Source organism: Paenibacillus tyrphae (assembly GCF_024158745.1).
In the GTDB taxonomy this organism is placed as follows: Bacteria; Bacillota; Bacilli; order Paenibacillales; family NBRC-103111; genus Paenibacillus_G; species Paenibacillus_G tyrfis_A.
In genome coordinates this window covers 1-57,671 of record NZ_JAMZAW010000014.1, presented here as the reverse complement: position 1 = coordinate 57,671, position 57,671 = coordinate 1, and the positions used below count along the sequence as shown (strand labels likewise).

General features: G+C 52.2%; 41 protein-coding genes, 16 tRNA genes, 1 pseudogene and 1 riboswitch (1 of these 59 running past the window's edge). Of the genes and pseudogenes, 11 read left to right on the top strand and 47 right to left on the bottom strand.

Annotated elements, in window-relative coordinates:
- The 4 genes and pseudogenes from NI000_RS20930 to NI000_RS20915 all read right to left on the bottom strand — a co-directional run.
- A protein-coding gene (locus NI000_RS20930) for a glycosyltransferase (protein WP_253413500.1) crosses the window boundary here: on the bottom strand, nucleotides 1-637 show its beginning. 1,307 nt of this gene lie to the left of the window's left edge; 637 of the gene's 1,944 nt are visible here — the first part of the coding sequence; it begins with the start codon at nucleotides 635-637; the stop codon falls past the left edge of the window.
- A 24-nt stretch (nucleotides 638-661) separates the two neighbouring features.
- Nucleotides 662-3,550 (bottom strand): annotated as a pseudogene (locus tag NI000_RS20925) (glycoside hydrolase family 99-like domain-containing protein); the annotation flags it as partial.
- Between the two features lie 208 nt (nucleotides 3,551-3,758).
- Complete coding sequence (locus NI000_RS20920) at nucleotides 3,759-5,072, bottom strand: ABC transporter ATP-binding protein (protein ID WP_253413369.1); 1,314 nt, start codon at nucleotides 5,070-5,072, stop codon at nucleotides 3,759-3,761.
- A 27-nt stretch (nucleotides 5,073-5,099) separates the two neighbouring features.
- The gene (locus NI000_RS20915; RefSeq protein WP_253413368.1) at nucleotides 5,100-5,909 is read right to left on the bottom strand and encodes an ABC transporter permease; all 810 of its coding nucleotides are present in this window, start codon (nucleotides 5,907-5,909) and stop codon (nucleotides 5,100-5,102) included.
- 347 nt (nucleotides 5,910-6,256) lie between these two features.
- On the opposite strand from NI000_RS20915, the gene NI000_RS20910 reads away from it, so the two are divergent.
- Nucleotides 6,257-8,743, top strand: coding sequence for an O-antigen ligase family protein (locus NI000_RS20910; protein WP_253413367.1), 2,487 nt, complete (start codon nucleotides 6,257-6,259; stop codon nucleotides 8,741-8,743).
- Between the two features lie 159 nt (nucleotides 8,744-8,902).
- Nucleotides 8,903-10,561: an S-layer homology domain-containing protein gene (locus NI000_RS20905; protein ID WP_253413366.1), complete on the top strand. Its 1,659-nt coding sequence runs from the start codon at nucleotides 8,903-8,905 to the stop codon at nucleotides 10,559-10,561.
- 263 nt (nucleotides 10,562-10,824) lie between these two features.
- Here the strand turns inward: NI000_RS20905 and groL are convergent, their stop codons facing one another.
- The 9 genes from groL to NI000_RS20860 form a co-directional block, all read right to left on the bottom strand.
- Nucleotides 10,825-12,459 carry a chaperonin GroEL gene (gene groL / locus NI000_RS20900; protein ID WP_054974092.1) on the bottom strand — a complete coding sequence of 545 codons (1,635 nt, stop codon included), beginning with the start codon at nucleotides 12,457-12,459 and terminating at the stop codon, nucleotides 10,825-10,827.
- Nucleotides 12,460-12,558: 99 nt separating this feature from the next.
- Nucleotides 12,559-12,840 carry a co-chaperone GroES gene (gene groES, locus NI000_RS20895; protein WP_010494510.1) on the bottom strand — a complete coding sequence of 94 codons (282 nt, stop codon included), beginning with the start codon at nucleotides 12,838-12,840 and terminating at the stop codon, nucleotides 12,559-12,561.
- Nucleotides 12,841-13,038: 198 nt separating this feature from the next.
- The gene (gene tatC / locus NI000_RS20890; RefSeq protein ID WP_253413365.1) at nucleotides 13,039-13,806 is read right to left on the bottom strand and encodes a twin-arginine translocase subunit TatC; all 768 of its coding nucleotides are present in this window, start codon (nucleotides 13,804-13,806) and stop codon (nucleotides 13,039-13,041) included.
- Nucleotides 13,807-13,852: 46 nt separating this feature from the next.
- Entirely contained in the window at nucleotides 13,853-14,116 is a 264-nt protein-coding gene (tatA, locus tag NI000_RS20885) for a twin-arginine translocase TatA/TatE family subunit (protein WP_253413364.1), read from the bottom strand.
- A 40-nt stretch (nucleotides 14,117-14,156) separates the two neighbouring features.
- Nucleotides 14,157-15,161 carry a molybdopterin-binding protein gene (locus NI000_RS20880; protein ID WP_253413363.1) on the bottom strand — a complete coding sequence of 335 codons (1,005 nt, stop codon included), beginning with the start codon at nucleotides 15,159-15,161 and terminating at the stop codon, nucleotides 14,157-14,159.
- Nucleotides 15,151-15,651 (bottom strand): molybdopterin adenylyltransferase, encoded by a 501-nt coding sequence (gene mog, locus NI000_RS20875; protein ID WP_025851909.1) that lies wholly within the window; start codon nucleotides 15,649-15,651, stop codon nucleotides 15,151-15,153. The genes NI000_RS20880 and mog overlap by 11 nt, the downstream gene beginning before the upstream one ends.
- Nucleotides 15,652-15,684: 33 nt before the next feature.
- Nucleotides 15,685-16,179 (bottom strand): cyclic pyranopterin monophosphate synthase MoaC, encoded by a 495-nt coding sequence (moaC, locus tag NI000_RS20870; protein ID WP_054974088.1) that lies wholly within the window; start codon nucleotides 16,177-16,179, stop codon nucleotides 15,685-15,687.
- Nucleotides 16,172-16,807, bottom strand: a complete 636-nt coding sequence (locus NI000_RS20865) for a 5-formyltetrahydrofolate cyclo-ligase (protein ID WP_253413362.1) — start codon at nucleotides 16,805-16,807, stop codon at nucleotides 16,172-16,174. The genes moaC and NI000_RS20865 overlap by 8 nt, the downstream gene beginning before the upstream one ends.
- Nucleotides 16,808-17,407: 600 nt before the next feature.
- A complete protein-coding gene (locus tag NI000_RS20860; RefSeq protein WP_253413361.1) occupies nucleotides 17,408-17,983 on the bottom strand; it encodes a biotin transporter BioY in 576 nt (191 codons plus the stop codon).
- Nucleotides 17,984-18,108: 125 nt separating this feature from the next.
- Between NI000_RS20860 and NI000_RS20855 the strand changes: the two genes are divergently transcribed.
- The gene (locus NI000_RS20855) at nucleotides 18,109-18,939 is read left to right on the top strand and encodes an ATP-binding cassette domain-containing protein (protein ID WP_253413360.1); all 831 of its coding nucleotides are present in this window, start codon (nucleotides 18,109-18,111) and stop codon (nucleotides 18,937-18,939) included.
- Entirely contained in the window at nucleotides 18,930-20,687 is a 1,758-nt protein-coding gene (locus tag NI000_RS20850) for an ATP-binding cassette domain-containing protein (protein ID WP_253413359.1), read from the top strand. The genes NI000_RS20855 and NI000_RS20850 overlap by 10 nt, the downstream gene beginning before the upstream one ends.
- 41 nt (nucleotides 20,688-20,728) lie before the next feature.
- Here NI000_RS20850 and NI000_RS20845 read toward each other — a convergent pair whose 3' ends face one another.
- Nucleotides 20,729-21,682: an endonuclease/exonuclease/phosphatase family protein gene (locus NI000_RS20845; RefSeq protein WP_253413358.1), complete on the bottom strand. Its 954-nt coding sequence runs from the start codon at nucleotides 21,680-21,682 to the stop codon at nucleotides 20,729-20,731.
- A 124-nt stretch (nucleotides 21,683-21,806) separates the two neighbouring features.
- On the opposite strand from NI000_RS20845, the gene NI000_RS20840 reads away from it, so the two are divergent.
- Nucleotides 21,807-23,780: an ABC-F family ATP-binding cassette domain-containing protein gene (locus tag NI000_RS20840; protein WP_253413357.1), complete on the top strand. Its 1,974-nt coding sequence runs from the start codon at nucleotides 21,807-21,809 to the stop codon at nucleotides 23,778-23,780.
- A 33-nt stretch (nucleotides 23,781-23,813) separates the two neighbouring features.
- On the opposite strand, the gene NI000_RS20835 is transcribed toward NI000_RS20840, so the two are convergent.
- From NI000_RS20835 to NI000_RS20805, 7 genes are all read right to left on the bottom strand, one after another.
- Nucleotides 23,814-26,327 carry a hypothetical protein gene (locus tag NI000_RS20835; RefSeq protein ID WP_253413356.1) on the bottom strand — a complete coding sequence of 838 codons (2,514 nt, stop codon included), beginning with the start codon at nucleotides 26,325-26,327 and terminating at the stop codon, nucleotides 23,814-23,816.
- Nucleotides 26,328-26,930: 603 nt separating this feature from the next.
- The gene (locus tag NI000_RS20830) at nucleotides 26,931-28,343 is read right to left on the bottom strand and encodes an NCS2 family permease (RefSeq protein ID WP_253413355.1); all 1,413 of its coding nucleotides are present in this window, start codon (nucleotides 28,341-28,343) and stop codon (nucleotides 26,931-26,933) included.
- 100 nt (nucleotides 28,344-28,443) lie between these two features.
- Nucleotides 28,444-28,544, bottom strand: a riboswitch (purine riboswitch).
- A gap of 170 nt (nucleotides 28,545-28,714) precedes the next feature.
- Nucleotides 28,715-30,253, bottom strand: a complete 1,539-nt coding sequence (guaA, locus tag NI000_RS20825; protein WP_253413354.1) for a glutamine-hydrolyzing GMP synthase — start codon at nucleotides 30,251-30,253, stop codon at nucleotides 28,715-28,717.
- Between the two features lie 387 nt (nucleotides 30,254-30,640).
- Nucleotides 30,641-33,169 (bottom strand): transglutaminase family protein, encoded by a 2,529-nt coding sequence (locus NI000_RS20820; RefSeq protein WP_253413353.1) that lies wholly within the window; start codon nucleotides 33,167-33,169, stop codon nucleotides 30,641-30,643.
- Nucleotides 33,150-34,172: a DUF58 domain-containing protein gene (locus NI000_RS20815; protein ID WP_253413352.1), complete on the bottom strand. Its 1,023-nt coding sequence runs from the start codon at nucleotides 34,170-34,172 to the stop codon at nucleotides 33,150-33,152. The genes NI000_RS20820 and NI000_RS20815 overlap by 20 nt, the downstream gene beginning before the upstream one ends.
- 231 nt (nucleotides 34,173-34,403) lie before the next feature.
- Nucleotides 34,404-35,378 (bottom strand): AAA family ATPase, encoded by a 975-nt coding sequence (locus NI000_RS20810; protein WP_253413351.1) that lies wholly within the window; start codon nucleotides 35,376-35,378, stop codon nucleotides 34,404-34,406.
- Between the two features lie 118 nt (nucleotides 35,379-35,496).
- Nucleotides 35,497-36,909 (bottom strand): polysaccharide deacetylase, encoded by a 1,413-nt coding sequence (locus NI000_RS20805; protein WP_253413350.1) that lies wholly within the window; start codon nucleotides 36,907-36,909, stop codon nucleotides 35,497-35,499.
- A 199-nt stretch (nucleotides 36,910-37,108) separates the two neighbouring features.
- On the opposite strand from NI000_RS20805, the gene NI000_RS20800 reads away from it, so the two are divergent.
- Complete coding sequence (locus tag NI000_RS20800) at nucleotides 37,109-38,101, top strand: ABC transporter substrate-binding protein (RefSeq protein ID WP_253413349.1); 993 nt, start codon at nucleotides 37,109-37,111, stop codon at nucleotides 38,099-38,101.
- 12 nt (nucleotides 38,102-38,113) lie between these two features.
- Here the strand turns inward: NI000_RS20800 and NI000_RS20795 are convergent, their stop codons facing one another.
- From NI000_RS20795 to NI000_RS20785, 3 genes are all read right to left on the bottom strand, one after another.
- Entirely contained in the window at nucleotides 38,114-39,199 is a 1,086-nt protein-coding gene (locus NI000_RS20795) for a lactonase family protein (RefSeq protein WP_301292607.1), read from the bottom strand.
- 141 nt (nucleotides 39,200-39,340) lie between these two features.
- The gene (gene bcp / locus NI000_RS20790) at nucleotides 39,341-39,829 is read right to left on the bottom strand and encodes a thioredoxin-dependent thiol peroxidase (protein WP_253413347.1); all 489 of its coding nucleotides are present in this window, start codon (nucleotides 39,827-39,829) and stop codon (nucleotides 39,341-39,343) included.
- 151 nt (nucleotides 39,830-39,980) lie between these two features.
- A complete protein-coding gene (locus NI000_RS20785; RefSeq protein ID WP_253413346.1) occupies nucleotides 39,981-40,649 on the bottom strand; it encodes a hypothetical protein in 669 nt (222 codons plus the stop codon).
- A 384-nt stretch (nucleotides 40,650-41,033) separates the two neighbouring features.
- Between NI000_RS20785 and NI000_RS20780 the strand changes: the two genes are divergently transcribed.
- Nucleotides 41,034-41,246: a hypothetical protein gene (locus NI000_RS20780; protein WP_253413345.1), complete on the top strand. Its 213-nt coding sequence runs from the start codon at nucleotides 41,034-41,036 to the stop codon at nucleotides 41,244-41,246.
- Nucleotides 41,247-41,344: 98 nt separating this feature from the next.
- Here the strand turns inward: NI000_RS20780 and NI000_RS20775 are convergent, their stop codons facing one another.
- Genes NI000_RS20775 through NI000_RS20765 form a run of 3 tightly spaced genes read right to left on the bottom strand, consistent with a single transcriptional unit; the run spans nucleotide 41,345 to nucleotide 43,976 of the window.
- The gene (locus NI000_RS20775; protein WP_253413344.1) at nucleotides 41,345-42,130 is read right to left on the bottom strand and encodes an ABC transporter permease; all 786 of its coding nucleotides are present in this window, start codon (nucleotides 42,128-42,130) and stop codon (nucleotides 41,345-41,347) included.
- A 6-nt stretch (nucleotides 42,131-42,136) separates the two neighbouring features.
- On the bottom strand, nucleotides 42,137-42,931 hold the full coding sequence (locus NI000_RS20770; RefSeq protein WP_253413343.1) for an ABC transporter permease: 795 nt from the start codon (nucleotides 42,929-42,931) through the stop codon (nucleotides 42,137-42,139).
- Nucleotides 42,924-43,976, bottom strand: a complete 1,053-nt coding sequence (locus tag NI000_RS20765) for an ABC transporter ATP-binding protein (RefSeq protein ID WP_253413342.1) — start codon at nucleotides 43,974-43,976, stop codon at nucleotides 42,924-42,926. Before NI000_RS20765 ends, NI000_RS20770 begins: the two co-directional genes overlap by 8 nt.
- A 191-nt stretch (nucleotides 43,977-44,167) precedes the next feature.
- On the opposite strand from NI000_RS20765, the gene NI000_RS20760 reads away from it, so the two are divergent.
- From NI000_RS20760 to NI000_RS20745, 4 genes are all read left to right on the top strand, one after another.
- Complete coding sequence (locus tag NI000_RS20760) at nucleotides 44,168-45,199, top strand: LCP family protein (protein ID WP_253413341.1); 1,032 nt, start codon at nucleotides 44,168-44,170, stop codon at nucleotides 45,197-45,199.
- Nucleotides 45,200-45,269: 70 nt separating this feature from the next.
- On the top strand, nucleotides 45,270-46,079 hold the full coding sequence (locus NI000_RS20755) for a PhzF family phenazine biosynthesis protein (RefSeq protein WP_253413340.1): 810 nt from the start codon (nucleotides 45,270-45,272) through the stop codon (nucleotides 46,077-46,079).
- A gap of 90 nt (nucleotides 46,080-46,169) precedes the next feature.
- The gene (locus NI000_RS20750; RefSeq protein ID WP_253413339.1) at nucleotides 46,170-47,525 is read left to right on the top strand and encodes a glutamate-1-semialdehyde 2,1-aminomutase; all 1,356 of its coding nucleotides are present in this window, start codon (nucleotides 46,170-46,172) and stop codon (nucleotides 47,523-47,525) included.
- 503 nt (nucleotides 47,526-48,028) lie between these two features.
- Nucleotides 48,029-52,579, top strand: a complete 4,551-nt coding sequence (locus NI000_RS20745; RefSeq protein ID WP_253413338.1) for a glutamate synthase-related protein — start codon at nucleotides 48,029-48,031, stop codon at nucleotides 52,577-52,579.
- Between the two features lie 111 nt (nucleotides 52,580-52,690).
- Here the strand turns inward: NI000_RS20745 and NI000_RS20740 are convergent, their stop codons facing one another.
- The 20 genes from NI000_RS20740 to NI000_RS20645 form a co-directional block, all read right to left on the bottom strand.
- Nucleotides 52,691-53,353, bottom strand: a complete 663-nt coding sequence (locus tag NI000_RS20740) for a bifunctional 2-keto-4-hydroxyglutarate aldolase/2-keto-3-deoxy-6-phosphogluconate aldolase (RefSeq protein ID WP_253413337.1) — start codon at nucleotides 53,351-53,353, stop codon at nucleotides 52,691-52,693.
- Between the two features lie 59 nt (nucleotides 53,354-53,412).
- A complete protein-coding gene (locus NI000_RS20735; RefSeq protein ID WP_253413499.1) occupies nucleotides 53,413-54,396 on the bottom strand; it encodes a sugar kinase in 984 nt (327 codons plus the stop codon).
- Nucleotides 54,396-55,151 (bottom strand): 2-dehydro-3-deoxy-D-gluconate 5-dehydrogenase KduD, encoded by a 756-nt coding sequence (gene kduD / locus NI000_RS20730; protein WP_253413336.1) that lies wholly within the window; start codon nucleotides 55,149-55,151, stop codon nucleotides 54,396-54,398. Before kduD ends, NI000_RS20735 begins: the two co-directional genes overlap by 1 nt.
- Before the next feature lie 247 nt (nucleotides 55,152-55,398).
- On the bottom strand, nucleotides 55,399-55,860 hold the full coding sequence (locus NI000_RS20725; RefSeq protein ID WP_253413335.1) for a GreA/GreB family elongation factor: 462 nt from the start codon (nucleotides 55,858-55,860) through the stop codon (nucleotides 55,399-55,401).
- Nucleotides 55,861-56,098: 238 nt separating this feature from the next.
- A tRNA-Arg gene (locus NI000_RS20720) sits at nucleotides 56,099-56,172 on the bottom strand.
- Between the two features lie 7 nt (nucleotides 56,173-56,179).
- Nucleotides 56,180-56,253 (bottom strand) — tRNA-Gly (locus NI000_RS20715).
- Nucleotides 56,254-56,267: 14 nt separating this feature from the next.
- Nucleotides 56,268-56,344 (bottom strand) — tRNA-Pro (locus NI000_RS20710).
- A gap of 7 nt (nucleotides 56,345-56,351) precedes the next feature.
- Nucleotides 56,352-56,431: transfer RNA gene (locus tag NI000_RS20705), tRNA-Leu, on the bottom strand.
- A 10-nt stretch (nucleotides 56,432-56,441) separates the two neighbouring features.
- Nucleotides 56,442-56,516, bottom strand: a tRNA-Gly gene (locus NI000_RS20700).
- Nucleotides 56,517-56,578: 62 nt separating this feature from the next.
- Nucleotides 56,579-56,653, bottom strand: a tRNA-Gly gene (locus NI000_RS20695).
- A gap of 21 nt (nucleotides 56,654-56,674) precedes the next feature.
- Nucleotides 56,675-56,747, bottom strand: a tRNA-Lys gene (locus NI000_RS20690).
- Between the two features lie 12 nt (nucleotides 56,748-56,759).
- Nucleotides 56,760-56,831, bottom strand: a tRNA-Gln gene (locus tag NI000_RS20685).
- Between the two features lie 7 nt (nucleotides 56,832-56,838).
- Nucleotides 56,839-56,914 (bottom strand) — tRNA-His (locus NI000_RS20680).
- A gap of 25 nt (nucleotides 56,915-56,939) precedes the next feature.
- A tRNA-Thr gene (locus NI000_RS20675) sits at nucleotides 56,940-57,014 on the bottom strand.
- 72 nt (nucleotides 57,015-57,086) lie between these two features.
- Nucleotides 57,087-57,163, bottom strand: a tRNA-Asp gene (locus NI000_RS20670).
- A gap of 12 nt (nucleotides 57,164-57,175) precedes the next feature.
- Nucleotides 57,176-57,252 (bottom strand) — tRNA-Met (locus tag NI000_RS20665).
- Between the two features lie 16 nt (nucleotides 57,253-57,268).
- A tRNA-Val gene (locus tag NI000_RS20660) sits at nucleotides 57,269-57,344 on the bottom strand.
- A 9-nt stretch (nucleotides 57,345-57,353) separates the two neighbouring features.
- A tRNA-Glu gene (locus tag NI000_RS20655) sits at nucleotides 57,354-57,428 on the bottom strand.
- A 33-nt stretch (nucleotides 57,429-57,461) separates the two neighbouring features.
- Nucleotides 57,462-57,550: transfer RNA gene (locus NI000_RS20650), tRNA-Ser, on the bottom strand.
- Nucleotides 57,551-57,555: 5 nt separating this feature from the next.
- A tRNA-Asn gene (locus tag NI000_RS20645) sits at nucleotides 57,556-57,631 on the bottom strand.
- Between the last annotated feature and the right edge of the window lie 40 nt (nucleotides 57,632-57,671).

Genomic DNA, 57,671 nt, shown 5'->3' with positions numbered 1-57,671 from the left:
ATAAATCAATTCCCTTGCGATGATCGGCATAGCCGACTCCAAGTACAATCTTGACATCAGGCGATAAGTTAAGCGCACTTCTAATCTCTTCTCTAGCTAACTTAATATGTGCCTTGTAATCATTTTTTTTGTAAAGACCTTGCGGTTGTATAACGCATTTTTGTTCATTAATATCGGTTATACTTAAAAACTTTTCATAAACATAATTGGATGGAAAAATAATCTTATCTGCATATTGCGCAATAAAAGATGCCTTTTTTTGCGCAGAATATTGCTTAATGACTCCAGGCAATTCATGAATTAATGAAATAACATCAATTCTGGAGTCAGACAAGAGTTTGACCAATCCACCGGAAATCACTGTATTGCAAATAGCCTTCTCATAGCCTTGGCTTTTTAAATTTTGAATTATTTTAAGAATAGATTCCTCGGTCTCATTGGTTAATACAGAAACAATTCCGTATTTTTCATATTCTTCTACCAATGGCCCCCCAGAAATACAAAGTATTTCAATTTCATAATGAAATCCTAATTTAAGGGTTTTAATAATGTGCAACGATAATAGTTGAGCGCCGTTTAAGTTTGCGTCGTGCGTTACATAAATAATTTTTTTAAGATTTTCTTTTCTTGTTTCCAACAAAGCTGATCGGGTTGCCTCAAGGAATGCGTACCCATATCTACGGTCAGGTTCAAGATGAGCCCCTTCCGCCCATTCATTCCACGCATTGACAAATACGATGTTATGCTCATTTGTATTTACTCTCTTAGTATGATAAATAACATTTTTTAGCCATTTTTTATACAGACGTGGGGAAGAATAATGATAGACAGTGCCATTATTCGGTTTTCTAGCTGTGTTATCCCAACTAGGAGATACACTTTTATATAGCAAGTAACTTGTGTCAAAAAGATACTTTTCATCTTCGACGAATTTTTTATAATTGTATACTAATCCTTGAAATTCAGGATTTAAAATTTGTACTTGGTCATTAATTAATTCATTTCCATACTCATGAATACAATGGGGTGGAAACTCCATTAATGCATCTAAATCGTAATCTTCGGGATTTTTAATCCCCCAAGAAACACCAACAAGATGAATCTCGCCAATTCCTACTTCACGGCAATGCTCCCTCCATATTGCTGCACTTTCCTTGAAATTAGGTAGTAAAGATGGCCTATAGATGATAATTATCGGCTTTCCGTTCACCCTAATATACCGTTTATCCGATATATACTTAACTAGATCGGCAATAAAAGCTTTGTCATCTTCCTTGGAATAGTTTTGCTGAATCAATATATCGTTTTCTTCTCCATCCCATCTCCTTGTCCAATTTTCATTAGCCCAACAAAGACAAAACGGCATATCTATATGTTGATTCTGTATGAAAGTATCGACCGGCTTTTCCATTAGCCGTTTTCCATCAAACCAATAATGATAAAAACAAAAGCCAAAGATGCCATACTGCTTGGCCAACTCCACTTGCCTTTCCATATTTTCAACAAGTCTTAAGTCATAGTATCCAAGTTCCCCTGGAAGGTGCGGCTGATAATGTCCCACAAATTGAGGAACTGCTTTCGAAACATTCGTCCATTCCGTAAAGCCTTTTCCCCACCATTCATCATTCTCTGGGAATGGATGAAATTGCGGTAAATACATTGCAATTAGCTTTGTATCTTCAGTGGAAAACTCATATTGGTTTTTGGATATGGGTATATAGTCTGGACTATGCTTGGAAGGTATGTCATAAATTTGATCAATAAACGCTTTAGAGACCTCATCTTCAAAAAAGGAAGTATTAGCTCTGTTATTTTCTCTGGCGACATAATTAGAAGCAGCCCATACTTTATACATCTCCGAACCCGAAATAGCTGGCTCAAAAGTATTATAAACCCAGTTTTTTAACTTGATCTTTTTATCATTTGGTAAAGGCAAGACTTTATAAGTTTGCCGTACTATTTTTTTTAACATTTTTTTCGGCATATTTCTAGACAATCTCCCTACTGTTCTCAACGGCTTTGTTAATCTCCAAGAATTAGACTGATAAACCTGCTCTAAGGTGTTTTTTTGTACAGTTACTTCTTGAATCAGATAATCATTATAATTTTTAAGCTCATCATTTTTTTGCATCAATGCAAAATTTTTGTTATTTAATTCCAAATTCACTTTTGTCATATCGTCTTTTTCAAGTAGAAGTTTGTGAAGGTTTTGCTTATTTTCTAATACTTGTTGATTTAAATCATAAATTTCTGAAGTCTTCTGTTCAATTTGATGTGATAATTCATTTATTTGCTTTTCATAGCTTTGTTTTAAAGAAGACAGAGCTTCTTCTTTTTGAGAAGAAAGAACTTGTAAAAATTCCAACTCTTTTTTACTCTGCGCTACTTCTAGATTTGCATGTAAGACATATTCCTCTATGTTAGCATCATTTAGATCAACATACTCACCAATAAATTCAATGGAGCTTACATTATTCGGGAGATTCTCGAGAAGAATAAACGGATCTGTATTAAAAAAATAATAGATACCTTCTTCTCGCCTATGTCCATTGGTAATTACATGCTCTATGTTATAAGTACCTTTATTTCCCAGAGACGTTCTATATACTATGCTTTTTATCCAGAGGCCTGTAAGCACGCCTTCCTCTGGATCCCATCTTAATTTTTTTACACAATCAGCAGGCAATGCAAACATAGTACGAAACTTACGATCTTCAAGTTCAAATACTTGTGGCGCTAAGATATCTCTTTCATTAAATCCACTACCTAAGTCATAGTATAATGTCTGTTTTCTGGCTTTTAATTTTTCGTTTATAAAAGTATACAAACCCAGATTATTTTTAATATAATAATCTTGCAAATTCAACTTTATTGAATCGATAGAAGCATCAAAAAGCTCTTCTTTGTTAGAACACAAAGCAACAAAGTACCTCGGGTCGCTATTTTTTTCATTTGCAATAACTGCTAAATCGTCTAAATTATCACTTGTAATTACAGATGTCAAATGAAACCCTTGTTTATATAGCTTAACGTAATGAAAATACTGTTTTAAAAAGCATTCAAACTCATCTTTATAAAACTCTTTTATATGAAACTCATTGTTATAGTCTCTTAAATCCGAATAAATGTATTTATTTGGAGTTGAAATGATCAATAGACCGTCGTCTTTGAGAACTCGTTTAACTTCTGTCAAAAATTGGGCTTGTAAAGTTTCGTTTACATGCTCAATGGTTTCAAACGAAACAATAACATCAATACTACTATCTGGTAGCGGAATTGTAGCAATACTTCCATGAATAAAATCGATACTACTCTTTGATTTAAATTTTGAAGATGCATAATCTATTGCCTCTTGATCAATATCCAGTCCATAGACTTGGAGCGCTGCATGGGAAAGTATAAAACTCCCATACCCCGCTCCACATGCCGCATCTAATACTACTTTATCTTTCACAAGATTCAGGATACTTTCATATCTATGATAGTGCTCTGTTTCTATCTCTAAACCTAGATTTAGATCGTTAATAAATCGTTCCCCGGTAAATTTCATCGTAACCTCACCTCGAATTAAAGGTTGCGGGCACTACTGGGATCCTCTCCAGAAGCGCCGCGGGTAGTCACTAATATCACTATCAACAAAAACTGTAATTCAAAGCAACTCGACGATTGAGTCATTTTCCTTTACACCTGGATCATTTATGTGTTGTGTATATCACACGTCTATCTGTCGGTATCTCGTCAATAGTTCTCACTAAAAATTATTTAAAATCCACTTTAGAAGGGTCTAGTTCCTTAATTTCCCAATCATTTTCAAGCTCGATCAAAGCAAGATTATATCCATCGTTTTCAATGAAAATTTCGGCAGCATTTTGATACCACGATAAAATAACGTGACTTTCTTGTGTGCCGCTTGCAATAGCCGGACTAATCAAATATCTGCCTCTTAGCAGTTTCGGTAGCTTTAATGAAAATACACTTTCGTATACCTTTCCGTTTTTCACCTCGGGTAAAACGAATTTACTAATAAAATTATTCGCACTATACACCATGGTCCCGTTTAAAGTCTCTAATGTTATTCCAAATAAAACATTTTTGAAATCTTTTTGGAAACTTCCGACAATATGAATTGTATAAGTTAATCCCGACTCTAAGAAAGTAGTCTCTTGTCCAAGTGAATCTTTAATCTGAAAAGCCAAAATTTCGGCTTCCTTTGTCCCTCCTACTTCATTATTATATATAAATTTAGGGAAGCTCTTCCGTTCGTTATCGTTAAGATTCGCCTTCCCATAAGCTATAGAATCTTCCAAAAGCTGAGTTTCCTCAGTTTTTTTATTTCGATTGTTTATCTCCTCATTATAATATCTAATACAAACGTCGTCTTTATCACCAAAATCCACTTGTTTACCAGAAGAAATCCAGAGTACTCTGTTGCAATATTTTTTTATTGCACTAATTTCGTGTGATACAAAGAGAATTGTTACGCCTTTATTTTGAAGCTCCTCAAATTTTTTATAACATTTATTTTGAAAGAAAATGTCGCCTACAGATAACGCTTCATCAACGATTAATATTTCCGGCTCTATACTAATAGCAACAGAAAAAGCTAATCGAGCAAACATACCGCTTGAATAATTTTTTACAGGTTGATTTATGAAGTCACCTATATCTGCAAAATCTATTATCTCAGGAAGCTTCTTATCCATCTCTTCTTTCGAAAAGTTCATAATTGTGCCATTCAAATATATATTCTCTATACCGGTATACTCGAAGTTAAAACCGGCGCCTAACTCTAATAAAGCAGAAACTCTGCCATTTACCTCAACACTTCCACTAGTCGGATGAAGAACGCCGGTAATGATTTTTAAGAGCGTCGACTTTCCCGAACCATTTTTGCCAACTATTCCGATGGTTTCTCCTTTTTTGACGTCAAAGCTAATGTCTCTTAAAGCATAAAATTCTTTATGGTATTTTTTCTTATTATAAGATAAAGCCTCTTTCATTCGATCAATTGGCTTTTCGTATAAATTATATAATTTACTTACATTAGCTATTTTAATTGCATATTGTGACATGTTAACCTCCTGGGAGGACAATTTATTTTAAAGTACATCTGCAAAATGGGGTCTCAATTTTCTAAAAACTATGGCTCCGGTAATAAAAATAATAATCGTAAGGGCTAAGAAATAGATTGTGCTCAAAGGTCTTTCCCAAAACCAATTGTGATAAATGAAACTATCCCTGTAACCTTGCACAATATAGAACATTGGGTTTAACTTAGCTATAAACAAATAATTTTTAGGCAGAAATTCTGTAGACCAAAAAATAGGAGTAGCCCAAAATCCGATCTGTAGTATTAAATTAATCACTTGCAAAGTATCTTTGAAAAATACGGAAAAGGCCGAAAATAACCACGACAAACCTAAAATTAACATAATATTTAGAAATAAATAATAAAAAACCTGCAAGTTGTAGACACTTAACGGGTAATTATAAAAAATTAAGAGAATAAAGATAAAAAGCAAAAAAAATAAATGTACATATAGAGACGATATCGTTTTGACAATAGGTAAAATAGCTGTACGAAAAACTACTTTTTTCACAAGAAAGCTGTACTCCATTAAAGATTGGGAGGAATTACTAAAAGCGTCAGAAAAAAAGCTCCAAGAAATATACCCTGCTGCAAGCCAAAGAAAGAAAGGTACATTTTGAATCGGTTGCGTCTTAAAACCAATTTGAAAAACAAACCAAAGTACAAGAAGTGTTATTAATGGTTGAATGAACGCCCAAATTATTCCAAAAAACGAACCTGCGTATCTTGCTTTGAAATCATTTACAGATAGCTTCCTAATTATATTTCTCGAATTCATTACATCTCTTATAAAATATACAAACTCAATTACTTTTCCCATTGTGGCTCCTTGTGTGAAATATGTCTTTTCGGCTTGAAATTTGCAGAATCCTAGACCTTGTAAGTACCTTGATATTTTAACAAAGATTAATATTAAATGCTACATTAACTTAGTTCCATAAGTTAACTCTAAACACGTTTCAGCATATGCTTTTACTTCAAGCTTCATGCTCAATTCGATTTGGCTTTCTGAACAAGTTTGATTTTTTCACCACCCTCTTTACAAAATTACTGACTTAATGTATTTCACGCAACGACTATCTCAGAATTTTATATTTGTCGAATGCTCCAAAACTGTGATAAGATTTTGTCGTAATTCCAAAGAATTTATAAGGAGAATTCCCAATCATGAATACGAAAAAAAACCAGCACACATATGCTGCTCTCCTAAACAAATCATCATCTGATCCCACAGATAAAAGTTCAATCTTATTTTGGATCCTTTCAGGCATCGCATTTATTTGCCTGCTTTGGGCACCGTTTCAGCGGGGCTTGTTTAACGGCAACAATTTCGATTTCGAACGACCGATCTACTCCTCCTTTGTCTGGGCATCTGTCATACTTATCTTGCTTTCTATTTATTTTTACTTTCATTGGAATTTGAAAAAAAAATCAGACCTTGCAATTATTTTAGCTTGGCTGCTTCCTATTACTTATTTTATTTCTACTTTATCGGCAGCCTCTGCCAATTACTCGGCAAATTCCATTTATATTCAAATCATTTATGTCGCGTTCTTTTCACTGGCCTATTATCTTACAAAGCAAGATCTCGGCCTAGCGATACTCAAATACGGTTATGTCAGCACTTCCTATTTTGTCGTAATTTTCGGAATTATGAACTGGTTTGGCAATAAAGAAGCGGCTTTTGCGCTGGTAAAGTGGTTCGCTGCCAACATGGAGCCTAATACCTCTTATCTTCACGCGGTGATGTCGGATTCCAACGGTCCTCGTTTGACGTCGGTTTTCCAGTATGCCAACTCTTACGCGGCTTTTCTTATTGCAGTCTTGCTGGTCGCCATATTCTTAGTTATCACCTCTTCAAAATGGTATTCGATAGGCATCCATGCTTTTATGGTCGTTCCTATTATTATTTCTTTTTTCGTTACATTATCGCGCGGCGCTTTGGTCATTTTGCCAATCGTTTTGTTATTGGTCCTGCCGTTTCTTAAACCGCGTAAGCAAGTTACCTATCTAATTCATTTTGTCTTATCTTTTGGACTATCTGTTGTCATTCTAAATAAAGTAACGACAATCGGCGTTACTTTGTTTCAAGGATATAACTCTGACTTATCTATTTCGGGTTGGACCAACCTATTGGCGATTTCTTTAATTTATACGGTATTAGCAGTGCTTATCCAAAAGTTTGCTTCCCCATGGATCGAAAAGTTAACAAATCGATTCGAAGAAAAACGTTTCGCTTTCCTTGCTATTCCCGTTGTTGCCGTCATCGTTGGCGGAATAGGGGCCGTATTGTTATTTACTGATACCGGAGTAACAAAGCTGCTTCCGGAAAATATCCGTACCCGTATTGAAAACATCAACTTTCAACAGCATAGTGTATTAGAACGCGGTACGTTCTACAAAGATGCTATGAAATTGTTCAATGACTACCCCGTTTTCGGAGCAGGTGGAGGGGCTTGGCCGGCACTTTATGAAAAATACCAGAATAACCCTTATATCAGTCGGCAAGCACATAACTTTTTTCTTCAGTATTTAACAGACGTAGGTATCGTTGGATTTGCTGTATTCCTAATTTTCCTTATTTTCATTTACTATATTTACATCCGTAATTTCATCTATCAGGACGAGCACACGCGAAACAAGCGCTTCATTTTCTACATTGTCTCAATTTCTTTGCTTGTTCATAGCAGCTTGGATTTTGACATGAGCTTTGTTTACCTGGGAATACTTTTGTTCCTAAGCCTTGGAATTATGATCTCAAACGATACCATGGAGCTAGGCGGCAATTGGAAAGAAGTATTGAATACAAAAAAATGGGCTTATCCTTCAGTAGTACTGCTTGTTTCTTTGCTTCTTTTCTTCATTTCCGTTAAGCAGTTGAGCGCTGACAGCCAATTCAACCAATCTAGAGCCATAGCAGCTAGCGGAAACAACAACTTGAACGATATTATAACGCCGTTGGATAATGCCTTATCTCAGCATCCGAATCATCCGGATTATGTATACCAAAAAGTCTCTATTCTTTTTCAAGTTTATAACCAGACCAAGGATGAAAAATATTTCACGGAAGCTACGGCTTTGCTGGACCAAGCATTGCAAAAAGAGCCCTTTAACTTTCCGTTGGTAGATAGAAAGATCTATAGCTTGATTCTAAAAGATAAAACAGAAGAAGCTTTACAATTCACAAACGAGAAGCTTCATAGTTTTCCGTGGAAAGTGTATCTCTACGAAGTCGCGATATCTTTAAGCACAGACCTGGGTCATAAAGCACGTGAATCGAAGAATACTCAAAAGCAAGATGAATATTGGAATCAGGCTTTTGAGCTTTACAATCAATTTGAGACCCGCAAAAAAGAACTCGCTTTGCTTCCAAAAGAACAAGGACAAGGTCAAGCTTTTGACGAGACCGGAAAAATGGGTTTAGCCTTAGGTCAGATTCAGTTCGTACGTGGTAAATATGATGCTGCGGAAGCAATGTTCCGGATTGGCATTGGAGGTCCTTTGGAGAATCAGACAACGAAACAAAACATTCGCTGGTATTTAGCTTCCTTGCAAAAACAAGGAAAGTCCGATCAGGCACTTTATGATAAGCTAGTAGCCCAGGATCCGAACGAGCGCCAAGAAATCCAAAACCTTGTAAACGCTAAGTTTTAAAAAAATCTTTATAAAAAATGGTAGCTAAATTTACACTACAATTTGCTACCATTTTTTTGTCTATGATGCTAAAATAGATTCTAGGCCTTAAAGACGATTTTTTAATCGAAGAAGGTATTGTTTAGTCGATTCTGCTCAGGGAGGGAGGTGAAATGCGAAATGAGTCAAATAGAGAAAAAAAATGTTTACAATCGTGAAAGGAGCAAGACCCAAGTGAAATCGACTGTATTGAAAAAAACATCCCAAGCGTTGGCTGGAATCATGATCGCTTCGACGCTGGTGCCTGTGCTAGCATTTGCTGGTATTGATTTTGGTAGTTTGAAGTATGATAAGTACACCAAAACTGTTTCTGGTTCCGTATATACCGATACCTATAGCAAAGATAAAAACGTATCTTTAAGTGTATATTCGGATGCCTACCACAAAGATCTGCTTATCACGACTTCCAACGTAACCTACAGAACGGTTGATAAGGTTACATACTTCGACTTTAACTTTACCTGGACAAATCCTAGCGTTCCGGATAGCGTCTATGTGGTAACCTACTACGGTAACGATCGCAATCAAACTTACGCACTAAACAGCGGCCAAGCTCCGATTAACTCTACCGGTTCTAGCGGTTGGGGCGGCGGAGGCGGCGGTTCGATCTCCAACGACGGTGTTATCGAAGTATTTGGAGATTCCGTAGATGCCTTCACCTTGCAACGAGCTTTTGAAAACTCTAAAGAAGTCAAACTCAAAATCAAAGGTGAAAAGCTGGCGATCCCGGCTGACGCACTGGCAGAAGCGCTGAAAAAAGGCGGAGTTTCTGTAACAATCATCAACGACAACGGCACTTATACTCTTCCGCTGGCAGCTATGAAATTCGAAGCACTCGCGAAAGAATTGGGCGCTGAACTGAAAGATACGAAAATCAACGTAACAATTGCTAAGGTTGCTGACGCTACTGATGAAGACGTAACGAAAGCAGTTTATGCTGCAGGTGGCAGCCCGATTAAGAACGCTGTTGACTTCAACGTAACAGCTTCTGGCAACAGCAAATCTGTCAATGTTGATTTCGGCAGCACTTATGTTTCCCGTACGTTGAACGTGAACAAAAACCTGGATGCTAAAAAAGCAACTGGCGCCCTTTACAATGAAACAACGAAGAAGCTGAGCTTTGTTCCTTCTACGTTCCAATCGAAAGACGGTCAAACCGTTGCTACGTTGAAACGTAACGGCAACAGCATCTACACAGTAATCGAAGCAAACAAATCGTTTGAAGATCTCGCTTCCCACTGGTCCAAAGCAGACGTTGAAATGCTTGCTAACAAATTGGTGGTTGAAGGCGTATCCGACAAGCAATTCCAACCGGACCGCAACATCACTCGTGCTGAATTTGCAGCATTGGTTGTTCGTTCCTTGGGTCTGAACTCTGTAACGGCTAATACGTATTTCACTGACATTAATTCTTCCGCTTGGTACGCTGGCGTAGTAGCAACGGCTTCCAAAGCAGGTATTATCAATGGCTATGAAGACAATACGTTCCGTCCGGATGCACAAATCACTCGTGAAGAACTGGCTGCTATGATCATCCGTTCCCTGACTTATGCAGGCGTAGCTTCCGAAGTTTCCGAGTCGAACCAAGCTCAACAGCTTGCGAAATTCAAAGACTCTTCCAAAATCGTTTGGGCTAAGAAAGAAATTGCTGCTGCCGTGAACGCTGGCATCATCAATGGTCTTACTGACGACACCATCGGTTCTGCTGAGAAAGCAACTCGTTCCCAAGCAGCTACGATGCTGAAACGTTACCTCAAACTGGCTGGCTTCATCGATTAATCTTTAATGCTTTATGAGACCTGGTACCTTTGGTGCCGGGTCTTTTATTTTTTAATATTAAGTAATGTTAATGCTTTACAGTCCTAATTACGACAAATGACAAAATGGATACTAGAGACACGAGTTCCTCCTATAATAAGCGTTTAAAACAGCATTTCGCGAACCTCAAGTATTCGCTCCTTTATAGTATCGATACCCCAAACATAACAAAAACGGCAGCCATCCCGAAGGATGCTGCCGTTTCTATTCGGGCTAGGCTCGGATTAGAATCCGCCCATGCCGCCCATTCCACCCATGCCGCCCATGTCAGGCATAGCAGGTTTGTCTTTTTCCGGTTTGTCTGCGATAACGGCTTCGGTTGTCAGGAACATAGCTGCAACGGAAGCTGCGTTTTGCAGAGCGGAGCGAGTTACTTTCGCCGGGTCAACGATACCGGCTTCGATCATGTTTACCCATTCGCTAGTGGCGGCGTTGTAGCCGATGCCAACGGATTCTTTTTTCAGGCGCTCCACGATCACGGAGCCTTCTTGACCTGCGTTTGCTGCGATCGTGCGAACAGGCTCTTCCAGAGCGCGCAGAATGATGTTTACGCCTGTTTTCTCGTCGCCTTCAGCTTGCACAGCTTCTACAGCTGCGTAGACGTTCACGAGGGCCGTACCGCCGCCTGCTACGATACCTTCTTCTACTGCTGCGCGAGTAGCGTTCAGAGCATCTTCGATGCGCAGTTTGCGCTCTTTCAGCTCGGTTTCGGTAGCTGCGCCGACTTTTACGACAGCTACGCCGCCAGCCAATTTCGCGAGGCGCTCTTGCAGTTTTTCTTTATCGAAATCGGAAGTGGTTTCTTCCAGTTGAGCACGGATTTGCGATACGCGCGTGCCGATGTCTTTTTTGTCGCCTGCACCGTCAACGATGATCGTGTTTTCTTTCGTTACACGAATTTGACGAGCGGAACCGAGTTGGTCCGGAGTCGTGGATTTCAGCTCAAGACCGAGCTCTTCGGTGATCACTTGGCCGCCAGTCAAGGCAGCGATGTCGCCGAGCATAGCTTTGCGGCGATCGCCGAAGCCAGGAGCTTTAACTGCTACGCAAGTGAACGTGCCACGCAGTCTGTTCACGACGAGAGTCGCCAAAGCTTCGCCTTCTACGTCTTCTGCGATGATCAGAAGCTGCTTGCCGGATTGAACGACTTTCTCCAGGACAGGCAGGATTTCTTGGATGTTGGTAATCTTTTTGTCTGTGATCAGGATGTACGGGTTATCCAGAACAGCTTCCATTTTGTCCGTGTCCGTGATCATGTACGGGGAGATGTAACCGCGGTCGAACTGCATACCTTCAACCACTTCCAGCTCCGTTGCGAAGCCTTTGGACTCTTCTACGGTGATAACACCGTCTTTGCCCACTTTTTCCATAGCTTCTGCGATCAGTTGGCCTACTTCATCGTCAGCAGCAGAGATAGCCGCAACTTGAGCGATGGATTGTTTGCCTTCGATCGTTTTGGAGATTTTCGCGAGCTCTTCTACAGCTGCACGAACGGCTTTGTCAATACCCTTGCGGATAACCATCGGGTTAGCGCCTGCCGTTACGTTTTTCAGACCTTCGCGGATGATCGCTTGAGCCAGAACCGTAGCCGTCGTCGTACCGTCACCGGCAACATCGTTTGTTTTGGTCGCTACTTCTTTCACGAGTTGAGCGCCCATGTTCTCGAAAGCATCTTCGAGTTCGATTTCTTTCGCGATCGTCACACCGTCATTGGTGATGAGCGGGCTGCCGAATTTTTTCTCCAGCACGACGTTGCGGCCTTTCGGTCCCAAGGTAACTTTTACGGCATTCGCAAGCGCGTCAACCCCGCGAAGCATCGCGCGGCGAGCGTCTTCACTGAACTTAATTTCTTTTGCCATGAATGAACCCTCCCGAGAATTAATCGTATATTTTTAACGGTTCGAATATTTTCGTAAGTAAATAACCAAAACTTAAGTATCGAATTGAGGCGTTAATTCTTAAGCCAGAACAGCCAGAACGTCGCTCTCACGCATAATCAGCAGCTCGCGGCCTTCGAATTTTACTTCAGTACCGGCGTACTTGGAGAAAATCACGCGGTCGCCTTCTTTCAGCTCAAGCGCAACGCGCTCGCCGTCTTTGAGTGTACCGCTGCCTACAGCTACGACTTTGCCTTCTTGCGGCTTCTCTTTCGCCGTGTCAGGCAGTACGATACCGCTTGCGGTCGTTTCCTCCTTAGCGATGGCTTCAATGACTACGCGATCACCCAACGGTTTGATCATGAGAAAATAGCCTCCTTTTGATATTAGGGTAACGATGGTTTATTCTATTAGCACTCAAACGTCTTTAGTGCTAACAACAATTCTTATGATAACTATTTCCCATCAATTTTGCAAGTGGTTTTACAACATTTTCACACCTCAATCATTGTCTCCAGACCTTTCCAAAATATACGACAAGCGGACAAACAAAAAAGCCTGTCATTCGACAGACTTTGCGGAGCTTTCCGCCTCCCAGGCTTGATCCTGCAGCAGCTGCTTCCGGTAGACAAGCGCCGACAAGTAGACGCTGAACTCGTATAGAATAATCATCGGCACAGCGACGATAATGGCGGACACGGCATCCGGAGGCGTGATCATCGTGGCGATCACGACGAGCGCCAAATACGCATAACGGCGCAGTTTGCGAAGAAGCAGCGGATTGAGCAGGCGGATTTTGGTCAAAAACATCACGACAATCGGCAGCTCGAAAACAAGTGCAATCGGGATCAATATATTAAACATGAACGAAAAGTATTGCGCAATGCCGAAGTTTTCTTTAAGCTCCATGCTCTGGCTGATCGCAGTAGTAAATAACAGAGCCATTTTAAACACGATAAAATAGCCGAACGCCAGACCGAGCAAAAACATAAGAAACGCAAAGGGAATGAAGATTAAAGAGGCTTTTTGTTCGACCTCACGGAGTCCTGGCTTCAAAAAAGCCCATATCTGGTATAAAGCGAACGGAAGCGTGACCAGAAGGCCGGTAACCAGAGAAAAGCTCATATACATTTTAATTGCATCCCATGGGGAAAACACATACCAGTCCAGGTTTGCGATTGGAGATACGCTTTTCAAATAATTAATTAACGGCTTAGCCACAAGCAGCCCGACCACCATGCCGACGATCAGGACAAGCAGCACCCAAATAATTCGTTTGCGCAGCTCCGTCAGATGCTCCACCAGCGTCATGCCTTCATCATGTTCCATAACGGTTCACCTTCCACACGGTCAAAATCGGGAGACAAGAGTCTCCCTAATCCGGCAAACGACGCGAGTCTTGTTTTGCTTCTTGCTGTACAACATGCGGCTGTGGCTGCTGCGCAGGCGTCGGCGGCGTAACGTCTTGACGCGGCGGCTGAGGCGTATCCGTCTCCATCAGATCGCGGGCGCCCTGCTTGAACTCGCGCAGCGTCTTGCCTAGTGCCCGGCCGAGCTCCGGCAGCTTCTTCGGGCCGAACAACAGTAGAGCAATGAGGCCGATGAGCAAAATTTCGCTGAATCCTATATTTCCGAGCATATCGATGATCCTCCTTCAGTGGAGATGTTGCCGGTATCAACTAACAGCCGTAAAGCCCGCCGTAACCGAGCTCGGTAATATCCGCCCGGGTAATCGTTTCTCCCGCGCAAATGCGCGGCAGCAGAACGTCAAACGACGTGTACGGGTCATGCATGACGCAGCCGGGCAGCCCCATAATCGGGACGCTGTCAAGATAACCCATCAAAAGCATGGAACCGGGAAGCATCGGGGTGCCGTAGCTGACAACGGACGCTCCGGCACGCTTGATGGCGCCGGGCGTCCGATCGTCCGGGTCTACGGACATGCCGCCGGTAACGAGAATAAGATCCGCGCGGTTTTCCTCCAGGAAGCGGCGGATTTCCTGTACGATCGTTTCGCTGTCGTCTGGCGCAAACCGCTGCTCGATCACTTCTGAGCCGAGCGCTGCGAGCTTGCTACGTACGACAGGACCGAACTTATCTTCAATCCGGCCCTTGAATACCTCGCTGCCTGTTGTGATCAGTCCTGCCCGCAGCGGGCGGAACGGCTTGACCTCTACCATGGGCTGTCCCGCGGAAACGGCGATGCGCTCAACGGCTGTAATGCGGTCTTCTTCTATAACAAGCGGAATGACGCGGGTCCCCATTAAGGAACGGCCGGGTTCCGCCACCGTATTCGTTTTCACGGTCGACATGATGACTTGATCCAGCGAATTGACCTGGTCGATCCGGTCTTTGTCGATCTTGACCAGACCATGGATCGCGGACTTGAGCGTGACTTTGCCTTCGTGCGGCTCGGTCAACGTGACGCCAGCTCCCTGCGCAGCCTTCGCCATCCGCAGAGCCGCTTCGTCTTCGTGCAGATAGCCCTGCTGCAGACGAAGCGTATAAATATGCTCTTTGCCGATGCTGAGCAGTGCCGGGATATCCTCCTCGCGAATCACGTGTCCTTTTTTAAACAGGCGGCCCTTGAACTTTCCGGGAATAATCTGGGTCAAGTCGTGCGCAAGCACCATGCCGACGGCTTGTTCCACAGGAACCTCTTCGAGCATCGAATCATGCTTCATCGCCGTGGTCTCCCTCGCGTCCAGTCAAAATAGCAAGCGCATGAGGCAACTGGTCGATAACGGCGGATAAGTTTTCCGAAACTCCTTTGGGGCTGCCGGGCAAGTTCAGGATCAGCGTCTTGCCGCGAATCCCGGACACGGCCCGGGAGAGCATCGCGCGTGGCGTCTTTTGCAGCGAATACATGCGCATCGCTTCGGCAAAGCCCGGAGCGTGACGGTCAATGACGCTCAAGGTCGCTTCCGGCGTGACATCCCGCGCCGCGAGACCCGTGCCTCCGGTTGTCAAAATGAGATCGGCCCGGAAATAATCCGTCATTTCGATCAACGCCGCCATAATTTCGTCTTTCTCGTCAGGCACGACACGGTATTCGATAATTTCGCCGTTCATTTCTTCTTCAATCAATTCCCGAATGACCTGTGCACTCGTGTCTTCCCGCTCTCCGCGCGAACCACGGTCGCTAGCGGTCAAGATAGCCACTTTCCAGCGCATACATCTGCTCCTCTCCCGGATCTCATTAACTCTCTATGGGACTGCGTGAAAATCTCCGCTCTTGCCGCCGGTTTTGCTCAGCAGCAGCGTCGGTCCGATCTGCATCGTTTTCTCCGCAGCCTTGCACATATCGTAGACCGTCAGCGCCGCGGCGGATACGGCCGTGAGTGCCTCCATCTCCACACCGGTCTGTCCCTTCGTGCGGACGGTCGCTTCGATGTATAATTGCCCTTCTCCGTTATCGCTAAACCGGACATCGACGCCGGTCAACGCAATCGGATGGCACATCGGAATCCAATCCGACGTTTTTTTGGCAGCCATGACCGCGGCAACTTGCGCGACGGCCAGCACATCCCCTTTGGCGATGCCTCCCTGCCGGATCAGCTCCAGCGTAGCCGGAAGCATCGTAACGGTCGTGCGGGCCGTCGCCGTACGGACGGTTTCCTGCTTGTCCGAAATGTCCACCATGCGCGCGCGGCCTTGTTCGTTCAGATGGGTAAGCGGAGACGGCTGCCGTTCCTCAGTCATGGATATCCGCTCCCTTCTCCGTCACAATGCGGGTTTCCGTCACCAGCTCGTCGATCCGGAAATCGAACAGTCCCATCGGGACTTCCGGGATCAACTGCTCCTCATAAGCCGCTGCCAAAATATAAGGCTTCGGCAGACCGGTACGTACATACTGCTGCATAAAACGATCGTAAAAGCCGCCGCCGTAGCCAAGCCGGCCCATATTGGCATCGAACGCCAGTCCCGGAACCAGCGCGACATCCACCTGCCGGATATCGAATAGCTGCTGCGCTTTGGCTATCGGCTCGCGGATTCCCCACGTTCCGCGCTCCAAGTCGGCGTATGAACGCACCTCGAACAGCTTCATCTGCTTATAAGCGGGTACGACCTTCGGGACGACGACGCGCCAAGGACGATCCCAGCAGGCTTCCATAACCGGGGTCACATCCACTTCGGTTTTGACCGGCATATAGGTAAGCAGCGTCGGACGTCTTCTCATCGACGGCTCGGGACGAAGCAGCGCTTCCAACCGTTCGATCAGCTTGGCGCTGATGATCTCGGACTTGCGCTTCCGCTCGTCCTCCGGGATGGCCGAACGAACCGCTTCGGCCTGGCGGCGAAGTTCGATTTTTTTCTCTTTAATATTCATGAAACGGCCTCATTTCATCGGGTCGATTCTGGGTTAACAACATTCTAATGGGTACCGTGATCGATGGCAAATCCCTTTTGGGGCATTTTCTCCTAGTTTAACATAAATCGAAGCAAAATAACGAATTTCTACGATTTTACCCAAAAACTCGCGGCAAAATAAAAAAACTTCTTATCGAAGCCAGAGTGTTGAAAAAGTGGTTAATTGGGTAATACAGAGATTTGCAAGGGGGGTGGGGTATACACTTCCGGTCGCTCTTGTCCGCAGGAAATTTTGATTTGAAGCCGCTTCGCAGCAGATATTTCCCGCGGACAAAGGCGAACGCTATCGCTCCTCCAGTGCATACCCCACCACCGTTTGCTTCTCTATTTTTAAAAGACCACTTCTCCACAAGCTAAACGGGTCCTCACGGGTCCGTTCTTATTGAAGCCTTTTCGTGGAAAAACCATTCGGTCTTGGAGAAAGCTTTTCTAAAATGTAGAGTGGTTCGGCCCCGCTGAATACTTATGCATTCTATACATAAATAAAAAAGCCTGCCCGAAGGCAGACGTGTATGTAAAGAGTCCGCGTGAAAATAAAAGATCTTCTGACGGATCATTCCTACTCTAGGGGAATTCCTTCCCCTGTTAACCGTTCCGGCGGGAACACTTGACGCACGGAGGCGATAATCAGGGTAGCTGCGGCAGCCTTGATCGCATCGCCGATCAGATACGGGTAGCACCCGGCAACCATCGCTTTGGAGAACGACATGCCCGTCACATAAGCGAGCCATGGCACTCCGCTTACATACAGCAGCAGCGAGCCGAACAGCTCGAGCACAAGAAACGAGGCAGCGTATCCCCATATGCCTCGAACACGTATCCGCGGCAGCAGCCAGCCGATCAGGAGCGCAGAGATTGGCCACATAAATACATAGCCTCCGGTCGGCCCGAGCAGAACGCCCAATCCTCCGGTGCCGTGCAGCAGCGGAAATCCGATGGCCGTCAGCACCACGATCAGCGCCATGCTAAAAAAGCCATACCGCGCGCCGAGCAGCCCGCCTGCCAGCATAACGGCCAGCGTCTGCAGGGTGATAGGCACGGGCGTAAAGCCGAGCGGAATGCTGATAAATCCAAAAAGTACGACGAGCGCAGCGAACAACGCACTAAAAACAATGCCTCGAAGCGTGAGCTTCATATTGATGAATGCCTCCTTTTTTGGTATGGTTATGATGACAAAATCGTCAACCAATTATTATTATATACGGTTAACAATTGAGGATTATAGCACACGGTTTTTAAAAACGAAAGGATTTTTTACCTATGTCTTCTTCATCATTCATAGCCTTGCAGGAAGCATCCGTGAAGTACCCTACCGGCTCGGGCGCACATAAAGCTTTGTCCAACGTCACACTGCTCATCGAACCCGGGGAGTGGGTAACCGTTGCAGGTCCGAACGGAAGCGGCAAAAGCACACTGGCCGGCGTACTGCTTGGTACGTGCCGGCTTACGGCGGGGCGGATGATCCGAAAAGTGCACATCGACATCCGCGGCGTACTGCAGCATCCGGAAGCCCAGCATATTGGCGATACGCCGGCCGAAGAGCTCGCTTTCGCGTTGAACGACCGGCATCTGAGCAGAGAGGAATTAAAGCAGATTCAAAAGCAAGCGCTGCTGCGGGTCGGGCTCGAATTGTCACCCGAAACGCTGTTGAACTCCTTGTCCGGAGGGCAAAAGCAGCTCGTCAACATCGCCACGGCACTCGCAACCGTTCCCGATGTGCTGGTGCTGGACGAGCCGACCGCCATGCTCGATCCGGCCGCGAGAGAACAAGTGCTGCAGGTTGTCCGGCAAGCTCATCTTCAGGGAACGACCGTCGTATGGATTACGCACCGCCTGGAAGAAGCTGTCTATGCAAGCCGCATGGTCGCTTTTCAGAAAGGCGAGGTAGCGTTTGACGGAGCGCCGGAGACGTTCTTTTATGGAGACCTAGCTTCGGATTCGGATTCGAAGACGCCATGCGAGCGAATCGGACTTGACCCTCCCTTCGTCGTGCAGACGGCGCTGCATTTAAAGCAAAAGGGACATGGCCTGACGGCCCGCCCTTTAAGCCACGATGATTTGGCGAAGGCGGTGAGCGGCCTATGCCTCTGACGCTGCACAACGTAAGCGCAGCAGCACCGGACGACCCGAGCCGCCGCTTGCTTAGCGACATCAATCTTACATTCGAAGACGGAACGGTCACGCTGCTCGTCGGACGTACCGGCTCCGGCAAGTCCACGCTGCTTCACCTGCTGGCAGGCATGCGGCCGCCCTCGTCGGGCGACATTCGTCTGGACGACGAACCGTTATGGCTCCGCAACCGGGTCATCCAGACGCTTTTCCTTCGGCTCGGCTTGACGTTCCAGTTTCCGGAGCAGCAATTGTTCGCGCGAAGCCTTCGGCAGGAGTTCGGCTATTCGCTGCGTCCGTATGGGCTTACGGCGATGGAAAAGGAACGCCGCATTCAATCCGCTTGCGAAGACCTCGGCCTCGGCGCCGCGTTCGACCCGGATCGTTCTCCGTTCGCGCTAAGCGGGGGCCAGCGGCGCAGGCTTGCTTTAGCCACAACAATCGCTACCTCGCCCGATTGGCTCCTGATGGATGAGCCTACCGCGGGGCTTGAATCGGCGGCAGCCAAAGAGCTGCTCCGGTACGTGCAAGCCCGCAAAGCGGCCAAGGGCGGCATGATTATCGCCACCCATGATTTGGACTTGTTTCTTCCGCTGGCGGACCGCGTGATCGTGCTCGACCGCGGTACGATTGCAGCCGATGACACACCGGCCGCTCTATGCGGCAATCCCGAACCGTTCGTACAAGCGGGAGTCGGGCTCCCCAGCTGCGTCCTGCTTTCGCATGCGCTGGCAAGGAACGGCATTGCCGTGATGGACGAAGGCAAGCTTTCACCCGGGGATTTGGCCGATGCGATAGCAGAGCGGCTGAAGGAACGACGCAAAGTTGCGGTAAAATCCGCACCGCACGCAGAACACCCGGACGGCAAATGGCAGACGGAATCCCTGTCAGATGAATCTGCGCTGTACGCGCCACTTTCGCCGCAGAGTCAAGCGGCCGGTCTGTCCGAGGAAAGCGCACAACCGCCTGCCGCTGCCAAATCGCTCTGGTATCGGCTCGATCCGCGTACCAAATGGCTGCTGTATCTTCTTATTGTCATAGGCACGATGCTGCAAAGCAGCTGGCTCGGACTTGCCTGCGCCGCATTGCCGATTGCCGCCGCCTATATCGGCCTATCCCGCTCCGCGCTGCTCGGCGCGGTCAAACTCCTAAAACCGTTAGCATGGTTCATGCTGATCTCCGTCGGCTTGGCCGGGTTGGAGTGGACGGCAAGCGGCAGCTTTCCCTTCGTCGGGTTTTCCCTTGAGCACTCGCTAACTACCGGTTTGAATGTGTTCCGCCTGTTTCTGATCACACTCGCAAGCTACTGGTTTGCGGCTGCAACGCCTTACGGGCGTATGGTGCAGGGTCTTGCCTGGGGTCTCGGATATGCTAAACGGTTGAAGCTTCGAACGGATTCGTTTGCTTTGGCGGTATCGCTCATGTTCAAATTTATCCCGTTGATCGTGCGCGAATGGCAGCGGTTCTCGGATATCGTCCGGGCAAGAGGCAAAGCAGCCATCCGGCCGGGAGCCGTACGGGGACGCGATATGCCGGCGTTGGTCGTCCCGCTCCTGCTGGCGCTGTTCCACCGGGCGGAGGAAATGACCTCCGCTCTGGAGATGAAAAAAATCGGCCGCCAAAACGCGCTCTTGGGCCATACCGAGTCTCTTCGTCTGACCCGCGCCGATGGAATCGCCATCGTCTCAAGCCTCCTTCTTCTTGGCGGGCTTGCCGCTTTGCGCAGCTGACTTGACAAAAATCCCCCTTCGTCGCACGTAAAGCCGGAAGCTTAACGTGGACGGAGGGGGATTTCAGTTTCGTTCAACCTCGCGGATACGGGCCTATGATCGGAAGCTCGGCTGTCTCTGACAAGCGCGGGCCGCTCCGCCGGCAAATTGGTAAAAATGTGGTCGATCCTGCCTCCATGAGCAACCGTCGGCAATGAGGTAGGCTTCGGCCTGATTTCCTTCAGTCCAAGTCCGCGGACGGTCTCCTGAAGCTCGGGGCTGGAGGACGGGCTGTTAAAGTCGCCGAGCAAAATCAGAGGCGTCTTCTCGATCCGCAACGCGGCAAGCAGCTGCGGCCATTCGCGCGTACGCCCTTCCGCTTCGACGCTGAGATGGGTGGTCGCAACCGTCACGGTGCGGTCCGGCAAGCGCAGCTCGGCCGTCAGCAGCAACCGCGGCTCGCGTCCGCCGGTAAGCCGGTGAATCTGCGGCGCTTCAAGCGGATAGCGGCTCAGCAGAGCGATGCCGTACTGCGATACGCCGTGGCGGATCGCGGGAGCGTAAATACAATGCATGCCCATGGCTTGGGCAAAATAGCGGGCTTGATCCTGCAAACCGCTGCGCCACTGCAGCCGGTCCACTTCTTGCAGCGCAATAACGTCCGCTTTGGCGGCCTTTAGCTCCCGCAGCACCGCTTGCGGGTTGACACGGCCGTCCATGCCTTCGGTGTGGCGGATATTGTAAGTCATCACTTGAAGCGACCGGTCTTTAGTTGAAACGGATCCCGTAAACGAGTCGGCGGATACAAGTCGGGGTTGTGCAGCGGAAGAGCGCAGCTGCATATTCGGAACGATGAGCGCCGTCACAAGCAGCGTGCTCCATATGGCAAGCCACACAAGGCGGGACGGTGCGCCGAGTCGCGGGTTTGCCTCTTTTGGTACGGGTACCGGAAGCACGATGATCGCCTCCTCTCCACTCGGTTTGATCACGATTCGGAAGTATGCGTATAAAAGCATAAGACAAGCGGGCTGTTTTTGTATAGCGGGGAACGGATGGAAATCGAAATTGGCGGGCAAATATGCTAAACTGAGGGAGATTGTCGCCTTTTCAGGACTTTGATTTCAGGAGGCTTTATTCATTATGCTGCTTCAAGTTTCATCCATCACGAAAAGCTACGGCGTCAGCACCGTACTTTCCAATATATCGCTTCAAATCGAGGCGCGGGAGCGCATCGGACTTGTCGGCGTAAACGGCGCAGGCAAATCGACGCTGCTCCAAATCATCGCGGGCGAGCTATCTTACGATTCGGGGAGCATTTTTAAAGCAAAAGAGACGAAAATCGGCTATTTGAAACAAAACAGCGGATTAACGTCGGACCGCTCCATCTGGAACGAGCTTATGAGCGTATTCGACCGTTTGCTGGAAATGGAAGAGGAGCTGCGGCGGCTGGAAGCGCGCATGTCCGATCCGGACGTGCTGGCCGACGGAAAAAAAACCGAGGAAACGATGCGCCGCTATGCCGAGCTATCGGATGCATTCCGCGAGCGCGGCGGCTACGAGATCGAGGCTAGAATTCGCGGAATCCTGAGCGGAATGGGCTTCGGACACATGGACCCGGCTACCCCGGTGCAAACGCTGAGCGGAGGGCAGAAGACGCGGCTCGCGCTGGCCAAAATGCTGCTCGAAGCGCCGGACCTGCTGCTGTTGGACGAGCCGACGAACCATTTGGACATTGCGACGCTGACGTGGCTGGAGCAGTATTTGCGCTCCTATCCCGGAGCAATTCTGGTCGTCTCCCACGACCGTTATTTTCTCGATTCGCTTGTCGGCGCTATCTATGAGGTCGAACGAACGACGTCGCGCCGGTACACCGGAAATTATTCGCGATACATCGAGCTGAAAGCGGCGGATTACGAGATACAGCTCAAGCAATACGAAAAACAGCAGGAAGAAATTTCGAAAATGGAAGACTTCATCCAGCGCAATCTGGTCCGGGCTTCCACGACCAAACGGGCGCAAAGCCGGCGCAAAGCGTTGGAAAAAATGGATCGGCTCGACAAGCCGCTCGGCGAGCTGAAGCGGGCCAGCTTCTCGTTCGAGGTCGAGGCGCCTTCCGGCCGGGAAGTGCTCGACATACGAGGACTATCCATATCCTACGATCGACAGCAACCGCTGGCGCAAGGCATCACGTTCCAATTGCGCCGCGGCGACACGGCGGCCTTGATCGGGCCGAACGGGATCGGCAAATCGACCCTGCTGAAGACGCTGATCGGGCAGCACACACAGGACCGTGGCGCCTTCGATTGGGGGACGAACGTCAAGATCGGCTACTACGATCAGGAGCAAACGGGCCTGAACCCGAACCAAACTGTGCTGGAAGAAGTATGGAACGTCTTCCCTCATCTGGAGGAAGCGCGTATCCGCACGGTGCTCGGCAATTTTTTGTTCACCGGCGAGGATGTGTTCAAGAAAGTTGGCTCGCTGAGCGGCGGCGAGAAGGCCAGGGTCGCGCTTGCGAAGCTGATGCTGCAAAAAGCGAACGTGCTCATTCTTGACGAGCCTACGAACCATTTGGATTTGTACAGCAAGGAAGTGCTCGAATCGGCTCTGATGGAGTACGAAGGCACCCTGCTTTTCATTTCCCACGACCGTTATTTCTTGAACAAAATGGCCGAGAACATGCTCGAAATGGACAAGGACGGAGTAACCGTCTATCTTGGCAATTACGACGACTATGTGGAAAAGAAGCAGGAGTTGGCCGAGATGCAACAGCAGCGGCTGGCGGAAGCGGCAAACCGCGGTGGCGCGGAAGCCGCCAAAGGCCGCGGACATGCGGAAGGCGGCGCAGCGAAAACGGCTGAACCCGGGACCGGCAGCGATTACGAGGCCGGAAAGCAGGCGAAGCGCGAAGAGCGCACTCGCCAGCGCAAGCTGGAGCAATTGGAGCAGCAGATTGCGCAGTTGGAGGAAGAGATCGGCGGCTTGGAAACCGAGCTGACCGACCCGGACGTGTATAACAACTATGTGCTCGTGCAGGAGAAGAACGCAGCGTTGGAAGCGAAGCGCGAACAGCTTGCGGAATGCTACGAGCAGTGGGAGCAGCTGGCGGAATAATATAGTTATCTTGGAGGGCGCCTGTCGTTGCGATCAGGCACCCTCCAGTTTTAACAGCAGCAGCGGCACGCTGCTGTAGACGATCATCGCCGCGGCGGCGACAATGCCGGAATCGTTCAAGGCGAGCGCGGCCAGCGCGCCGATCACGTTAGCGTAGCACCCGTGCATCAGGTACGGGTAGCGCTGCTCCCACAGGCGCAGCCGCCCTGAGGGCCGCAGCACCAGCACGGCCATCACGGCCAAGGCCGTGAGCAGCACTTTGCTCCAAGCGGAGACGCGGATCAGGTGAACGTTCATCGCCAGCTTGCGGGCGATGATCGCGCCGATCACGTCGTAGCGCCCGTGCCGCAGGTCATCGAAGGCGCGGCCGATATGGCTGCTTGGCCCGCCTCCGCCGGTGGCTGGGGCGGAGCCGGCCGCGGGCGGTGCTGCGGCGGAGGCTGCGGCGGCGCTTGGCTCTCCGGCCGGGCCGGGGAGCCAAGCGGCGTTCAGCAGCCAGAGGCCCGCCAGCGCCGCGCCGAGCGGCAGCGCGACCGCCAGCGCGAGGCGGCGCAGGCGCAGGGTACCGCCTGCGGCGAGCCGGGCCGCCAGCGCGCCGAAGGCGGCGGCCGAGGCGAGCGCGCCACCGGCCTCGCTGCCGAGCGCAGGCGCTGCGAGGCAGCCCGCGATCGCGGCGCCGACGGCGGTGGCGGGCGCAGCCTCGCGCCAAGCGCTGCGGCGGGCGCCAGCGTGGGCGTGCCCCGGGACGCCGGCGCTGGCCTCCTGCAAGGCCGTCACGACGGGCGGGAGCGCTTCTTCCTCCGCCTCGGCGCCACAGCCCTTAAGCACCCGTGTCCGCATCCGCCTGACTTGCAGCCACGCGCTCAACCCAAGCAGCGAGGCGCCGAGCAATACGCCCATAAACTCGTTGCCGATTCCGTAATAACGCGCGCCGACGATCGGGTCATACCCAAGCACCGAACGTTTCATCGCTTCAGCACCGGTGCAGGCGTCAAACAAGATCAGCGCCCCGGTCCCCGTTCCGATCCATCCAAGCGTGCGCATAAGCTGCGGAATTTTCCGGGAGCCCGCCGCAGCAAGCGCTCCAAGCGCGAGAGGAGCGGCAAGCGCTAGGCCCGCCAATAGCGGCTTGTCCAAATGCGCCACCCAACCCAATGTCAGCAGGACGCCGGGCGCAAGCAGCACCGAAAACAACAAACCGCGTATCCATCTCCGCAAGCGACCCGTCGGCTTCGCCCACCGCAGCGTGATAAGCCCCAGCAGCATAACGGCCACTTCGTACCCGGCAAGCCCGTATAATAACGTAGGCCGCAGCGCGTAGACGTTAGCCATCTGCCGCATGTCGCTCAGCAGCACAGCAAGCGGAGACCTGCTATCGCGTCCCGATTCAGCGTTCACGATAGGCAAACCGATCATTCCCTCCGGACGCGCCAGCCCGAATTCACCCAGCAGCGACGGAGCCACATCGACGGCTGCAACCAGCCCGGGACGCCGCGTCGTAGCCGAAGACATCAGCGTGCCTTCCGTTATGGCCGAAGACCAGCGGATGGCCGGGGTAAGCTGCCACTTTTCTTTCCATGCCTCCGAATGTACCTTCGGGCTGACCAGCCACATCACATGACGTCTGCCGGACGCTTCCATCTCGCCCGTAAGCTTCAACAACAGCCGGTCCATCTGCTCTAGCACCGCTCTTTTCCGTTCGGCAAACCGGGCAGGCTCGTACCAAGCCTTCTCTGCGTACAGCCGATACCAATCGCCGAGCTCCATCACCGCGAGCGCCCCACGATCCATCCCCTTCACAGAGGGCGGCTTACGTCCGGTAACAAAAGCGCTCCATTCCTCGACCAGCCGTTCCGTGTCCGTCCTGACAGCCGAAGGCATAGCGGCATCGGCGATGAGAATGCCCCGGCCTACATCCCCTGCCGCTACCATTCCCTGACCGTCCATGATCATAAGCGGAGCAGGACGCTTGTAGCGATCCGCTCCTCCTCCCGGCTCATCGAGATTGCCCCACACGCCCAAGCGGACGCCATGGCGTTTCAATGTTTCTCCGAGCAGGCCCGGCCGGGCCAGGTAATTCCCTTCCGCGTTATCCCGTTTGAGCGAAGAGGAAGCCGGAACAAGCACCGAGACGCTCGAAGCGGCAGCCTCCTCTCCGTCAGCGGCAAACCTGTGTATGAGCGCTAAGGCGGACTGCCCGTCCCGGCGCTCTGCACGGTTCCATCCTTCGCCTCCTTTGCCATCAGCCGGCGTTCCCGCCCCCCAAGTCGCGTATACCGACTCGAGTCCTTTATAGGGGATGCGAACATTCATTGCGGCCAATTGCCCCGTTGTCGCAAGTTTCCGCAAGGCCGGAAGACGGTCCATCCACTCCGGCTGCAGCTCCATAAACGATAACCCGGGTATGGAAATAACCGTAACGATCGGAAAATTTTCAGAATTGGGGATAACTTCCGATTTTTCCTTCTTAATGGGGATAACCTGACGATGGGGAATGGAATTTATCCCCAACCCATAAACCGGGGTGAGGCCATAGGACATACTCATCCACAAACACGACACGGCCGCGACACAAACGATGCCTTTGGCATACAGCTTGGAGGCTTTTCGACAAATCGTTCCATTGCGCATGATGTTCCGCCTTCCCTTGCCAATCGCTCATCAGAGACTCCGTCGTATGCAGCGTGCCGCACTCGCATGCTACGCTGAATCCCTCGCAAAAGAGCTCTTTTTCGTACTTTGCCCAATTCGTTCCGCTTTATCCAGCTTATCCCCTGTACCGGAGCTATTCACTCTATCCACAACATTATCCCCATAAAAGCTTGTCACTTTCTCTAGAAAAATCAGGCTTTTTCAAGGAATCCACAAACTTATTCACATTATCCACATATTCACTGTGAAAAACTTATCCACCCCCCCTTGGGAAAACAGAGCACTCCAAACGTTATTCTGACGCGGATTTCCCGAATTACCCACATTATGCACAAAGGCTGTGGATAACTATATCCACAGCCTCTACTCTATCTGTTCGCCGCTCAGCTCCACTCCAACTGGCGATTTTTTGCTTTCGGATCACCGTCTTATTTTCATCAAACGAAAAAAGCCCGCCGTCTCATGTAAGAGACGACAGGCAAATTTACAATCGTAAGCTTATTCTCCGCCGACAAACATATAGCGCGCAATGACGAGCACGGCCAGCAGCCACATCAGCCAATGCACCTTGTACTGGCCCTTGCCGCCCAGTTTGGCGACCGTCGCCAGCAGCACGTAGCTGACAATCCCGAACGAAATCCCGTTCGCAATATTATACGTGAACGGCATGAGCGCCACGATCAGGAAAGCTGGAATGCCGTAAACCAGATCTTGAAAATCGATCTCGCGCACGGCCTGCATCATCAGCACGCCGACGATGATCAAAGCCGCCGCCGTAGCCGGCCCCGGAATGAGCGCCGCAATCGGCGCCAGGAAGAGCGCCAGCAAGAAGCATACACCCGTTGTAACCGCCGTAAGACCTGTACGACCGCCTTCGGCTACCCCCGCAGAACTTTCGACAAACGCGGTCACCGTACTCGTTCCGACCAACGCACCGGCGCTGACGCCAACGGCGTCGACCATCATCGCTTTGCCGACTTTTTTGTTGCCTTCTTCCTTGTTCTTCATGAAGCCCGCCCGGTTGGCGGTGCCTACGAGCGTGCCGAATGTGTCGAACATCTCGACAAACGTGAACGTCGCAATGACCGAGATGATCCCCGCATGCATAATACCGGCGAAATCGAAATGGCCGAACGCCAGCTTGCTCATGTCGGGCACCCAGGTCGTTTTGTCGCTTGTCAGGTTCGCGAAATTCACCATAGGCGAGCCGTCCGGATTGTGCATGAACACGCCGACCAGCGTCGTGAGCAAAATCCCAAACAAAATCGCTCCCCGGACACGCAGCACCATCAGAATGGAGATGAGCGCCAAGCCGATAATGCAGAGCAGCACGCTCGGATCTTTCATGCTGCCGATATGGAATACCGTTTCAAACGAAAGAACGTCCGTGTATTTATGCGCCGGAATGTCTTTGCCCGCTTCCACCGCAACTGTCAGCAGGCCGCTGTTCTTCACTCCGATGATCGCAATGAAGAGCCCGATCCCTACGGTAATCGCGTGCTTAAGGCTGTCCGGCACGGCGACCAGCAGCAGCTGCCGCACTTTGGTTACCGTCAATACGATGAAAATCAAACCCGAAATGAAAACCGCCGTCAATCCCATCTGATACGTGAATTGACCTTGCGATGCTAAAATAACCGTTGCAAAATACGCATTGAGCCCCATCCCCGGCGCAAGTGCAACCGGAAAGTTGACGAACAGGCCCATCGCAATCGTCATTACGCCTGCGGCAATCGCCGTGGCAAGAAACACCGCCGTCCAGTCCATGCCTGTCGCCCCGGAGCCGAACGCGCTAAGAATGTTCGGATTCACGGCCAAAATGTAGGCCATCGTCATAAACGTCGTCAGCCCGGCCATGATCTCGGTACGTACGGTGGTACCGTTTTCCTTCAGTTTAAAAAACCGGTCCATTCTAGAAATCCTCCCACATATTTAATCGGAACAACGACGAAAAACCCGGGTAAAGACCCCGGGCTATCAAGCAAAAGAAGGCTCCACGAATATATCCGTGAACCGTCTTATCCTTGTTCGTAGCCAGATCATTTACGGTGATCTCGTAGAAACTTCCAGGCCGATTCCCGGAATTATACGAAACGGTTATTCCTTTGTTGTCAACAATCCTTATTCTAAAATCGGGAGCGGCGATTGTCAATTCTTTTTCCGAACAATCTGCGTAACCCTGATAATTTCGTTCGGAATCGTGACGGAGGTCCGAGTTCGGTCTATGTGCTGAGCATCGAAAAAAACCCGTCCTCTTCACTCGAAGAAGACGGGCTTGCCGATTATTCCCACTCGATGGTAGCCGGCGGCTTGGAGGTGACATCGTACACGATGCGGTTGACGTTATCGACCTCGTTGACGATCCGTACCGAAATTTTCTCCAGCACGTCCCACGGAATACGAGCCCAATCGGCGGTCATGCCGTCGATCGACGTGACGGCGCGGATGCCGACAGTGTACGAATACGTACGCTCGTCCCCCATAACGCCGACGCTTTTCATATTCGGGAGCGCGGTGAAATACTGCCAAATTTCGCGGTCAAGACCGGCTTTGGCGATTTCGTCGCGAAGAATCGCGTCGGATTCGCGCACGATGTGCAGCTTCTCCTCCGTGACTTCGCCGAGCACGCGGATCGCAAGTCCCGGACCCGGGAACGGCTGGCGCCATACGATAGCCGCCGGAAGGCCGCATTCCTCGCCGACCTTGCGGACCTCGTCCTTGAACAGCGCTTTGAGCGGCTCTACGAGCTGGAACTTCATATCTTCCGGCAAACCGCCAACGTTATGGTGCGATTTGATCGTTTGCGCCGTTGCCGTGCCGCTTTCCACAATGTCCGTATACAGCGTGCCTTGGGCAAGGAAAGCGAAATCGCCGAGCTTGGCCGATTCTTCTTCAAAGACGCGGATGAATTCCGTGCCGATGATTTTGCGTTTTTGTTCCGGATCGTCCACGCCGGCGAGCTTGCCGAGGAACCGTTCGCGCGCGTCGATTTTGACCACATGCATATCGAATTTGCCTACAAACGTATCCATGACGCCTTCCGCTTCGCCTTTGCGCAGCAGACCGTGATCGATGAACATACAAGTCAACTGGTCGCCGATCGCTTTATGGATGAGCGCTGCCACGACCGACGAATCGACGCCGCCGCTGAGCGCGCAGAGTACTTTTTTGTCCCCAACTTGATTGCGGATGTCGCGGATCGTATCTTCGATGAACGTCTCCATGCTCCACTTGCCTTCGCAGCCGCAAATATGATACAGGAAGTTGCGGATGATATCGTTGCCGTAGACGGAGTGCCGTACTTCCGGATGGAATTGAACGGCGAACATTTTTTTCTCCGGATGGCTCATTGCCGCTACGGGAGCGTGCTCGGTGCTTGCGTCAATGACGAAGCCTTCCGGCGCTTGGACGACAAGATCGCTGTGGCTCATCCAAACCGTTTGTTTTTTATCGAGGCCATGCACCAAACCGCACGCGTCGGTGAAATCGACCTCGGCTTTGCCGTATTCCCGCTTCGACGCCCGCTCCACCTTGCCCTGCAATTGATGCGCCATCAGCTGCATGCCATAGCAAATTCCGAAAATCGGCACGCCAAGCTCGTACACGCCCGGGTCGACCAGCGGCGATGCTTCTCCGTACACGCTGGCAGGGCCTCCCGAGAAAATGATGCCTTTCGGCTGCAGCGCTCTGATTTTTTCAATCGGGGTGTTGTAAGGGAGCAATTCGCTGTAAACGCCCAAGTCGCGAATCCGACGGGCGATGAGCTGGTTGTACTGTCCGCCAAAGTCGAGCACCACAATGATTTCGTTCGGCTTGTCCATGTTAAGTAAGTTCCTCCTGGCTTCTTCGTTCGTTTTCAATGAAACTTATTATAAACTTCTGCCCGGCAAAGGGCAATGCCTGAGCGGAAAGTCGCGCCGCAACGGCGATGTAAGCGTTACAAATATTCCACAAAGCCCCAGAAAAGGGTTTTAGGGAAAGGAGGGGCCGGTTCTGGGCAATTTGGGGGCTATCCCCAAGGATGTGTATAAAGCGATTGGTCGAATACGATGCCGGGAATATGTGCATAAACGAAATAGGGTCGCATACCGCTGGGGAAATGTGGACGATACGAGCTCCCTCTATTCGGATGTGCACTGTGGGTAAGCTGTGAGCGACCCGGATAGACCAGACGGAAGAAAAAAAGGCGGCTCTTCGTGGAAGAGCGCCTACGGTTCCAGGCTCCGGCTTTGACGCAGGCGCCGCCATGCGTCTGTGAGCATACGGCGGGTAACCTGCTCCTGCGGGCCATCCGGATCGGCATACCGCACCGTTTCCAGCAGCTCCGCCAGTTGGAGCAGCGTGATGCGCTGCGCCTCGCTGCGGCAGCGGCGGGAATTCGCGTATTCGCGCAGCGTTTGCTGCGGCGCCGCACGGCCGTACGAGCGCTGCAGCCGGCGCCATAGCCGGTCGGCGAAGCGGTGCAGCGAGGCCCGGCGCAAGCTGTGGCTGGCGGTGGCCCGCGTCGGGCCTCGCTGCCGGATTCGACGCCTGCTGAGGAACGCGAAGAGGAAACCGCCAGCAAGGAGCACCATCGGCCAGAAGAAAAGCGCACTCTGTAAAAAGGGTGCTGCACCGCGCGTCCATCCTTCAAGTGCCGCGGCAACCGTGGATAACGTCGCTTTTACATGATCCAGTGCGGTATTTGCGGAATCTGTCAGCTTTGCGGCCCATTGGGATACGAGCGACCGCTTGCCTGCTTCGTTATTTGCCGTCAAAGCGGCGGTTGAAGCAGCCGCAGGAGTCGCATCGGCGGAAGCTCCTCCCGAAAGGGCATAGCCCGGAGTAGGCTCGAACGGAACCCAACCGACTGACGGAAAATACGCTTCTACCCAAGAATGCGCATGCTTTTGGCGCACTTGGACGACGTAGCGCTCGTCTCCGTCGGCGGATGCCTGGGAGACTGTCTCGCCAGGCGCAAATCCTTTGACCCAGCGGGCCGGTACCCCGGCGGAACGGAGCAGCACAGCCATCGCGGTGGAAAAGTGATCGCAATACCCGGTTTTTTGCTCGAACAGGAACCGGTCGACGAAGTCCTCGTTCTCCGCCGCGGCTCGCGTTCCTTCCAAGCTGTAGGGATAATGCTCCCTTAGATAGCGCTCGATCGCCTCCGCTTTTGCATAGGGCGTCTGCAAGCCCGAGGTTAACTGCTCCGCGAGGCGGCGGACCCGATCCGGCAGCGAGGCGGGAAGCTGCAAATACCGGTTCCGCACGTCTTCGGCATAACCGGTCCCCGTATCGTCCGTCGGCACTGTGCGGTCGGTCAGCACCAAAGCGTCGACTTCGTAGGAAACGAGCGGGTCCGTTAAGGCCGGGACCGTATACCGGTCTGTCGTGTCCTGCTTCCAGACCCACTCGGTCGGAATCGGCTTCCCTTCCGCCGACTGCATCGACGCCACCCGTTTAAGTTCGCCGCCCGCGAAAAGCTGGCGGTTCAATCTCGGAGAAGCGATGCGGATTTCCTGCCGGACGAGGGTGTAAGCCGCCGAACGGAGATGGCGTTCTGCCTGGTTGGGAACGAATGCAGCCGGCGGGTCATTCACTTCAGCCCAGCCTTGGCCGGTGTAGAAGCTTTTGGCCTCGCCCCGCCAGTAAGTAAGCCTGGGGGTAACCGCCGTAAAAGCAAGGCTATCGTCCTGCTGCAAAGGCTGCCCGAGCTTGCCGTCGTCGGAGCCGTACCCTGTGCGGGCTCTCGTCTCCGACGTCCATCCGTGCCGCTGCAGCCAAGCGCTGCCCAGAAGGCGGTCTTCAAGCGATTGGACATACCCGGACCAGTCCGGGGGCCGCATATCCTGCGGATGCAGCGTCGCTCCGAGCAGACCGGTGCCAAGACAGGCAGCGGTCAGCAGCAGCGCGGGAAGGATGCGCATCCGTTCCCCGGAGGCGGGAGCGGCGGAGACCGCTCCTCCCCGCCAGCGGAGCGCCCGTCCCGGCTGAAGCATGGCTTGAAGCAGCAGGCCGAAGCCCGTGCAGCGCAGCACGGCGTGAAACATATCCAAGGCCAACACCGTTTGAAAGAACACCAAATAGCCCAGTGTCAATCCAAGAAACCAAACCAGCTGCCGGCGCTCCAATACGAACGATTGCACGACAGATACAAAGAATGCCCAGCCCGCCATAAAACAAAGCGTCCGTGTGGCAGGCTCCCAATTCGCTATCTTCCCCTGCAATCCTTCGGCGGCATCGGCAGCCAGCTCGCGGCCCCATTGCAGCCACCAGGAGGGGGAAGGCAATGTTTGTCCGTTATGAATCCAAGCCGTTACGGCAACGATCCATAACGCTTTGGCCGACCATGCGGCCGATCCCGGCAGGCGGAACGTATCCAACAGCATGAAGGCCGCAAAAGTAACGGCGAACGGAGCGATACTGTATATCTCGGTAAACTCCGACAATCGGCGCAGCGGGTAAAGCCACTCGATCAGCAGCAGAAGCAGCAGTACGCTAAGGGCGGCGTCTCCCGCCCAATTGGCGGGCGGTCGCGTCGCCTCGCGGTTCGCGGCGGCGGCGCGGGAGCTTGCAGAGGCGGCAGCGGAGACGGAAGCCGCCGCTTCGCGGAAGGCGCTGGCGCAGGCTGCGATCGCTGCGCGGGCAGCGGAAGCGACAGCCGCGGCCTTGACCTTGCCGCAGGCTGCGGGAGAGTCAGGATCCTCCGCCGGCTGAGCGGCGTGAGGATCGATGTCAGGTGCCGATAGCGGCATCGGCGGCACCTCCTCTCGGCGCCGCAGCGGGCCGATGCGGCGCCAGGATCATGACCGGGCAGCCGAGCGCTTCGAGCTGCCGCACCCATGCGTGCGCGGGCCCGGGCCAAGCCGCCCCGGGTCCGTGCACGTAAACGACACGCGCGGCGCCGCGTGGCAGCCCACGCAGAGCCGCGGCCAGCTGCGCGTCGGCGCGGGCCGTGACGAGCGTGAGCGCCCCGCCGCCCGCAAGCCGCGCTTCGCGCAGCGCGAGCTCGGCGAACGCGTCGGCGCGCGCCTCGCCGCGCGGCACCGCCGCGAGCAGCCGCAGCAGCTCGCCGTCGCACCCGCGCCCTTGCGCCTCGACGGCGCCGGACTGGCCGTCGCTGACGGCCAGTCGCACCCGCGCGCCCTGCTCGAGCGCGCGCCGCGCAAGCCCCGCCGCGGCCTCCACCGCCGCCGCGAGCGCAGGATCCGCCCACAGGGCGGCTCCCGCGCTCCCTCCGGCTCCGGCCGCGTCAAGCACGATGAGCTGCCGCCCGGCGGCAGGCAGCTCCGTCTCTTTCGCGCGCAGTTCGCCCGTGCGCGCGCTGCTGCGCCAATGGATCCGGCGAAGCGGATCCCCTGGCGCGTAAGGCCGCGTGCCGCTCACCTGCGGCACGGGGTCCAATCCCGGCGGCCGCCGGGAAGCCGGACGCGCCCCTTCCGGGGCCGCGCCCGGCTGCGGCATTGCCGTACCCAAACCTCCGGGCAGCGCCCACAGCTGCCCGCCGCCTAGGCTTTCGCGCTTCGCCTGCACAAGCCCGAAAGCGTCTACGGCGCTCACGATCAGCGCCTCCTGCCGGTACACGCCGCGGGCAAGCCCCTGCACCGTACAGCGCATGACCGCGGCGCACACGAATCCAGCCTCGGCCGTTCCCCGCCGGACGATCCGCTCGCCGGTGCCCTCGTGCACCCAGCGTTCCTCCACCCGCAGCCGCCCGCCAAACAACGGCAGCCAGGCCGCGAAAAGGCGGTAAGCCATCGTAACCGGTTCTCCGTTTGCAGCCTCCATCCCGTCAGACAATCTTTCTGCCCGCAGCCCGCGCCCGGCCACAGCGCGAAACAACCCGAGATAAGCAACGAAAAAAGCCCAAACATAAACCAAAAACCAGGCCGTCCGGCCTCCCAAACCAAACGCCCACCATCCAAGGAGTGCCCCGCAGCCTCCGATCCATCCGAACGCAAAAAAGCTCCGCATGCTTGCCGCCTTTCCTCAGCCTGCGGCATGCCGGCGAACCGGCAGCGGCGCACTGGCGACGATCGAAGCGACAAGAGCTTCCGCCTGACGTCCGGACAGCAGCGCAGACGGCGCTAGCGTCAAGCGATGCGCCAGTACGGGAACGGCCAGCTCCTTCACGTCGTCCGGGATAACATAACTGCGGCCCTTCAGGAACGCCTGCGCCTGGGAGGCACGCATCAATGCAACCGAAGCCCGCGGACTGGCGCCGAGCGAGACGTCCGGATGCGTGCGGGTTGCCGTCGCCAGCTGGACGATATACTGCTTGATCGTATCGTCGACATGAACGGCTCGGGCTTCCTTTTGAAGGGAGACAAATTCCTCTTGGAAGACGACCGTACGAATTTGAGCAAGCGGAAACGGCTCTTCCATACGCCCCAGCATCTCCACCTCGCCAAGCGGATCGGGATAACCGAGACGCAGCTTCACCATAAACCGGTCGAGCTGGGCTTCGGGCAGCGAGAACGTGCCCTCGAAGTCGACGGGATTTTGCGTCGCCAGAATAAAAAACGGCTCCGGCAGCGGATAGGTCGTTCCGTCGACCGTCACCCGCTTCTCCTCCATCGCCTCCAGCATGGCGGCTTGCGTCCGCGGCGATGCGCGGTTCAACTCGTCGGCCAATACGATATGGGCAAGCAGAGGCCCGGGACGGAATTCGAATTCGCCGCTGCGTTGGTTGTACACCGAAACCCCGGTCAGATCGGACGGCAGCAAATCCGGGGTGCATTGAATCCGCTTGAAGCTGCTGTCGATCGTTCTCGCCAGCGCGCGCACAAGCATCGTTTTGCCTACGCCGGGGACGTCTTCCAATAGCACATGCCCGCCGCAAAGCAGCGCCACAAGCAGCTTTTCGATGACCTCCCGTTTGCCTACGATGACCTTCTCCACCTGATACACGATCCGTTCAAGCACCGCCTGCGGCGTATCCGTCAGATTCACAGATTTTGTCACCCTGAAAACCTCCTGCCTGAATCTTGGTATGCAAGTTTTTCCAAATCTTGCATTCTAGCATTCAGTATGTCCGGTTTTCATAGCTTTTAGACTTGAGTGGAAGGCTTCCTTACGTCTATCAAATATGCATCCATCCGGTCCGGTAGCCGCCATAGACTGCCGCCTGCACCTCAACGCCCCCCCGTTCGTGTGGAACCTCGCTGGATAACACCCGGTCGCCCAGGTGCTCCAGCGTTTGACGGAGCGGCACATACAGCGTCCCGTCCGCAAGCTCCATTTCAGGAAACGGGTGAATGCGCAGCTTCGCTTCGGCATCCCATTCGGCTGCAGGACGCCGTACCCTCAGCTCCTGCCGGGCCAAATCGTACTCGGCCGTAATCGCTCCATAGCGTACGATAGCCGTCCGGTACTCGGCGCTCCACTCTACGGTTCCGCCCATCGCTTCGATCAATGGTCTCAGAGGTACCCTATAGCTCCCGTCCCGAATACGGAACTGCTCCTTCGTTAAAGCAAGCGTGCGGTCGCCTAAATGCACATTCAAACGATCCGGCTCTCCCTTTTGACCGGCTTCCGTATAAGCGATGACTGCGGGCGAGCCAGGCAGCGCTTTCGGAGAGTCATCTTTGTCCGGAATATCTTCTGCAGTCCAACGCTCCCTATGTTCGTGCGCAGCGGCTAGCAGGCTGTCGAACGATTCGCGAGTTTCCGTTCTGGACCATTTCGGTTTCTCGCTAGAAAACTGTACCGGCTTCACCTCCGGAGTTAGCGTTGCGAAAGCATAGCCTTTTTGTTTAAATAACCGGATGATCCGGGGAAGTGCTTTTACCGTTTCTTCATGCCCCGAACCGTCGTGCATCAGCACAATGACCTCGTTTCCGAACGGTCCTTTTTCCACCGTACGGGCAATCTGATCCGCCGTCATCCCGGGGCGCCTTGCATCTTCGCTGTCGATGGTCCAATCGAAAATCTCGTAGCCGGCCTGCCCCAAATAATAGAAATAAAAAGCGTCAAAATTGCCGTACGTCCCGCCCGGAGCACGGATAAGACGCGGCCTGACGCCCGTCGTCTCCCGCAATATATTTTCCGTCTTCTGGACCTGCTCCCAAAATGCGCGAAAATCGGAATACAGCTCCCGGTAGACGTGGTTATACGTATGATTGCCGAGGGCGTGGCCGTCCTCCACAATACGCTTCGCTATATTCGGTCGCTCCTGCACCTGCTCGCCCAGCACGAAGAAGGTGGCCCGGACACCCTCCTCCCGCAACATGTCCAGCACCTTCGGGGTCAGCTTGCTCGGTCCGTCGTCGAAGGTCAGGTACACCGTCGGCTTCTCCGCCGGAGTATAGCTTTTTTCGATTGCCATGCGTTTGCCCGATTTCAGCTGCGCAAATAAAGCTTCCTCTCCTTCATGGCCGGGTGCCGCCCCTGCCGTGTTCGTCAAGACCGTAAGCCACAGGATCGTAAGGCCAAGCATGGATGTCCAAATGGTGCTTATCATGTGGAACGAATAAGCTTGCGGTCTGTACTTCATGAGAGATCCCTCCGTATAGTTCTATGAAATGGGTATTGATAGAATATATGGATGGTTTTTCTCTTTTATGACCGGAGCGCCGCCCCGAAAAATTCGTCGGACAACCATGGAAGAATAGATTGACAAGGGGAGTGTAACAAGGTAGAATTTTTTACGATAATGATAATCATTTTCATTTATAAAGAGAGGGGTATCATCTTTGTTTACATCTTTGCGTTCGAAATGGAAATCCGCTGCTGCGCTCTTGGCCTGCGCAACCGCATTGGGTGCGATGCTGAGCGGCTGCGGCACGGCTAACCCCCCAGCCCCGTCTAATGATACGACCCAGAAGCAGCCTGCTGCGGCAGCCGTATCCGAACTAACGATCAACCACGCGATGGGCTCTTCCAAAGTTCCCGCTCAACCGAAACGGATCGTCGTCCTGACCAACGAAGGAACGGAAGCCCTGCTTGCTCTTGGCTTTAAACCTGTGGGAGCGGTTAAATCTTGGTCCGGCAACCCGTGGTACGATCACTTGAAGAAAGATCTGGAAGGCGTCGAGGTCGTCGGTGACGAGAACCAGCCGAACCTTGAGGCGATCGCCAAGCTGAAGCCTGATTTGATCCTCGGCAACAAGCTGCGGCAGGAGAAAGTATACACGCAGCTCGCAGCCATCGCGCCGACGGTATTCTCGGAGCGTCTGCAATCCGACTGGCAGAAAAACTTCCGGGTATATGCCGAAGCCGTTAACAAAAAAGCCGAGGGCGAGCAGCTTTTGCAGCAATATGACAAACGCATCGCGGACATGAAAGCCAAAGCGGGAGACAAGCTTAATACGAAAGTATCTCTTGTTCGCTTTGTTCCGGGGAAAGCACGGCTTTATATGAAGGATACGTTTGCAGGACTTGCGCTCAGCAAAATCGGTTTCCAACGTCCGGCCGCGCAGGACAAGAACGAGTTTGCGGTCGAAATCAACAAGGAACGCCTCCCGGACATGGACGGAGATATTCTGTTCTACTATGTGTGGGATAACGATAAAAAAGAAGCGAGCGCCGTCGAGAAAGACTGGACGGGCGACCCGCTTTGGAAAAACTTAAACGTCGTGAAGAACAACAAAGTGATTAAAGTGAGCGACGATATTTGGAACTCCTCCGGCGGGATCATCGCCGCCAATAAGATGCTGGACGAAGTGGATCAATACCTGCTGAAATAAACCTGCTGCCCGTTACTCGAAAAATTGGATGCACACCGGTTTCGGTATGCGGAGCTCATGACCTGTGGGCTCCAGCCGGCCGGTGTTTTCATTTACAGCCAACGTGACAATGGAGTCCGTATTTTGATTGGCGGCCAACACGAATTTCCCGTCCGGCGTGACGGCAAAATTTCTCGGCCATGCTCCGCCGGTCGGCTCGTGCTGGATCAGCGTCAGATTGCCGTTGGTCCGGTCGATGCGATAGACGACTATGCTGTCGTGCCCGCGGTTGGAGCCGTACAAGTAATCCCCGGACACCCCGATATGAATATCGGCGCAGTAGCTCTCCCCTGCAAACCCTTCCGGCAGCGCGGACACCGTCTGGATTTCCTGAAGCGTTCCACCTTCTTGTCCGTAAGCAAACGCCGTAATCGTAGAATCGAGTTCATTAATCACATACGCATATGGAAGCACAGGATGAAACGCCATATGACGTGGACCCGCCCCGGCATGCACCTGCACTTCGCCATGTAAAACAAGCGACGGCTCTGCCTCGTTCTCTTGAATGTTGTAGATCATGATTTTGTCCGTTCCGAGATCTGTGACGTAAATGCGGGAATCTTTCAGGACGGTACAATGCGCATGAGCCGCTTCCTGCCGGTCGCTGCGAACGCTATGTCCTTCATGCCGTTTCCGATCCGCCAATGAGCCGATACTTCCATCTTCCGAGATAGGGTATAGGCTTACGCTCCCGCTTGTATAATTGGCTACGACGAGCCGCTTCCCCTCACGGTCTGTTACCAGATGGCACGGCGAAGCTCCGAAAGAAGGCTGTTTGCCGATATAGCGCAAAGCCCCGGTCTCCGCTTCCACATCGTAAGAAGCCACTTCCCCGCCTTCCTTGCCTGCCTCATCCTGCAGCTCGCTTACTGCAAACAGCCTGCCGCGTTCCGTATCTATCGTCAAGAAAGAAGGCATCTCGACCTCCGCATAAGCGCCAATGGCAGACAACTTCCCGGTTGACTTATCCATGCTAAGTACATATAAAGAATCGTTTCCGCCGCCATTATAAGTTCCTACATAGACGATCCGGCTGGATTGTTTTTCATACCGCTGCATTCACGAACGCTCCCTTGCTGGAAATTTATTGCTAAGATTTGTTTTCGCCATCCCCCGTATGCATTCCTGCTTCGCCGTCTTGATACGAATTTAAAAGCCGGGGCTGCTATGCTTTGCTCCCGGCTTTTAGACGAACATTTGCTATAAGGACCCTACTCCTGCCTGAGCGGCCTTGACGGCTTCCAGCACCTGCTCGACATGGCCCTTGATCCGAACGCCGCGCCATTCACGGACAAGCTTGCCTTGCGGATCAATGACAAACGTCGACCGCACCACGCCCATATATTCGCGTCCGTACATCTTTTTCAGCTGCCAAACGCCGAACAACTCACATACCTCGTGATCGGGATCGGAGAGCAGCAGGAACGGCAGCTCGTACTTGGCCGCGAACTTCCCATGGGACTTCAGGTCGTCCGGGCTAATCCCGATCACTTCAGTGTTCAACGCCTGGAATTGTCCGTTGTAATCGCGGAACTGGCAGGACTCCTCCGTGCATGTCGGCGTCATATCCTTGGGGTAGAAATACAGAACGACGTATTTGCCCCGAAACTGCGATAGTGTTACAGATTCCCCGCTTCCGGCTGTCAGAGTAAAATCCGGAACAGGTTGTCCGGGTTGAAGCTGCGGCATAGTTGTTCATCTCCTCAATTTTTTCTTTGTACAAGCATTATACGAAACTCCGTCGCCGCAAAACAACCTGATCCTTACCAGACCTTCTAATCCACGAAATGAAAAAGCCGCCCTCAAAAAGGACGGCTTTGCTATAAATGTTTTGAAGCTCTTATTTCTTATTGATGAATGCTTTCAGGGAAGCGTTCAGCTCATCCTTCAAGCCTGCAATGACTTGATCTTCGTTAAGGCCTTTTTCTTTCGCAATATCGGCAATCGTTTTGCCGTTGTTGAAATAAGTGCTTAACTCAGCTTCAGAGATGCCAAGTACTTTTGCTACGGACTCTTCATCGACTTGAGTTTTCAGCTTAAGCTTTTTGCTGTATGTGCCTTGCAGTTTATCTTTATAGCCACCTTTGCTGACAGCTGCAGTAACCGTATCGGTTGCTTCTTGTTTCAATTGTGTTGCTTCGCCTGCAGTGATGACCTTTTGGCTCAGAGCATTGTCAACTCTATCAATCATAGGATTGATCAATCTGCTGAGCAATTCCGAATGATTTACCCCGTGCAGATTGGCCACTTCTGCGATCGTTTTGCCTTTTTGGAGTTCATCCTTCAAATCCTCCACACTCATCTCAATAATGCCGGATGCTTGAACGACAATGGCATTCAAACCAAGATCTACGCGTTTGTGCAGCGGTATCGACATATCCGGAACGACATTATACGTAATTTCGTCATCCGCAAACGCCTTAGGAGCCGTTGCCAATCCGCCGATTCCACCAAACAATACAGCTGCTGCTACCGTACATGCCATTGCTTTTCCAGTCCATTTTTTCATGATTCTCTCCACCTTATCCTTTTTTATATTTCGAACATATGCCTTGAACATTTGTTTTGAACAAACGTTTTGAACATATGTTCAATTCCCTATGATTGGTATTCTACCACTGGATAAACCACCCTGTCAACTCGCTCAAAATCATCAATTATGTCTATTTTTTGAACGTGCCAGTTCATGGTAAGGGATTTATTGCTAGTATAGGAGTGAAATATGAACTCAACGTTACGTCAAGCTTAAAGGAAAATGAAAGAAAGCTTAAAAAAATCTTAAAACAAAGAGACTTGACTTTTTGAAATTTTCGCCGAACTGGGGACCGGCCCAATCCACTAGACGTTTGCCGCATACTATGGAGTAAATCCAAACCGAAAGGGGCCGCTTTGCATGTACGATTACGATTGCTATCCTCAGTGCCCGACCCAAACCATGTACGATCCCCCCATCCGGATATACCGGGATTTTTACCATCCCCAAATCGTGCAGGTCATCCACCCGGTTGAAATCGTCAACCGTCATCATTGCGTCCCTTGCCCGCAGCATATTTACTCGTATTCCGAGAGAGACGAATGGTCCACGGGCAAGGGGTACAAAGGGTGACCTTCTTCCCGGCTCGTCCGGGTATGCCAAAGAGGAGCTTGCCTGTCGGCAGCTCCTCGCGATCCCAATATGTTACTTGTTACATAATACTCCGTAATCTACGAGCCCGCTCCGCGGTACCGCTTCACCCCGTAATTCCACACCGTCAGCCCGAAGGTCAGGAAGACAAGCCCGACCAGCGGGGTAAGCAAGGCGAACGTTCCCCAATTCGCCCGGTCCAGAAAATAGGCGGCCGGATAAAAGCCGACGAAGCCGAACGGCAGCACCCATGTCAGCATGATGTTAAGAAGACGGTTATAGATCGTCATCGGGTATCGCCCGTAGTTTTGCAGGTTCCACAGCAATGGCAAAATGCCGGTAGGCGAATCTGAGAAAAACGACAACGATGTAAAGAAAATGTACACGCCCCCGTAAATCATGATTGAACCGAGCACCAGCACAAGCAGAATGAGCGGATCGTACCACATCATCCCGAGATCAAGCTGTGTCCAGGAATAGATCATGATGATCAGACCGACCAGCGCACTGAACAGCGAGGACGGGTCCATATTTTCCAGCATTAGCTGCACCAGATTATGCGCCGGCCGGGTCAAGATCCGGTCCATTTCACCTTTGACGATGTACCGCTCGGTGAATCCCCAGAGATTAAAAAACGTAATAAACAAGCCGTAAGGCACCATAAAATAGCCATAGATAAACAAAATCTGCTGCTCGTTCCATTCGCCGATCGCCGCGGTATGCTGGAACACGACGAGGATGAAAAATAAATTCAACCCGTTAAACAACAGATCGGACAGCACCTCGATCCAAAAATCGGAACGATAGGTGAGCCGCGTTTTCATGTAATTTTTCAAATAATTGACAAACAGGCTAGCATAGAACATGCGCCATCACCCTCCCTGTACGAACAGCCGCGTCCGCGCGCTCCGCCACAATACATAGAGCGGCACAATCAACAGCACGAACCAGACGATTTGGATGGCAAATACGTTATAAACGGCGCTACCGGCGACCTTGCCGGTAAAGACGGACCCAGGCAAGTACGTGATCGCCGGAAACGGCAGCAGATTCATCAGCTCTTGCGCCCAGCCCGGGAAGAACGACATTGGCACGACCAGGCCGGAGAACAAATCGACGGTTACCCGCTTCATTCGCATCATGCCTTCGTTGTTTTCAAGGAAAAAGGCAAACAGGCCGGTAATAATATTGATCTGCGTATTGATCAGGAAGCTGAAAAACAGCATGGCGAGAAAAATAAGCCAGGTCAGCGGATCTGACGGCAGCTGCACCGGAAACAAGAACGAGACGATCACCATGCCCGGCACGGAAAATAGAAAAAACCGGAACAAGCCTTCACCGAGACCCTGCATCATTTTGACGACGATGTAATTGTACGGGCGGATGAACTGGATCGCGACACTGCCGTCTTTGATCTCGTTCGCAATTTCCCGGTCCAGATTGTTAAAATAAAACGCCCTCGCCATCCACGATATAGCCACATAAGTCGTCATCTGTGTCACGGTCATCCCGCCGAGCAGCTCTTTCGTCCCGTAAATTGCCTTCCACAGAAAATAGTACGCCCCGATATTAAGGGCATAAATAATAATCCCGCTGTAATAATTGACCCGGTAAGCGAGCATCATCAAGAAGCGGATGCGGATAATGTCCAGATAAGCGCTAACCATGCAGCGTCACTTCCTGTTCTTCGCGCAGCTCCTTTTTCGCTTCCGCCGATCCGGATTTGTAAATTTCCCGCACGATGTCGTCCGTATTCGTTTCGAGGATTTTAATGTCCTCGATCGTCGTTATACCGACGACCCGGCTGAGCACCTCGGAGACGCTTGCCGCCTGCTGGGGAATCCATACTTTGGCCGTCAGCTCGTTATCGAGCGACCATTCCACTTGCAATCCTGCGGTCAGCTCCTGCAAACGGGGCAGCGATACCGGCTCCGAGAACCGGAGAATAACTTCTTTGCCTTTGCCCCAGCGCTCTTTTAACTCCTCAAGCCCTCCGTCGTAGATGATCCGGCCGTCGTCGAGCATAATGACCCGGGAGCACAGCGCTTCAATGTCCTGCAGATCGTGGGTTGTCAGCAGAATGGTCGTGCCGTATCGTTTGTTCATGGATTTCAGAAACTCGCGGATTTCCGTCTTGACCATAATATCCAGACCGATCGTAGGCTCGTCCAGAAACAAAATTTCCGGATTGTGAATGAGCGACGCGGCAAGCTCGCAGCGCATCCGCTGGCCCAGACTCAGCTTCCGCACAGGCCGGTTCAGCAGCTCACCAAGCTGCAGCCGCTCCACCAGCTCGTCCATACGGCTGCGGTATTCCGCATCCGGGACGCGATACACTTTCTTGAGCAGCTGGAACGATTCGATCACGCCGATATCCCACCAAAGCTGGCTGCGTTGGCCGAATACGACGCCGATGTTGCGGACGAATTTTTCCCTCTCTTTATAAGGAACGAAGCCGCCAACGCGAATATCTCCGGAAGTGGGAACGAGAATGCCGGTCAGCATTTTGATCGTGGTCGATTTGCCCGCTCCGTTCTCGCCGATGTAGCCGCAAATCTCACCCTGCGGAATTTGGAAGCTGATGTCTTTCACCGCGGCGACTTGGTTATACTCTCTCCTGAACAGGTCGCGTACAGCGCCTTTCAAGCCTTCCCGGTTTTTCTGCACTTTGAATTCTTTTCTCAGCCGATGCACATCGATGGCGAGATTCATAGGTGTAGGTCCTCCTGTCAAAATATGCCGAAGCTTGCAGGCGCGGATTGAAACCTTTTATAATAATGAAATAGTTTCCTGTCCTAACGTATGCATGTTCCTGCGGCATTGTCAAAACCTATACCCGTTATGATACACCAACCTTACGATCAGGAAAAGCGAACGCAACCAGAGGAGGGAACCGAATTCCCATGGTCCGTACGATAAAATGGCTTTTCATTTCGCTGCTGCTGCTGTTGCTTGCAGGAATCGGCTATTTTACATATTCATTTGTTCAATTTGCCAATAACATTCAAAGTCATCCCGAAACGACCAAATTCGGCGGACTTACCCCGAAGCAGCTCGGCATGTCGGACAGCTACACCCCGCCCAAATGGGAGGGCAATTCGCGGGTGAACGTACTCATTCTCGGCGGCGATTCCCGGGGACTCAAAAAGAACGAAGTTCCGCGTTCCGATTCAATTATGGTCGCCTCCATCGATCCGGTGACGAAGGAAGCGTACTTATTTTCCATTCTGCGCGACACGTACGTGAAAATTCCAGGGCATGGCGAGGACCGCATCAATACGGCACTTGCCATCGGCGGGCCGAATCTGGCCATGCGCACGGTTAGCGACCTGCTCGGCATTCCGATTCAATATTTTTTCTATACCGATTTCAAAGGCTTCATCGCGCTGACCGACGCCATCGGCGGCATTGATCTCGAGGTAGAGAAGGACATGAAATACCGCGATTCGGAAGACGGCCACGAGTACGATATCGATCTGAAAAAGGGCATGCAGCACCTTGACGGAAAAATGGCGCTGCAGTACGTCCGGTTCCGGCACGATGCGATGAGCGACTTTTCCCGCACCGAGCGGCAGCGCAAATTTTTGCAGGCCGTCGCGCAAAAAATGCAGACGACCGGATCCCTGATCCGACTGCCGAAAATATTGAACAGCATCGATCCTTACCTCGAAACGAACTTGACGACAACTGACATGCTGAAGCTCGGCACGCTCGCTTTCGAGGCCAAAACCGAGGGGATGGTCAGCCAGCAAATTCCGCCTTCCGAGCTGCTGATTGAAAAACGGGTCGGCGGCGCCGAAGTCCTCAGCGTAAACCGTACCAAGCTGCAGGATTACATCAAGGCACTGTTCGAAGGCAGGGACCCTCTGGCTCCTGCCGGCAAGGAAGGTGGCAATAAAAGCACGACCGGCACCGTACCGGCCAAAAAACAATAGCAGCTATGAACCATACGCGAGCGGGAGGCCTGGGGCTTCCCGCTTTTGACCTGAAAGGAGCACCGTTCTTATGATGGAAATGCACATTATTGACGCGTTTGCGGACAAGCCGTTTCGCGGCAACCCTGCGGCGGTTTGTTTGCTGGAGCGCTATCCTTCCGACCCATGGCTTCAGCAGGTTGCGATGGAGATGAACTTATCGGAAACGGCGTTTCTCTCCCCCCAACAGGACGGGAGCTACCAGCTTCGCTGGTTTACGCCGACGGTTGAGGTGGATTTGTGCGGCCATGCTACGCTGGCCAGCGCTCATTACTTGTGGGAAACCGGGCGGGCAGACCGCAAACAGGCTTTGACTTTTCACACACTTAGCGGCCCGCTGACGGCCTCCGTGAGCGAGGATGGCTGGATCCGGCTTGATTTTCCCGTGGAGCGGATTACCGAAACGGACGCGCCGAACCGATTGGCCGATGCCCTGGGCGGGGCCGTGCCCCGTTTTATCGGAACCAACGGGCTGGATTTGCTGGTCGAATTGGACTCGGAGGAAGCCGTGCGGGAGCTAAAGCCCAATTTTGCCATCATGGCGGAGCTTGGCGTCCGCGGCGTGCTGGTTACGGCCCGTTCGCAGGATGAACGGTACGACTTCGCCTCCCGCTGCTTCTTCCCGGCGCTGGGAATCGACGAAGATCCGGTAACCGGATCGGCCCATTGCGCACTGGCGCCTTACTGGCGGGACAAGCTGGGAAAAGACCGGATGACGGCCATTCAATCGTCTGCACGATCAGGCGTTCTTAGACTGGCGCTAGTCGATGACCGTCTTCACATCCATGGTCAAGCGGTAACGGTGCTTAAAGGCTCGCTTCTCCACCTTCCTGCAGAATGAGGCACCGATCAGATTCAGAGAAAAATTCACTGCCGGAACGCTAATCCTTTATAATGTAGATATACATAGATGGAAAGGACTTGAATCCTAATGAGCAATCCATTTGCGTCTAACGCATCCGAAGCCAAGCCCCGCACACGCTCTGCAGCGCTTTATGCGGAAGCGCTCGAGCATATCGTCGGCGGAGTCAACAGCCCTTCCCGCTCCTTCAAAGCCGTGGGCGGCGGAGCGCCCGTATTCATGAAACGCGGGCAAGGAGCGTATTTCTGGGACGAGGACGGCAACCGCTACATCGACTATTTGGCCGCCTACGGTCCGATCATTCTCGGCCACGCGCATCCTCATGTGACCTCCGCCATTGTCCGTGCGGCGGAGAATGGCACATTGTACGGTACGCCGACCGAGCTCGAAATCCGCTTCGCCCGCATGCTGAAAGAAGCGATTCCGTCGCTTGATAAGGTCCGCTTCGTCAACTCCGGTACCGAAGCCGTGATGACGACGATCCGGGTAGCCCGCGCCTATACCGGCCGGAACAAAATCATCAAATTCGCCGGCTGCTACCACGGCCACTCGGATCTTGTGCTCGTCGCCGCGGGCTCCGGCCCGTCCACCCTGGGCATACCGGATAGCGCCGGTATTCCGGTCAGCATCGCGCACGAGGTCATTACCGTGCCGTTCAACGACCTCGCCGCACTGGACGCCGCGCTGGAGCGCTGGGGCAGCGACGTGGCCGCGGTCATGGTCGAGCCCATTGTCGGCAACTTCGGCATGGTCATGCCGAAGCCCGGCTTCCTGGAAGGACTGTGCTCCGCCGCCCGCCGGAACGGCTCCCTTGTCATCTACGACGAGGTAATCACCGCGTTCCGCTTCCATTACGGCGCTGCCTCCACCTTCGCCGGGTTGCCCGAGGGCACCGATTATACAGCCATTGAGCCCGATCTGACGGCCCTTGGAAAAATCATCGGCGGCGGACTGCCGATCGGCGCTTACGGTGGCCGCGCAGAGATCATGGCGCAAGTGGCTCCGCTCGGACCGGCATACCAAGCCGGCACTATGGCCGGTAACCCGGCATCGATTTCCGCCGGGATCGCGTGCTTGGAGGCGCTACAGGAGTCCGGCACCTACGAGCGGCTGGACCGGCTCGGCGCCATGCTGGAAGCGGGTCTGGCCGAAGGGGCTCGCAAGCACGGCATCGCCCTAACCGTAAACCGCATCCGCGGCGCACTGTCGACACACTTTTGCGACCATCCGGTTACGAATTACGACGAAGCTCAAAATACCGACGGCGAGCAGTTTGCAGCCTTTTTCCGCTACATGCTGGAGGATGGCATCTGCCTGGCTCCTTCCAAATATGAAGCCTGGTTCTTGACGACGGCTCATACGGACGAAGACGTCGCTTATACGATAGAAGCGGCAAATCGCGCATTCGCCCGCATGAACGCTTAACCGAGAGATCGGCAATAAATTCCATTTATCACCCAAATCACGAACTATTATCGGAAAAAGATAATAGTTCGTTCGTTTTTTATCAACCCTCATCATTCCGCTCCGAAATTGCCTTTATTCACCAGTTATGCAAAATAGACAGCGCTTACAATTAACATTTCCCTTCAATGTTCTATTGTCTCACATGAAATTTCGTGATATTCTATAAATACTTTTAAACTAAGTAAATTCGGCTAAATGTAAGGTTTTTGCCATGTTAACTATGAAGCTGTGCGTTTGGACGGTTGGGGCGTTGTCCCTTTTATCACCCGCTTCCGCACAGCTTCTGCTGAATCGAGAAACCGAAAATCAAGTCAATTATGCAGAATAAATGTATTTTTATTCATTGCAATGATTCGTTGACTCTTTCCGCTTTCTTGCTTCACATGAACAAAGCCTTCTTTTCAGGACGAACCCGCAACTAATTTTAATGGGAGGTGACGGTCAGCCTGCTGACCACGAGAATGAATCAAGTTATGCGCAATGAAGGCCGCTTTCAGAATTTATTGGCCACCGAACATGATAGCTGCGGTATCATCTGTATTATTGAAAAAGACGGATTTCCGTCCCGCGACAACATTCAAAAGACGATCGACGCCCTCGTGAAAATGGAGCATCGTTCGGGTTTCATTAACGGGGAAGGCGACGGCTGCGGCATCCTGACCGACATTCCGCGCGCCCTGTGGGAGAAAAAGCTGACCGACGCCGGTCTCGACGGCAAGCTTGCTTATGACGAGCGATTCTCCGTCGCGCACATTTTCGTGCCGCGCAAGCTGGACATCTCCGCTCCCGATATGCAAAAAGGCATCCGCGAGCTGTTCTCCCAGTTCCAAGTCAGCATCCTCTTGGAGCAGGAAAATCAAGTGGACAGCAGCGTGCTCGGTCCGAACGGACGAAACGACGAACCGACCTTCTGGCAAATCGCAGGTCTCTGTGACAAGCAGGAAGTGAAAGTCTCCGACCATCTGTTTGAGCTTCATGTGGCGATCGAAGCCAAATATAACGTACACGTCGCCACCCTCAGCAACGTCACGGCCGCTTACAAAGTGATGGGCGCCGCCAGCATTTTGCCGAAATACTTCAATGACACCCGCGACCCGCTGTTCGCAGCGCAGGTTACTATCGGACACAACCGATACTCCACGAACACTCAATCCAGCTTCTTCCGCGTGCAGCCGTTCTCGCTGCTTGGCCATAACGGCGAGATCAATACGGTGAAAAAGATGCGGATCGAAGCCGACATGGTCGGCGTGCCCCTCGTTGACGGCGGCAGCGACTCCCAGGATATGAACCGTACCATCGAAACGTTCATTCACCGTTTCGGCCTCAGCTTGTTCGAAGCGATGGAAGTCGTTTTCCCTCCGATTCTTAACGAAATGAAGCTTTTCCGTCCGGAACTGCAGGACATGTACGTCTACTTCCGCCAAGCTTGGGGCCATTACGCGCAAGGACCGGCAGGAATCGTTTCCCGTTACGGCAACGAGTGCATTTTCAGCGTCGACGCGCTTGGTCTGCGTCCGGTATGGATGGTGGAAAGCGAAACGTCCCTGTATTTCTCCTCGGAACAAGGCGTCATTACGGTCGGCGAGATGGTCGCAGATCCGAAACCGATCGCACCGGGCGAAAAAGTCGGCGTCGTCCTGACACCGGGTGAGCATGTTCAGGTTATTCCGTATCATCTGGTGCAATCCACCGTGCTGGAGCGCGTGCAAAGCCGTCTTGGCCTTGATGGACAGCGCAAGCACTTGAATAATGAAATTCCGGCCGTCGAAGCGGCGCCTTCCGCCGACGTCACGCCTACTGATGCGCTCTATAGCGCGTTCGGATGGGACCGCGACGGCATCCAAATGATCGAAACGACCGCCGAGACCGGCGCAGAGCCGATTCGCTCGCTCGGTCATGATAGCCCGCATGCCGCGTTGAACTGGGAACGTCAGAATATTCCGGATTTCATTAAAGAAAGCGTCGCTGTTGTTACCAACCCGGCGATCGACCGCGACCGCGAGATGGAGCACTTCTCCACGCGCGTTGTCGTAGGGCCTCGCCCAGCCGTGTACAGCCAGCCGGATGATCGGCTGCGGGTAGAGCTGCTTTATCCCGTCGTGTTGGAGGGCAGCAACGGTATCGATTCTTTGGCTGAATTGAAACAGCCGAGCTACGAGCAGCTTGTCGCCATGTTCGGTGCGCAAAACGGCGATGCCGTCGCCACGTTGTCGACGACGTTCGCCCGCGGCACTTCGCTGAAGGATGCCCTGGAGCAGCTTGCGGCGGACGCCGTGCAAGCCGTGCGCAAAGGCGCTATGCTGCTTGTGCTGGACGATAGCGAGGCGCATCAGAACGACCGGCTGTGGATGGACCCGCATCTGGCCGTATCCAAAGTCGATATCGCGCTTCGCGAAGTGAAGCTCGGCTACGGCAACAACCTGCGCCGTCAAACGACGATCGTACTGCGCAGCGCGGCTATCCGCAACCTGCACGATATGGCCGTTGCTTGCGGCTTGGGCGCGGATGTGCTGTCCCCTTACATCTTGTTTACTACGGCAGCGGCAAAGGACGGTGCACCGGCGGCACGCAAAGTGTTCACCGCTTTGATGAAAGGCTTGGAGAAGGTTATCTCCACGATCGGTACGCACGAGCTTCGCGGTTATACCCGCTTCTTCTCGTCGATCGGCCTGAAGCCAGAACTCGCCGACGTACTGGATATTGTAAACTACCTGGGCAGCGATAAGGCAGGAACCGGCTTTGCCGAGCTTGAAGCCGATGCCGAAGCCCGTTACAACGACTTTGCCAATCCTAAAGCAAAAGCAGCCCGCAACTTCCGTTTCTTCCAACGGATGTGGAAAGCGCTCGGTGATGCGGCTTCCGGAGCGGCTCCGTACGAAGACTATCGCGACAAGCTGCGCGAAGAAGAAAAGAAAAACGGTATTTCCATCCGGCACGTTGCGGATTTCAATTATGAGAAAGCGCACGCCGAAGGCCGTAAGCCGCTCGACCCTTCCCAAGTCGAGATTGGCATCGGCGGCCACGATCTGCCGATGCTCATCTCTTCCATGTCCTTCGGATCGCAGAACGAGACGGCATTCCGCGCTTACGCCGAAGCCGGCGAGCGCCTGAACATGGTAACCATGAACGGCGAGGGTGGCGAGATCAAAGACATGCTCGGCCGCTATAAGCGGACCCGCGGCGCCCAAGTCGCGTCCGGACGTTTCGGCGTTAACGTCGAGCTGGCGAACGCCGTTGCCTTCTTGGAAATCAAGATCGGTCAAGGCGCGAAACCGGGCGAAGGCGGTCACCTGCCGGGCTCGAAAGTAACGGCGAAGATCGCATTGGCACGGAACGCGACCATCGGCTCCGACCTGATTTCGCCGTCCAACAACCATGACATTTATTCGATCGAGGATTTGGCGCAAATCATTTCTGAGCTGAAGGAAGCGAGCGGACGCAAGGCGAAAATCATCGTCAAAGTTCCGGTCGTCCCTGGGATCGGCACGATTGCAGTAGGCGTTGCCAAAGCGGGCGCGGATGTGATCACGTTGTCCGGTTTTGACGGCGGTACGGGTGCGGCTCGGATTCACTCCATTACGCACGTCGGTCTGCCGACCGAAATCGGTACGAAGCTGGCGCATATCGCGCTGATCGAAGCCGGGCTACGCCACAAAGTGGAGCTCTGGTCCGACGGCGGCATGAAATCCGGTGCCGACGTTGTGAAAATGGTCATGCTCGGCGCGAACCGCATCGGCTTCGGATCTATCGCAATGCAATCCATCGGCTGTACGACGTGCCGCGGCTGTCACTTGGATACATGTCACGTCGGAATCGCGACGCAAATCGACTCGATGGAAGAAGCCGAAGAAAAAGGCCTTCGCCGCTTCGTGCCTCGCGTCTACGATACGGCTGTTGAATCGCTTGTTCGTTTGTTTGGCGGGATCGGCCGCGAAGTACGGGACATCGTCGCTCAACTCGGCTTTGCAAACCTGCAAGACCTCGTTGGCCGTTCCGACTTGCTGCAGCAAGTAAGCCATCTTGAGAAAATCGATCTGTCCGACCTGCTCCGTCCGGCTCCGCTGTCCTTGGCGGCAGCACAAGAAGCTTTGGAGGAAGTCGCGGCGGCGGTATCTTCGGATATTCGCATTGCGGCAGGCGCAGAAGGCCAGCAATTTTTCCCGGATGCCGTTTCGTTCGAATCGCCGGTGGAGCGTACTTGGTCCAAAGTCGATGCGGAATCCCGTATTCTTGGCAGCCGCTATGCAAGCCATCGCGTAAGAGATCGTTTCGACGGCAGCTACGATGCGCTGCCTCCAGTAAGCATCACCATGACCGAAGGCTCCGTACCGGGTAACGGATTGGCCGCTTTCAATGCCCGCGGCGTAAACATCACGGTTCACGGCGGTGCGGAAGACGGCGTCGGCAAAATGTCGCTCGGCGGTAAAGTCGCGATTCTGAAAGCACCAAGCAAGCATAAGCAATTCATCAATGGTTCCGTGGGCAAGTCGTTCGGCTACGGCGCGCAAAAAGGCTTGTTCCTGATTCAAGGCAATGCCGATACCCGTGCTTGCATCCGGTTCTCCGGCGCAGACGTCGTATTCGGCGGCGAAATCACGGCACCGATTCAAGATGAGCTCGGCGGCATCGCAGCCCGTGCGAACTTGAAAGGCTTCGCCTTTGAATACATGACCAACGGCCGCGCTGTTGTGCTCGGCGATCCGGGTCCTTGGATTTGCGCAGGGATGACGGGCGGCGTCATTTACCAACGCCTCGTACCGGAGATGGGTCTGGATCAAGCCGCCATCGAACGCCGGGTAGCCAAAGGCGCCAAGGTCAAAATCGAACCGGTCGGTGTACAAAGTATGAAAGACTTGAGCGAGCTGCTCGGCGCATACCATGAAGAGCTCGTGAAGTCCGGGCAACCGGAAGCCGCAGCGAAAGTGGAGCATTTGCTGAACAACCTGCAAACGAGCTTCGTTCGGATCGCACCGGTCGGTCTGCAAGCCGATCAATCGGTAGCTACCGAATAAACTCGATAAGAAACAACCTTCGTAAGATCTTCATCAAAGAAAAAAGCAGCGTTACCCGAACGAACGTTTGGGAATACGCTGCTTTTTTATATGCTATAGATGATGGACAACTTAGCCTTTCGCGGCCCGGTAAGCTTCGATATATTGCGCGGCTTTTTGGGCTACCAGACTGAAATTTCCCGTTTTGACGGCTTCCGTCGTCAGATCGGAACCGATACCGACAGCCACTGCTCCCGCCTTGATCCAATCGGCGAGATTGTCCAGCGAGACGCCCCCGGTCGGCATAACGTTGGCTTGCGGAAGCGGCCCTTTGATTGCTTTGATCGTCGATGGCGAGTACAGGTTGCCCGGGAACAGCTTCACGATATCCACGCCAAGCTCCAGTGCCCGCTGAATCTCTTGAATCGTCATCACGCCCGGCATCACAGGTACGCGGTACCGGTTGCACAACGTAACCGTATCCAGGTTTAACGCCGGACCGACCACGAATTCCGCTCCGCTGAGAATACCCGCCCGTGCCGTTTCCGGATCCAATACCGTACCTACGCCGATAATCGCATACTTGGACGGATCTTGTGTCGAGCTTGAATATTTTTTGGCCAGCTTCTCGATAGCTTGCAGCGCAAACGGCACCGTCATTGTCACTTCGATAACTTTAATGCCGCCTGCGATCGCCTGTTCAGCCATTTCGACGACTTCTTCCGGCGTCTCTCCGCGCAGAACCGCTACCACGCCTTCACTAGTCAGCTGCTGCAAAAGCTTGATTTTTTTCATATTTTCTCATCCGTTCCTAATATGAAGTTAGTAGTGCATGTATTTCGTTGCATCGGATACTACCTCTCGACATGCTTTACGTTGTTTAGAAATGCCTCTACTTGCTCCCAGGTCGGAATGCCTTCCCAGTCTCCCTCCATCTGTACCACCATACAGCCGATCAGGTTACCGAGGCGGACCGCTTCTTCCAAACGATAGCCCTTGAGCAACCCAACGAAAAAGCCTGCGCAAAAACCGTCTCCTGCCCCGACCGTATCCACCACTTGCTCCGCTTTAAAATACGGCACCGAGCTTACGCGGCCTTGTTCGACGATATACGTGACGTCTTCGCCGCCTTTGACAATCGATACCGCTTTAAGCTGGCTGAGCTGGGCCACAATGTCGTCGAAGCTGTCCGTTTGGTACAGCAGCTTCAGCTCGTCCAGCCCCGGGAGGAAATAATCCGCTTCCTGGGCCAATTCCAGCAGCACCTCTCGCGCTTCCTCCAGTGACCACAGCTTCAGCCTCAAGTTCGGATCAAAACAAACCTTCACGCCATGCTTGCGGGCCAGTTTCATCGCTTCCCTGACCGTTTCCCGGCAGGTCGGACTGAGCGCTGTCGTAATACCAGTTACATGCAAATATTTAGCCTGCTTAATATATTGCTCGTCCAAATGCTCCGGCTTCAGCGTACTGGCTGCCGAACCCTTTCGGTAATAATAAACCGATGTTTTCCCGGATACCACCTCGCGGAGCATCAAGCCGGTAGGCGCTTCCGTTGTCAGCTCGACACGGGAGACATCAACGCCCTCACCGCGGATTTTTTTCATGATCATGCGGCCTAGCGGATCTTTCCCAAGGCGGCTGAACCAGCCTGCTCTGTGGCCCAGACGGGACACCCCGATCGCCACATTGCTTTCCGCACCGCCGAACAGCCCTTGGAAGCGGGACGAATATTCGATTCCCTTGCTTCCTTCCGGCATCATCAATGCCATCGATTCCCCGAATGTAATGATTTCCGGCTGAAACATCTGCTGCTGCTCCGCTCGTCCGTTCTCCGTCATTATCTCGCCATCCATCCCCCGTCCACACAAAGCACGTGGCCGCTCATGTAGTCTGAAGCCTGTGACGCGAGGAATATGATCGGTCCTTGCATATCTTCCGTAGTTCCCCAGCGCCCGGCTGGAATACGCACCAAAATTTGCGAGCTTCGCTCTTCATCCGCACGAAGCGCTGCCGTATTGTCGGTAGCCATGTACCCCGGAGCGATAGCGTTAACTTGAATGCCTTTGCTGGCCCACTCGTTCGCAAGCGCCTTAGTTACTCCGGCAATCGCATGCTTGGAAGCCGTATAGCCCGGCACATTGATCCCGCCTTGAAAGCTTAACATCGATGCAATATTTATAATTTTACCCGACCCTTGTTTAATCATTTCACGCCCAACAAGCTGTGACAGGAAAAAAACAGAGTTTAAGTTCAAATTCAGCACATCATGCCAGTCCTGCGCCGCGTGATCGGCAGCCGGTGTACGCCGAATAATGCCGGCATTATTAACCAAAATGTCAATTTTCCCAAATACGGACAACGCCTCGTCTACTACGCTCTTCAATACGCTTTCATCCATCAGATCCGCTATGATGGTGTGTGCCTTGCGGCCCATCGCTTGGATTTGCTGCTCAACCTCACGCGAACGGTCGGTGCTCGTAACGATAACGATGTCCGCGCCTGCCTTGGCCAAGCCTAAGGAGATACCCGCACCAAGACCTACGGCTCCCCCAGTTACTAAAGCCACTTTTCCGGTCAAATCAAACAAATTCATCCTCTACACCCCATTTAAACGTTTTAAGCGTATCCGAGCTTACGTTCTATTCGGATTGCTCATCCCTTTTATTATAAGTCATACTGGTGCAAACTGCTATAGCCGGGTCCAAAATGTAACCGGAACGCTAAATTTTGTAGACATTTTGTATAGCTCTAGGCGATCTCCTGGTGGTTAATGTAGAAGAACAGCCCCTATATCGAAAGGAGCTGTCCTTATGTTCAGTCTGATGTTTTTCAAAGGCCGCTTAGCCTGTCTTCGTAAATTCCCCAGAGTAAGCGTATTTCACTTCTTCGATCGTTACAGCAAAGCTGCCGGCAGGAATTTCAATCGTTTGTACCGCCCCGGACGTAGCTAAAAGCAACTGCCGCCCCATAGGGGATAAGAATGAAACATAGTTTTTATCAGGCGCGATCAAGGTTGGGAATACAATCGTAAACGTTTCCTCTAAACCGTCATCCTCATACTTTACTTTTACACTACTGCCGATCAGCACTTTGGAATATAAGGAATGCATGAACTGCACTTCATCTTGCGCCAATAGACGTTCCAAAACTGCTGTATATTGTTCGATGAACTTTTCGAGATTCGCTCGTTCCTTGCCTTGCTGAGGGCAAAAGTCATCAAGAAACGCACTGCTTTGTTCGTCAAAATAGAGCAATTGGTTAATTAATTGGGTACGGGCACCACGTCCGAAACTAGGGTTCATAGTAGATATCCCCCCCTATATACGTTCTTATCCTTCGTGAGTTCAGCCTTTGTGCTGCCATAGGACTCATATGCGTTCCTCCTTAATAAAATAAGCCCCTCGAAAGGAGCTTTAACCCATTGTATCAGAACTTTTCCACAAATGCCATAATTCCAAGCCTCTATAAACGGGAACGCCAATAGCCACAAGAACACAACAAAAAAGGCCTGTTTCCAGACCTCCTTAATTTCGAATATGACGTCCCAGGAGGGATTCGAACCCCCGACCGACGGCTTAGAAGGCCGTTGCTCTATCCAGCTGAGCTACTGGAACTTACGCATGGAGCGGGTGATGGGAATCGAACCCACGCTACCAGCTTGGAAGGCTGGAGTTCTACCATTGAACTACACCCGCATTAAAATATTGAATGGTCGGGACGACACGATTCGAACATGCGACCCCCTGGTCCCAAACCAGGTGCTCTACCAAGCTGAGCTACGTCCCGTTATAAATGCCGGTAGAGGGACTTGAACCCCCACGGTTTCCCTCACGATTTTGAGTCGCGCGCGTCTGCCAATTCCGCCATACCGGCATATCATAAATGGAGCGGAAGACGGGATTCGAACCCGCGACCCTCGCCTTGGCAAGGCGATGCTCTACCCCTGAGCCACTTCCGCAAACTAACTTTAGATTAAAACTAAAACGAGCGATTGTCAATCTTCATAAGCAAAAGTTGCGATGGAGCGGAAGACGGGATTCGAACCCGCGACCCTCGCCTTGGCAAGGCGATGCTCTACCCCTGAGCCACTTCCGCTCAATTTATTTTGTAAGAAGATGAGCCATGTAGGACTCGAACCTACGACACCCTGATTAAAAGTCAGGTGCTCTACCAACTGAGCTAATGGCTCGTGCTGAAAATACTGGGGATCTAGGATTCGAACCTAGGCATGACGGAGTCAAAGTCCGTTGCCTTACCGCTTGGCTAATCCCCAATGACTATGGGGCGATCGAAGGGAATCGAACCCTCGAATGTCGGAGCCACAATCCGATGCGTTAACCACTTCGCCACGACCGCCATATGAATTGCCATGTGGCATAAATGGTGCCGTCGAGAGGAATCGAACCACCGACCTACGCATTACGAGTGCGTTGCTCTACCGCTGAGCTACGACGGCACGGTACATAAATTAAAAATTTCGGAACCCTCGGATATTGTCCGTTTCGTTCCGAAGCTAAAAGCTTCTAAATGGCGGAGCCGACGGGATTCGAACCCGCGGTCTCCTGCGTGACAGGCAGGCATGTTAGGCCTCTACACCACGGCTCCACACAAATAAATTGGTTGCGGGGGCAGGATTTGAACCTGCGGCCTTCGGGTTATGAGCCCGACGAGCTACCGGGCTGCTCCACCCCGCGTCAGTAAGTAATTCTATGGTGGAGGCTGACGGGATCGAACCGCCGACCCTCTGCTTGTAAGGCAGATGCTCTCCCAGCTGAGCTAAGCCTCCATGGGATAATGGTGACCCGTAGGGGATTCGAACCCCTGTTACCTCCGTGAAAGGGAGGTGTCTTAACCCCTTGACCAACGGGCCATGCTATTAAATAAGAGCGATGATAAAACTCTACGGAGAGAGAGGGATTCGAACCCTCGAGACGCTTGTGACGCCTACACGATTTCCAATCGTGCTCCTTCGGCCAGCTCGGACACCTCTCCAAGAATGGCTCCCCGAACAGGACTCGAACCTGTGACAACTCGATTAACAGTCGAGTGCTCTACCAACTGAGCTATCAGGGAACGTTAACAGTTGTGGAGTATGAAGTGTCGAATCATATCC

Bases quoted from the DNA above. Each gene is read 5' to 3' on its own strand.
- NI000_RS20920 (WP_253413369.1), bottom strand. From the start codon at position 5,072: ATGTCACAATATGCAATTAAAATAGCTAATGTAAGTAAATTATATAAT.
- guaA (WP_253413354.1), bottom strand. From the start codon at position 30,253: ATGGACAAGCCGAACGAAATCATTGTGGTGCTCGACTTTGGCGGACAG.
- NI000_RS20745 (WP_253413338.1), top strand. From the start codon at position 48,029: ATGAATCAAGTTATGCGCAATGAAGGCCGCTTTCAGAATTTATTGGCC.
- NI000_RS20820 (WP_253413353.1), bottom strand. From the start codon at position 33,169: ATGCCGCTATCGGCACCTGACATCGATCCTCACGCCGCTCAGCCGGCG.
- NI000_RS20905 (WP_253413366.1), top strand. From the start codon at position 8,903: ATGAGTCAAATAGAGAAAAAAAATGTTTACAATCGTGAAAGGAGCAAG.
- NI000_RS20805 (WP_253413350.1), bottom strand. From the start codon at position 36,909: ATGAAGTACAGACCGCAAGCTTATTCGTTCCACATGATAAGCACCATT.
- NI000_RS20760 (WP_253413341.1), top strand. From the start codon at position 44,168: ATGGTCCGTACGATAAAATGGCTTTTCATTTCGCTGCTGCTGCTGTTG.
- mog (WP_025851909.1), bottom strand. From the start codon at position 15,651: ATGCGCTGGAAAGTGGCTATCTTGACCGCTAGCGACCGTGGTTCGCGC.
- NI000_RS20780 (WP_253413345.1), top strand. From the start codon at position 41,034: ATGTACGATTACGATTGCTATCCTCAGTGCCCGACCCAAACCATGTAC.
- NI000_RS20850 (WP_253413359.1), top strand. From the start codon at position 18,930: ATGCCTCTGACGCTGCACAACGTAAGCGCAGCAGCACCGGACGACCCG.
- NI000_RS20840 (WP_253413357.1), top strand. From the start codon at position 21,807: ATGCTGCTTCAAGTTTCATCCATCACGAAAAGCTACGGCGTCAGCACC.
- NI000_RS20740 (WP_253413337.1), bottom strand. From the start codon at position 53,353: ATGAAAAAAATCAAGCTTTTGCAGCAGCTGACTAGTGAAGGCGTGGTA.
- NI000_RS20830 (WP_253413355.1), bottom strand. From the start codon at position 28,343: ATGGACCGGTTTTTTAAACTGAAGGAAAACGGTACCACCGTACGTACC.
- NI000_RS20845 (WP_253413358.1), bottom strand. From the start codon at position 21,682: ATGCTTTTATACGCATACTTCCGAATCGTGATCAAACCGAGTGGAGAG.
- groES (WP_010494510.1), bottom strand. From the start codon at position 12,840: ATGATCAAACCGTTGGGTGATCGCGTAGTCATTGAAGCCATCGCTAAG.
- NI000_RS20915 (WP_253413368.1), bottom strand. From the start codon at position 5,909: ATGGGAAAAGTAATTGAGTTTGTATATTTTATAAGAGATGTAATGAAT.
- tatA (WP_253413364.1), bottom strand. From the start codon at position 14,116: ATGCTCGGAAATATAGGATTCAGCGAAATTTTGCTCATCGGCCTCATT.
- NI000_RS20835 (WP_253413356.1), bottom strand. From the start codon at position 26,327: ATGAGTATGTCCTATGGCCTCACCCCGGTTTATGGGTTGGGGATAAAT.
- moaC (WP_054974088.1), bottom strand. From the start codon at position 16,179: ATGACTGAGGAACGGCAGCCGTCTCCGCTTACCCATCTGAACGAACAA.
- NI000_RS20910 (WP_253413367.1), top strand. From the start codon at position 6,257: ATGAATACGAAAAAAAACCAGCACACATATGCTGCTCTCCTAAACAAA.
- NI000_RS20735 (WP_253413499.1), bottom strand. From the start codon at position 54,396: ATGACGGAGAACGGACGAGCGGAGCAGCAGCAGATGTTTCAGCCGGAA.
- NI000_RS20725 (WP_253413335.1), bottom strand. From the start codon at position 55,860: ATGAACCCTAGTTTCGGACGTGGTGCCCGTACCCAATTAATTAACCAA.
- NI000_RS20815 (WP_253413352.1), bottom strand. From the start codon at position 34,172: ATGGCTTACCGCCTTTTCGCGGCCTGGCTGCCGTTGTTTGGCGGGCGG.
- NI000_RS20860 (WP_253413361.1), bottom strand. From the start codon at position 17,983: ATGAAGCTCACGCTTCGAGGCATTGTTTTTAGTGCGTTGTTCGCTGCG.
- NI000_RS20865 (WP_253413362.1), bottom strand. From the start codon at position 16,807: ATGAATATTAAAGAGAAAAAAATCGAACTTCGCCGCCAGGCCGAAGCG.
- NI000_RS20770 (WP_253413343.1), bottom strand. From the start codon at position 42,931: ATGGTTAGCGCTTATCTGGACATTATCCGCATCCGCTTCTTGATGATG.
- groL (WP_054974092.1), bottom strand. From the start codon at position 12,459: ATGGCAAAAGAAATTAAGTTCAGTGAAGACGCTCGCCGCGCGATGCTT.
- NI000_RS20775 (WP_253413344.1), bottom strand. From the start codon at position 42,130: ATGTTCTATGCTAGCCTGTTTGTCAATTATTTGAAAAATTACATGAAA.
- NI000_RS20880 (WP_253413363.1), bottom strand. From the start codon at position 15,161: ATGAAGCATGATTCGATGCTCGAAGAGGTTCCTGTGGAACAAGCCGTC.
- kduD (WP_253413336.1), bottom strand. From the start codon at position 55,151: ATGAATTTGTTTGATTTGACCGGAAAAGTGGCTTTAGTAACTGGGGGA.
- NI000_RS20750 (WP_253413339.1), top strand. From the start codon at position 46,170: ATGAGCAATCCATTTGCGTCTAACGCATCCGAAGCCAAGCCCCGCACA.
- NI000_RS20765 (WP_253413342.1), bottom strand. From the start codon at position 43,976: ATGAATCTCGCCATCGATGTGCATCGGCTGAGAAAAGAATTCAAAGTG.
- NI000_RS20785 (WP_253413346.1), bottom strand. From the start codon at position 40,649: ATGAAAAAATGGACTGGAAAAGCAATGGCATGTACGGTAGCAGCAGCT.
- NI000_RS20855 (WP_253413360.1), top strand. From the start codon at position 18,109: ATGTCTTCTTCATCATTCATAGCCTTGCAGGAAGCATCCGTGAAGTAC.
- tatC (WP_253413365.1), bottom strand. From the start codon at position 13,806: ATGGAACATGATGAAGGCATGACGCTGGTGGAGCATCTGACGGAGCTG.
- NI000_RS20795 (WP_301292607.1), bottom strand. From the start codon at position 39,199: ATGCAGCGGTATGAAAAACAATCCAGCCGGATCGTCTATGTAGGAACT.
- NI000_RS20755 (WP_253413340.1), top strand. From the start codon at position 45,270: ATGATGGAAATGCACATTATTGACGCGTTTGCGGACAAGCCGTTTCGC.
- bcp (WP_253413347.1), bottom strand. From the start codon at position 39,829: ATGCCGCAGCTTCAACCCGGACAACCTGTTCCGGATTTTACTCTGACA.